52 protein-coding genes and 3 riboswitches (2 of these 55 cut by a window edge) are annotated in these 57,671 nt (G+C 48.7%); of the genes, 14 read left to right on the top strand and 38 right to left on the bottom strand.

Features of this window, described 5'->3' with window-relative positions:
- The 5 genes from GJB59_RS04345 to GJB59_RS04325 form a co-directional block, all read right to left on the bottom strand.
- A protein-coding gene (locus GJB59_RS04345; RefSeq protein WP_142829238.1) for a class I SAM-dependent methyltransferase crosses the window boundary here: on the bottom strand, positions 1-314 show its start. 439 nt of this gene lie to the left of the window's left edge; 314 of the gene's 753 nt are visible here — the first part of the coding sequence; it begins with the start codon at positions 312-314; its stop codon lies beyond the left edge, outside the window.
- An 18-nt stretch (positions 315-332) separates the two neighbouring features.
- Positions 333-617: a DUF5316 domain-containing protein gene (locus tag GJB59_RS04340; RefSeq protein WP_142829235.1), complete on the bottom strand. Its 285-nt coding sequence runs from the start codon at positions 615-617 to the stop codon at positions 333-335.
- 646 nt (positions 618-1,263) lie between these two features.
- Complete coding sequence (locus tag GJB59_RS04335) at positions 1,264-2,286, bottom strand: ABC transporter permease (protein WP_142829233.1); 1,023 nt, start codon at positions 2,284-2,286, stop codon at positions 1,264-1,266.
- Positions 2,283-3,008: an ABC transporter ATP-binding protein gene (locus GJB59_RS04330; RefSeq protein ID WP_142829231.1), complete on the bottom strand. Its 726-nt coding sequence runs from the start codon at positions 3,006-3,008 to the stop codon at positions 2,283-2,285. The genes GJB59_RS04335 and GJB59_RS04330 overlap by 4 nt, the downstream gene beginning before the upstream one ends.
- A gap of 156 nt (positions 3,009-3,164) precedes the next feature.
- Positions 3,165-3,704, bottom strand: coding sequence for a GNAT family N-acetyltransferase (locus GJB59_RS04325; RefSeq protein WP_142829229.1), 540 nt, complete (start codon positions 3,702-3,704; stop codon positions 3,165-3,167).
- A gap of 168 nt (positions 3,705-3,872) precedes the next feature.
- Between GJB59_RS04325 and GJB59_RS04320 the strand changes: the two genes are divergently transcribed.
- The 4 genes from GJB59_RS04320 to GJB59_RS04305 all read left to right on the top strand — a co-directional run bounded on the left by GJB59_RS04320 (position 3,873) and on the right by GJB59_RS04305 (position 6,416).
- Positions 3,873-4,118 carry an SHOCT domain-containing protein gene (locus tag GJB59_RS04320; protein WP_142829227.1) on the top strand — a complete coding sequence of 82 codons (246 nt, stop codon included), beginning with the start codon at positions 3,873-3,875 and terminating at the stop codon, positions 4,116-4,118.
- A 31-nt stretch (positions 4,119-4,149) separates the two neighbouring features.
- The gene (locus GJB59_RS04315) at positions 4,150-4,404 is read left to right on the top strand and encodes an SHOCT domain-containing protein (RefSeq protein ID WP_142829225.1); all 255 of its coding nucleotides are present in this window, start codon (positions 4,150-4,152) and stop codon (positions 4,402-4,404) included.
- Between the two features lie 100 nt (positions 4,405-4,504).
- On the top strand, positions 4,505-4,831 hold the full coding sequence (locus tag GJB59_RS04310; RefSeq protein WP_142829201.1) for a four-helix bundle copper-binding protein: 327 nt from the start codon (positions 4,505-4,507) through the stop codon (positions 4,829-4,831).
- Between the two features lie 106 nt (positions 4,832-4,937).
- Positions 4,938-6,416 (top strand): phytoene desaturase family protein, encoded by a 1,479-nt coding sequence (locus GJB59_RS04305; RefSeq protein ID WP_142829199.1) that lies wholly within the window; start codon positions 4,938-4,940, stop codon positions 6,414-6,416.
- A gap of 240 nt (positions 6,417-6,656) precedes the next feature.
- On the opposite strand, the gene GJB59_RS04300 is transcribed toward GJB59_RS04305, so the two are convergent.
- From GJB59_RS04300 to GJB59_RS04290, 3 genes are read right to left on the bottom strand one after another with little or no spacing between them, the layout of a single operon-like run.
- Complete coding sequence (locus tag GJB59_RS04300; protein ID WP_185960100.1) at positions 6,657-7,325, bottom strand: response regulator transcription factor; 669 nt, start codon at positions 7,323-7,325, stop codon at positions 6,657-6,659.
- On the bottom strand, positions 7,318-8,706 hold the full coding sequence (locus tag GJB59_RS04295) for a sensor histidine kinase (protein ID WP_142829197.1): 1,389 nt from the start codon (positions 8,704-8,706) through the stop codon (positions 7,318-7,320). Before GJB59_RS04295 ends, GJB59_RS04300 begins: the two co-directional genes overlap by 8 nt.
- A 14-nt stretch (positions 8,707-8,720) precedes the next feature.
- Positions 8,721-9,689 carry a F510_1955 family glycosylhydrolase gene (locus tag GJB59_RS04290; protein WP_142829195.1) on the bottom strand — a complete coding sequence of 323 codons (969 nt, stop codon included), beginning with the start codon at positions 9,687-9,689 and terminating at the stop codon, positions 8,721-8,723.
- 134 nt (positions 9,690-9,823) lie between these two features.
- Between GJB59_RS04290 and GJB59_RS04285 the strand changes: the two genes are divergently transcribed.
- The 4 genes from GJB59_RS04285 (at position 9,824) to GJB59_RS04270 (ending at position 14,491) form a co-directional block, all read left to right on the top strand.
- Positions 9,824-10,429 carry a YdhK family protein gene (locus GJB59_RS04285; protein WP_142829193.1) on the top strand — a complete coding sequence of 202 codons (606 nt, stop codon included), beginning with the start codon at positions 9,824-9,826 and terminating at the stop codon, positions 10,427-10,429.
- Positions 10,430-10,636: 207 nt separating this feature from the next.
- A complete protein-coding gene (locus GJB59_RS04280) occupies positions 10,637-12,286 on the top strand; it encodes an ATP-binding protein (RefSeq protein ID WP_142829191.1) in 1,650 nt (549 codons plus the stop codon).
- A complete protein-coding gene (locus GJB59_RS04275; protein ID WP_142829189.1) occupies positions 12,283-12,990 on the top strand; it encodes a response regulator in 708 nt (235 codons plus the stop codon). Before GJB59_RS04280 ends, GJB59_RS04275 begins: the two co-directional genes overlap by 4 nt.
- A gap of 178 nt (positions 12,991-13,168) precedes the next feature.
- Complete coding sequence (locus GJB59_RS04270; RefSeq protein ID WP_142829187.1) at positions 13,169-14,491, top strand: CitMHS family transporter; 1,323 nt, start codon at positions 13,169-13,171, stop codon at positions 14,489-14,491.
- A gap of 267 nt (positions 14,492-14,758) precedes the next feature.
- On the opposite strand, the gene GJB59_RS04265 is transcribed toward GJB59_RS04270, so the two are convergent.
- The 11 genes from GJB59_RS04265 to GJB59_RS04215 form a co-directional block, all read right to left on the bottom strand.
- A complete protein-coding gene (locus GJB59_RS04265) occupies positions 14,759-15,493 on the bottom strand; it encodes an SIS domain-containing protein (protein WP_142829185.1) in 735 nt (244 codons plus the stop codon).
- A gap of 25 nt (positions 15,494-15,518) precedes the next feature.
- A complete protein-coding gene (locus tag GJB59_RS04260) occupies positions 15,519-15,788 on the bottom strand; it encodes a phosphocarrier protein HPr (RefSeq protein WP_142829183.1) in 270 nt (89 codons plus the stop codon).
- 19 nt (positions 15,789-15,807) lie between these two features.
- The gene (locus tag GJB59_RS04255; protein WP_142829181.1) at positions 15,808-16,530 is read right to left on the bottom strand and encodes a GntR family transcriptional regulator; all 723 of its coding nucleotides are present in this window, start codon (positions 16,528-16,530) and stop codon (positions 15,808-15,810) included.
- Between the two features lie 5 nt (positions 16,531-16,535).
- Positions 16,536-17,276: a glucosamine-6-phosphate deaminase gene (gene nagB, locus GJB59_RS04250; protein ID WP_142829179.1), complete on the bottom strand. Its 741-nt coding sequence runs from the start codon at positions 17,274-17,276 to the stop codon at positions 16,536-16,538.
- Positions 17,277-17,281: 5 nt separating this feature from the next.
- A complete protein-coding gene (gene nagA / locus GJB59_RS04245) occupies positions 17,282-18,442 on the bottom strand; it encodes an N-acetylglucosamine-6-phosphate deacetylase (RefSeq protein WP_142829177.1) in 1,161 nt (386 codons plus the stop codon).
- A 63-nt stretch (positions 18,443-18,505) separates the two neighbouring features.
- Positions 18,506-20,422: an N-acetylglucosamine-specific PTS transporter subunit IIBC gene (nagE, locus tag GJB59_RS04240; protein WP_142829175.1), complete on the bottom strand. Its 1,917-nt coding sequence runs from the start codon at positions 20,420-20,422 to the stop codon at positions 18,506-18,508.
- Positions 20,423-20,675: 253 nt separating this feature from the next.
- The gene (locus tag GJB59_RS04235; RefSeq protein WP_142829173.1) at positions 20,676-21,728 is read right to left on the bottom strand and encodes a DUF871 domain-containing protein; all 1,053 of its coding nucleotides are present in this window, start codon (positions 21,726-21,728) and stop codon (positions 20,676-20,678) included.
- Positions 21,729-21,801: 73 nt separating this feature from the next.
- Positions 21,802-23,181, bottom strand: a complete 1,380-nt coding sequence (locus GJB59_RS04230) for a PTS transporter subunit EIIC (RefSeq protein ID WP_142829171.1) — start codon at positions 23,179-23,181, stop codon at positions 21,802-21,804.
- A 24-nt stretch (positions 23,182-23,205) separates the two neighbouring features.
- The gene (murQ, locus tag GJB59_RS04225; protein ID WP_142829168.1) at positions 23,206-24,090 is read right to left on the bottom strand and encodes an N-acetylmuramic acid 6-phosphate etherase; all 885 of its coding nucleotides are present in this window, start codon (positions 24,088-24,090) and stop codon (positions 23,206-23,208) included.
- 130 nt (positions 24,091-24,220) lie between these two features.
- A complete protein-coding gene (locus GJB59_RS04220; RefSeq protein ID WP_142829166.1) occupies positions 24,221-25,069 on the bottom strand; it encodes a MurR/RpiR family transcriptional regulator in 849 nt (282 codons plus the stop codon).
- A gap of 159 nt (positions 25,070-25,228) precedes the next feature.
- Positions 25,229-26,362: a M20 family metallopeptidase gene (locus GJB59_RS04215; protein ID WP_142829164.1), complete on the bottom strand. Its 1,134-nt coding sequence runs from the start codon at positions 26,360-26,362 to the stop codon at positions 25,229-25,231.
- 369 nt (positions 26,363-26,731) lie between these two features.
- On the opposite strand from GJB59_RS04215, the gene GJB59_RS04210 reads away from it, so the two are divergent.
- The gene (locus GJB59_RS04210) at positions 26,732-28,060 is read left to right on the top strand and encodes a TrkH family potassium uptake protein (protein ID WP_142829162.1); all 1,329 of its coding nucleotides are present in this window, start codon (positions 26,732-26,734) and stop codon (positions 28,058-28,060) included.
- A gap of 136 nt (positions 28,061-28,196) precedes the next feature.
- Here the strand turns inward: GJB59_RS04210 and GJB59_RS04205 are convergent, their stop codons facing one another.
- Positions 28,197-29,321, bottom strand: coding sequence for an NADH-dependent flavin oxidoreductase (locus GJB59_RS04205; protein WP_142829159.1), 1,125 nt, complete (start codon positions 29,319-29,321; stop codon positions 28,197-28,199).
- A 183-nt stretch (positions 29,322-29,504) separates the two neighbouring features.
- Here GJB59_RS04205 and GJB59_RS04200 point away from each other — a divergent pair, with 183 nt between their 5' ends.
- Entirely contained in the window at positions 29,505-30,533 is a 1,029-nt protein-coding gene (locus tag GJB59_RS04200; protein ID WP_142829157.1) for an NADP-dependent oxidoreductase, read from the top strand.
- Between the two features lie 218 nt (positions 30,534-30,751).
- On the opposite strand, the gene GJB59_RS04195 is transcribed toward GJB59_RS04200, so the two are convergent.
- Positions 30,752-30,895, bottom strand: coding sequence for a hypothetical protein (locus GJB59_RS04195; protein WP_185960096.1), 144 nt, complete (start codon positions 30,893-30,895; stop codon positions 30,752-30,754).
- A gap of 58 nt (positions 30,896-30,953) precedes the next feature.
- Positions 30,954-31,961 carry an LLM class flavin-dependent oxidoreductase gene (locus tag GJB59_RS04190; RefSeq protein WP_142829155.1) on the bottom strand — a complete coding sequence of 336 codons (1,008 nt, stop codon included), beginning with the start codon at positions 31,959-31,961 and terminating at the stop codon, positions 30,954-30,956.
- A 329-nt stretch (positions 31,962-32,290) separates the two neighbouring features.
- Here GJB59_RS04190 and msrB point away from each other — a divergent pair, with 329 nt between their 5' ends.
- Positions 32,291-33,427 carry a peptide-methionine (R)-S-oxide reductase MsrB gene (msrB, locus tag GJB59_RS04185; protein ID WP_142829153.1) on the top strand — a complete coding sequence of 379 codons (1,137 nt, stop codon included), beginning with the start codon at positions 32,291-32,293 and terminating at the stop codon, positions 33,425-33,427.
- Between the two features lie 428 nt (positions 33,428-33,855).
- Here msrB and metH read toward each other — a convergent pair whose 3' ends face one another.
- From metH to GJB59_RS04170, 3 genes are all read right to left on the bottom strand, one after another.
- A complete protein-coding gene (metH, locus tag GJB59_RS04180) occupies positions 33,856-37,293 on the bottom strand; it encodes a methionine synthase (protein WP_142829151.1) in 3,438 nt (1,145 codons plus the stop codon).
- Positions 37,274-39,133, bottom strand: a complete 1,860-nt coding sequence (locus tag GJB59_RS04175; protein WP_142829149.1) for a bifunctional homocysteine S-methyltransferase/methylenetetrahydrofolate reductase — start codon at positions 39,131-39,133, stop codon at positions 37,274-37,276. The genes metH and GJB59_RS04175 overlap by 20 nt, the downstream gene beginning before the upstream one ends.
- 72 nt (positions 39,134-39,205) lie before the next feature.
- A riboswitch (SAM riboswitch) is annotated at positions 39,206-39,310 on the bottom strand.
- A 138-nt stretch (positions 39,311-39,448) separates the two neighbouring features.
- Positions 39,449-40,204, bottom strand: a complete 756-nt coding sequence (locus GJB59_RS04170; protein ID WP_142829147.1) for a DUF6920 family protein — start codon at positions 40,202-40,204, stop codon at positions 39,449-39,451.
- Positions 40,205-40,341: 137 nt separating this feature from the next.
- Here GJB59_RS04170 and GJB59_RS04165 point away from each other — a divergent pair, with 137 nt between their 5' ends.
- Together GJB59_RS04165 and GJB59_RS04160 are read left to right on the top strand one after the other, a co-directional pair.
- Positions 40,342-40,887, top strand: coding sequence for a PadR family transcriptional regulator (locus tag GJB59_RS04165; RefSeq protein WP_142829146.1), 546 nt, complete (start codon positions 40,342-40,344; stop codon positions 40,885-40,887).
- Positions 40,888-40,899: 12 nt separating this feature from the next.
- On the top strand, positions 40,900-41,376 hold the full coding sequence (locus tag GJB59_RS04160) for a DUF4188 domain-containing protein (RefSeq protein ID WP_142829144.1): 477 nt from the start codon (positions 40,900-40,902) through the stop codon (positions 41,374-41,376).
- Positions 41,377-41,462: 86 nt separating this feature from the next.
- On the opposite strand, the gene GJB59_RS04155 is transcribed toward GJB59_RS04160, so the two are convergent.
- The 13 genes from GJB59_RS04155 to sat form a co-directional block, all read right to left on the bottom strand.
- Positions 41,463-42,044, bottom strand: coding sequence for a hypothetical protein (locus GJB59_RS04155; RefSeq protein ID WP_236015414.1), 582 nt, complete (start codon positions 42,042-42,044; stop codon positions 41,463-41,465).
- A 91-nt stretch (positions 42,045-42,135) separates the two neighbouring features.
- Positions 42,136-43,332, bottom strand: coding sequence for an MFS transporter (locus GJB59_RS04150; RefSeq protein ID WP_236015412.1), 1,197 nt, complete (start codon positions 43,330-43,332; stop codon positions 42,136-42,138).
- A 184-nt stretch (positions 43,333-43,516) separates the two neighbouring features.
- Positions 43,517-44,746: a threonine synthase gene (locus GJB59_RS04145; RefSeq protein ID WP_142829140.1), complete on the bottom strand. Its 1,230-nt coding sequence runs from the start codon at positions 44,744-44,746 to the stop codon at positions 43,517-43,519.
- A gap of 82 nt (positions 44,747-44,828) precedes the next feature.
- Positions 44,829-46,544, bottom strand: coding sequence for an assimilatory sulfite reductase (NADPH) hemoprotein subunit (gene cysI, locus GJB59_RS04140; protein ID WP_142829137.1), 1,716 nt, complete (start codon positions 46,542-46,544; stop codon positions 44,829-44,831).
- Positions 46,545-46,749: 205 nt separating this feature from the next.
- Entirely contained in the window at positions 46,750-48,588 is a 1,839-nt protein-coding gene (locus GJB59_RS04135; RefSeq protein ID WP_142829134.1) for an assimilatory sulfite reductase (NADPH) flavoprotein subunit, read from the bottom strand.
- A 27-nt stretch (positions 48,589-48,615) separates the two neighbouring features.
- Positions 48,616-49,425 carry a uroporphyrinogen-III synthase gene (locus tag GJB59_RS04130; RefSeq protein ID WP_142829132.1) on the bottom strand — a complete coding sequence of 270 codons (810 nt, stop codon included), beginning with the start codon at positions 49,423-49,425 and terminating at the stop codon, positions 48,616-48,618.
- A gap of 22 nt (positions 49,426-49,447) precedes the next feature.
- On the bottom strand, positions 49,448-50,200 hold the full coding sequence (locus GJB59_RS04125; RefSeq protein WP_142829130.1) for a sirohydrochlorin chelatase: 753 nt from the start codon (positions 50,198-50,200) through the stop codon (positions 49,448-49,450).
- 12 nt (positions 50,201-50,212) lie between these two features.
- Positions 50,213-50,989 (bottom strand): uroporphyrinogen-III C-methyltransferase, encoded by a 777-nt coding sequence (gene cobA / locus GJB59_RS04120; RefSeq protein WP_142829128.1) that lies wholly within the window; start codon positions 50,987-50,989, stop codon positions 50,213-50,215.
- A gap of 84 nt (positions 50,990-51,073) precedes the next feature.
- Positions 51,074-51,787 (bottom strand): phosphoadenylyl-sulfate reductase, encoded by a 714-nt coding sequence (locus GJB59_RS04115; RefSeq protein WP_142829126.1) that lies wholly within the window; start codon positions 51,785-51,787, stop codon positions 51,074-51,076.
- A 170-nt stretch (positions 51,788-51,957) separates the two neighbouring features.
- Positions 51,958-52,074, bottom strand: a riboswitch (SAM riboswitch).
- A 137-nt stretch (positions 52,075-52,211) separates the two neighbouring features.
- Positions 52,212-53,024, bottom strand: coding sequence for a 3'(2'),5'-bisphosphate nucleotidase CysQ (gene cysQ, locus GJB59_RS04110; RefSeq protein ID WP_142829124.1), 813 nt, complete (start codon positions 53,022-53,024; stop codon positions 52,212-52,214).
- Entirely contained in the window at positions 53,024-53,626 is a 603-nt protein-coding gene (gene cysC, locus GJB59_RS04105) for an adenylyl-sulfate kinase (protein WP_142829122.1), read from the bottom strand. The genes cysQ and cysC overlap by 1 nt, the downstream gene beginning before the upstream one ends.
- Positions 53,627-53,637: 11 nt before the next feature.
- Positions 53,638-55,416, bottom strand: a complete 1,779-nt coding sequence (locus tag GJB59_RS04100) for an SLC13 family permease (protein ID WP_142829120.1) — start codon at positions 55,414-55,416, stop codon at positions 53,638-53,640.
- Positions 55,417-55,433: 17 nt separating this feature from the next.
- Positions 55,434-56,597, bottom strand: a complete 1,164-nt coding sequence (gene sat / locus GJB59_RS04095; RefSeq protein WP_142829118.1) for a sulfate adenylyltransferase — start codon at positions 56,595-56,597, stop codon at positions 55,434-55,436.
- Between the two features lie 136 nt (positions 56,598-56,733).
- A riboswitch (SAM riboswitch) is annotated at positions 56,734-56,840 on the bottom strand.
- Positions 56,841-57,068: 228 nt separating this feature from the next.
- Here sat and GJB59_RS04090 point away from each other — a divergent pair.
- Positions 57,069-57,671 carry the 5' portion of an NAD(P)-binding protein gene (locus tag GJB59_RS04090; protein ID WP_185960095.1) on the top strand. It continues 42 nt past the right edge of the window, so only the first 603 of its 645 coding nucleotides appear in the window; its start codon is at positions 57,069-57,071; its stop codon lies off the right edge, out of view.

Below are 57,671 nucleotides of genomic sequence, written 5' to 3'. Positions count from 1 at the left end.
ACGATCGCTGCGTATCTTGCTTCGATCGAGAACGACTCCATTTTTGCGTTAAACAACTTTGGTGCCAGTCCCCGCTCCTTGCAATTGGCCCGGCACACTTCGAGCATCTCATCAGACACATCAAAACCGTCAACTTGAAATCCCTGTTCCAACAGCGGCACGAGCATGCGCCCCGTCCCCGCTGCCGGCTCCAGGATGCGCCCTTTGCACGAAGCCAGCCGCTCCATGTAATATTCGATGTCCCCGAATGAACTGCCGATCGGTTTATCGAGATCGTAAACTTCCGATGACAATCTGCTGTAGTACCCTAACAACTCCTCACCCCATCCGCTTTATGAAATCATCGTCAAGTTAACGATGACCGCGATGATATTCGGTACAGCTACTAATACTGCATTCTTCATTTTTGCAACGCGCTGCTGCTTTTCCCGGCGTTTTTCTGAACTTGTCGTTCTCGTCGACTTGTTCTTGCCTGTCCCCAGTGCCAACACGCCCCAAATCAATGCGATGCCGGCAGCCAGGCCGCTAATAACGAAAACCAATGACCAATCGTCCGTCACATAAGCAACCAACACACCTGCCAAGGCGATAAGAATTCCAATTAAAAAGTATTTCATGCTATTATTCTCTCCTTTAGGTACTGCGAATGGCTAAAATTTCTCTGCACGTTAATTTTATCAAATGTAGCCCGATAGAGGTAGCTGTTAGCGAGGATTTTTGAATTCTATATGGATGGTTTGGGTTTCTAGGTGATGGTTTGGTTTTTCAAAGTGACGAATTTAGTTGGCTACATGAAGGATCGGCGTTCTTACATGAATTTTGTGTTGCTACATGAAAGTTCCGGATCGCTACGTGACTTTTCGAGGCGGCTACATGAACCTTTTGCATCCTTACACGAATTTCACATTGCTACATGAAAGTTCCGGATCGCTACGTGACTTTTCGAAGCGGCTACCTGAACCTTTTGCATCCTTACATGGATTCGCACAGTTTTCCCATTCAAGAGATGATCAATATGGCGATTTATAAACTGAGCGAGGGGCTGCATGAGCATTTGAAGTTTCTGCTTAAACCGTTTTCCTGCTACTCCCACCCATACTCAATTCAAGCCCGCAAAAAGAAGCAGTTCGCCTGCGCGAACTGCCTTTCACTACCTGGAATTGCTGACCTCATTAAGTTTCCCGCTTTAACCTAAAGAGTCATCAAAAGCTAAACTTCATTGTGCAAAAGAGCTGTCCACCGCAGCGACAGCCTCTATTTTTTTCATAATTTCCGGCTGCGCTTCAAGGCAATGATGTTCAGGAAGATGAAAACCGCGGCAAACGCAGCAAGCGCCAGCAAATTGCCGGACACATCCGCCAACCCTTCCCCTCTGTACATGATGGCTTTCAAGGCATCGGCCGCGTAATACAGCGGCATGATGCGGCTGACGTTTTGCAGCCAGTCAGCCATGCCCTCCAGCGGGATGATGCCGGCAAAAAAGATTTGCGGAACGACGACGATCGGAATAAACTGCACCATCTGGAATTCAGAAGATGCAAAAGTCGACAGCAAAATGCCGAGCGACAGCGCTACTAAAGCCAGCATCAGGTTGACAACGATGACGTGCCAAACCTGTCCAACCATGACCATGTCCAATACTTGAATCGAGTAGAATACGACGATGATGGTCTGGATGATGGCGAAAATGCCAAAGCCGGTCAGATAGGCCAGCACAATTTCCCAGCGCCGGATTGGCGTCGCGAGCAACCGCTCCAGCGTTCCAGACACCCGCTCTTTCAATAATCCGATTCCAGAAATCAAAAACACGAAAAAGAACACAAAAAAGCCGACCAGGATTGGACCAAGAACATCAAAAAATTCAGTTTCCGCATCCCCATAAATGTATTCCGCATCGATGCTCGCAGGTGCGCCGGCTCCGGCTTGCATCGATGCGGCTTGCGTAACCTGCATCAACAACGCCCGGGATGTGCTTGGGTCGTTATTTTCCAGCGTAATTTGGAAATCGCCTTCACTTATTTCCAACAAACCGTCCAACTCATCAGCGATAATGGTTTGATCGTCAGCTTCATCATAAGAAACCACATCAATCGATGCATTTTCCAACGCAGCGACGAGCTGTTCATTGCCTCCGACCACCCCAAGCTGCGGGTTGTCATTGTCGCCGTTAAAAAAGAAATACATCAAGGTCAAAACAATGAGCGGTGCAAAAAACAGCAGCGCCATCGTCCGTTTGTCGCGCAGCAGCTGCAGCATGATGCGTTTGATCAAAACCAGGACTCTCATCGCGCATTCCTCCCTGCCTGCAAAAAGACGCCTTCCAAATCTGCCGCACCGTAAGCCAGCTTTAATTCTTCCGGTGTACCGGCTGCCAGAATCCCGCCTTCACGGACCATGGCAATGCGGTCGCATTTTTCCGCTTCGTCCATGACATGCGTCGTGACGATGATGGTCTTGCCCTGCTCCCTTTTCAAAAGCATCAACTCTCTCCAGATGGATAACCGAAGTTCCGGGTCAATGCCGACGGTCGGTTCGTCGAGAATCAGGATTTGCGGATCATGAACCAGCGCAATGGCCAGCGACAATCGCCGCTTCATGCCGCCTGAATAAGCCGAGACTTTCTTGCCCAGTTCATTAGTCAGCTGGACCAAATCGGCCGCATAGGCAATTCTTTCTTTCAGAACCGTCTTTTTCATTTTGTACAATGAAGCGAAAAAGCTTAAATTTTCCCGTCCGGTCAATTCCGGATACAGCGCGTCCGATTGCGCCATATAGCCAATGTCCTGGAGCAGCGAAAGATTCGGCACCCGTTTGCCGAGCACATCTACCGTGCCGCCGCTCGGCGAATCGATGCCGACGATCATCTTCACCAAAGTCGTTTTTCCCGAACCCGATGGTCCAATCAACCCAAAAACCTCGCCGCCTGCAACTTGCAGATCCACTTCACGAAGCACAGATGTCTTGCCGTAAACTTTGCTGAGCTTGTTGATGGAGATGCTGCTGTCCATTTGCATTCCCTCCAATCGAATAAAAGCCTCCTGTTACTTTGTATTCTACGCTCATTTCAAAAAAAGCAAAGCAGCGTGTGGGCTGCTTTGCTGGGTTTTTTTGTGAGCGCTTCCGCTTTTCTTATTGTCGGAGCTAAACGGCTGCTTTCACTTTTCTTATTTCCATTCAGAAGCCAGCATGCCATAAACCACATGGTCGACGTAATGGTCGTGCAGCCATTCAGCTTGGCGGATGGTGCCTTCTTCGGTGTAGCCGAGGCGTTCCGGAATGCTGCGGCTTTTGTGGTTCTCGGCCGCTGCGCGGATTTCAACTTTATTGAGCTGAAGATCAGTCAGCGCGTAATCGGTCAAAGCTTTGGCTACACGGGTCATGATGCCTTTGCCCTGGTATTCCTGGCCAAGCCAGTAGCCAATGTACGCCGTTTTGTTGGCATGGTTGATATTATTGAAACCGCCAATCCCAACAATTTCTCCTTTGTAGAGAATAACTGCACCGAGGCTTTTGCCTTCAACAAAATTGCTGCTTCCGGATTTGATAAAATCTTTTGTGTCCTGCAATTCATTTGTAAACGCCAGCCATGGCAGCCATTCTTTCAAATATTCCCGGGATGAGTCGGTCAGTTCGAAAATTCGTTCAGCGTCACGCATTTCCTGAATTTTGAGGGATAAATCTTCATCAATCTTATATACGAACATGAAAATGCCTCCTTTTGCTTGTATACATATCGTAGCATAAATATCAGAATTTTCCATTCGTATTTTTTGATTTATTGATTCGTTAATTGTTCTCATCTTTACGAGTGGAAACGTGTAAAATGAACATATAACCAGACGTGACTTTATTTAAAGGAGGAGCGTGAAAGCATGGAAGCTGTGGATGTTAATTCCTTCAATCCAGGAATTCCGCTATACCTGTGGATGCTGTTGTTTCTGGTATTTCTGGTCATTGCGTTTGTCGGATTGGTGATTTACGCCAGCCGAAAAGGAATGCCCCGTCCCCCTTTGCCTCCGCAGAATAAACAGTCAAAGCTGCTGAAAGAACAGTATGCCAAAGGCGAAATCAGCGAAGAAGAGTTTCATAAGCGCATGAAGAGTTTGGAAAAACGATAAAAGTTCTAGTAAAGAAAGGGAGTCGAAACTAATGGGAGAATTTTTTACACCCGGCAACCAGGCGCTTGGCATAACCATCGCTGTTGGCTTTATCGTTCTGTTGGCCGGCATCGGAACCGTTCTTTGGTTTACGCTGATCAAAGCACGCAACAAAGCAGCCAGCACTGAACCAAGTACGCCGAATAAAGCAGCAGAAGCACTGCGTCAGAGCTACGTTAACGGAGAAATCAGCAAAGAAGAATACGATGAGCAGCTGCGCAATTTGAAAGGCCCGCCAGAAAACTGATTGTGCAGTTTTTGTGGAGTTCTTCTTTTTCTGTTTAACTGGCAATCTAAAGGGAAACGAAAGAGAGAAGCAACAAAATCTGAAACTGGAGGTTTTATTGATGGCACATGAACAACATGCAGAACTGATTAAAACTCTGCACGATTGCGCAGCAGCGTGCAACCACTGTTTTGACGCATGCTTGCAGGAAGAAGACGTGAAAATGATGGCACAATGCATTCGCCTCGACCGTGAATGCGCAGACATTTGTGCGTATCTGGAGCACGCGATTACCCGCAACTCGCCATTTGTTGCTGAACTGGCACAAGCTTGCGCGGCTATTTGCGAGGCATGTGCTGCAGAATGTTCGAAACACGACCACGACCATTGCCAGAAATGTGCAGAAGCCTGTGCAAAATGCGCAGAAGCTTGCCGAAGCGTGGCCTAATTTTTTAACCAAGTGCCCGGCTGTTGGGAATTCCCCTGCAGCCGGGCTTTTGTATTGGCAGGCTTTGCGATTTATCGCCATAATGGAGTCAAAGGAGTGGATTCGGATGGCACGAACAGTATTGGTAATAGGCGCCGGCATCGGCGGGTTGACAGCGGGTTCACTGCTGGCGAAAGCAGGATGGCCGGTGACGCTGCTGGAAGCATCATCAGAACTCGGCGGCTGCGCTGGAAAATTCAAGCGCAACAAGTATATATTCCCCGCTGGCGCAACACTCGGCATGGGCCTGGAACCTGGGGGCATCCATGAACGTGTCTTCCGTTTTCTTGGTACGCCGCTGGCCATCGAACCGCTCGAACAGGTGATGGAAATGGTCCATCCCGAAGCGACGTTCGTTTTCCACCGGGACCGCACGCGCCATGTTGACGGCGTAGCGGCGCATTTTCCCGAACACAGCGATCGGATTCACGCGTTCTACAAAGAGATTCACCACACCGCAGCCATCGTCCGGACATTGATGGATCCGCTCCCCTCCCTGCCTCCCGCAACGGCAAACGAATGGGCATTCCTGACAAAATCCATGCGCCCCAAACATATCAAACTCCTGCCTTTCTTCAATCAAACCTTGGGGCAGCGGCTGAAAAAGCATGGCCTCCATGATTTGAAAGAGTTTCGCCATATGCTTGATGGCCTGCTGATCGACAGCATGCAAACTGGCAGCGAAGACGTGGCGTATTTATTGTCCGCAGTGGCGCTTGATATTTATCACGAAGGGGCTTATTACGTGCCAGGCGGTTTGTACCGTTTTTCTGAACTGATGGGCGATAGCCTGAAGGACAGCGGCGGTGTGCTGAAAAAGCGGCGCACCCTCGAAAAGCTGGAACGGCAAGGCGATTTATGGGTCGCCACCGATCATCGCGGCAATGTCTATGAAGCGACAAATGTTATCCTGAATGTACCCATCCAGCAATTGCCCAAAATTTTGGCGCCAGAGCTGGTAGCCAAGCTGAAAGTTTCTTTGCGCGACGGCATCGCTGGAGAAACCTGGACGACGCTGACGCTTTATTTGGCTGTCGATTCGAGCAAACTGAGCGAACCGCTGCCGCCGTTCCGCCAGATTTCTACAGGCGCTGGCCTTGCGGAAGGCGGTCATTTTTTTATGTCTTCGTCTGTTCCCGGCGACGAGCTTCGTGCGCCTGAAGGCTTCCAGACAGTGACCATTTCCACGCATTCGCGCGTCCAGGAATGGGACAGCCAGGAAAAATATGAAAATGCCCGGGAGCTTTTAACAGAGCGCATGCTGCAGGCCATTCAAAGGGTTGTCCCTGAATTCCGGGAAGCCGTCGTCCATATGGAAAGCGGTGCCCCTAGAGCCTGGGAGCGTTTTGCCGGACGGACAAACGGTTTGGTCGGCGGCTTTCCGCAAACATTGGATGCTGCTTTGTTCAACTCCATATCGCATCATTCCGGCTTGCCGAACCTTTACGTCTGCGGGGATCACGTCTTCCCTGGCGGCGGAACAATCGGGGCTGCAGCCAGTGGCATTCACGCTGCGCGGTCGGTTTCGGGCGAGCGATTGGTTTAGGTTTTGGATTTTCATGTGGCACTGTCGATTTGCAGTCGCTCAGCTGGAGTTGCAGTCGCTCGGCGAGATTTACGGTCGTTCAGAAAAATTTGTGGGCGCTCCGAAAGATTTATGGGCGTTCAGCCGAATTTGCGGTCGTTCGCGAATTCCCGCCACCATTCAACACAGAATGCCCAAACAAGCACGGCAGAAAATATTGCCGCGCGAAAAACCGCTGCAGAGCCGATCTGCAGCGGTTTTCTAATTGACCCATTTATAGCCGATGCCCCATACCGTCTGAAAATGTTCATCGATGGGAAAGCCGGCCTGACGGATTTTTTCACGAATGTTGCGGACATGCGAATCGACGGTGCGGCCCTCTGTTTCCGAATCAAAGCCCCACACCAGTTCCAGCAGCCGATCGCGTTCAAATACTTTATTCGGATTTTTCATCAGGAGGCCGAGCATCGAAAACTCTTTTGGGGTCAGGCGGACGGGTTTGTGGTTGTAGCTCAACTCGAAACGCTCCTCTTCCCATACCAATCCCTGCAATTCAATGCGTTTTGCCGGGAGGCTGCGGCGCAGCAGAGCTTCCATCCGCGCAAGCAACTCTTCTTCACCAAATGGCTTGGTCATGTAATCATCGGCACCGAGACGCAGGCCTTTGACAATATCTTCCTGCTGTTCGCGGGCTGTCAGCATGATGATCGGCACATTGGAAGATTTGCGGATTTCACGGCATACTTCCCAGCCATCCATGTCCGGCATCATAATATCGAGCAGCACCAGATCGAAAGCCTCTTTGTTCAGTAAATCCAATGCCTGTTTACCGCTGTCGGCTTTTGTGCAGGCATAGTCATGCGGCCGCAAATACAGCGCAACCAGGTCGAGCATCCGTTTTTCGTCGTCCACCAGCAGCACTTTATGAATGGTCTCCACCCCTTTTCAATCGAACTGTGACTGCTGTCCCTTTGCCGAACTTGCTGTCGATGCGAATCCGGCCGCCATGCGACTCAACGATTTCCTTGGCAATTGCCAAACCGAGTCCTGAACCGCCCCGTTCGCGCGATCTCGATTTTTCGACACGGTATAGCCGGTCAAAGACAAAAGGCAGTTCCTCTTCAGGAATTCCCTGCCCTTCATCACTGATGCGGATGGCGATGCCGTCCATTTCCTCGCTGCATTCCACCACCACACGATCGCCGGCCATCGAATGTTTGCGGGCATTATCGAGAATGTTCAGCAGTACCTGTTGAATGCGCTCCGGATCGATGGAAGCCTGCATATCATCGCTGCAGTCCATCGACAGCTCAATTTGTTCCTCATCAAATGCTGGTTTTACCAAAACTGCAACCGACCCCAATAGTTCTGCAATGGAACCGTCCCGTTGTTCAATCGTAAATTGGTTGCGGTCGAGCTTGGCCAAGTCGAACAAATTTCCGACCAGCATCGTTAAATGAGCAGCTTCTTCCCTGATGATGTTCATGTATTCCTCACGTTCCTGCTCTGTCGTGTCCGGCCGCGCCAGGATATCGGCATAGCCTTTAATATAAGTCAGCGGCGTCCGCAACTCGTGCGAAATGCTCGACAGGAACTCATTGCGGGCATTTTTCAGCCGGTCCAGATCTGCCGACAGTTTGGTGATGGCATTCGCCAACTCCCCTAGCTCATCGTTTCGTTCATTCGTCAAATCGACATGGTTGTTGCCCTGGCTCAATTGCTCGGCCGCTTCTTTCATGCGGATCAGCGGCAAGGTGATGAGCCGCGACAGCAGCAGAATTGTGACAATAGTCAAAAGAACGGTGATGATGCCGACCAGGAGAAACTGGCTTTTCAAATGATCAATGATGCGTTCAACATTATCGGTCGGCGCAAACATAAAGACGTGGCCCTCATGCACCCCATCAATCGTAATTGGGCTGTCGGTCGCTATATAGCGCTGATCCTGCCAATTTTCTTCTATTATTTCTCCATCTATAGGCACGGCTGCAAAATCAGTATGGCCCAGCACCTCAAGCATTTCAGGTTCCAACGCATCGGAATTGACCAGAATCTCACCTGTCTCGTCAGTAATTACGACAATAAAATCAGATGCCGACTCCATCATGCCGACATGCTCCAGGGTCATCTCCTCAAAGCTGTCTTCCAGCACATCGCTGTGCGTTTCACCCCGCGCCAATAAATTCTCCATCACTTCATCGACGCGTTCATTGACCAACGTGAAATAAAGTGTTGAAAACAGGAACGCTTCAATAATTAAAATAAAGATAAAAAACAACAAACCGATTTTCAGGGATAATTTATTGAACATAGGGACCTCCGTTGTTATTCTACTTGGCCGGCATTCAGGATTTGACTCCACGTGTCCCCGCCGTCTTCGGAAAGAAAAGCGTGGCCCGCCGCTGTATAAATAGCCAGTTCTGCTGCGTTGGACGGGTTTTGTGCCATGTACATAATGCCGTCTTCCGGAAGGTCAGGCAATTCGAGCGCCTGCTGTTCACCATTTTCCCAAGTATACTCGATGAGCTCTGCCTCTGTGCTATAAGTTGCGTAGTACAGCGCCTCTTCACCAAAGAACACGGCAGTTCCATAAATCCCATCGTCTGTCAGCAGCACAAAACTGTCACCGCCGTCTTCCGACAAGAAGATTCCTTCCGTCGTCGCAGCAGCAATCAATTGCGAATCGCTCGGATGCATGGCAAAAGCCGAAATTTCGCCTTCCAGTCCGCTGCCCTCTACTTGCTGCCACTGCTCTCCGTCATCTTCGCTGCGGAAATACCCTGGTCCCATCTGCGAATTTTCCTGTGGATTCATGACAAACAAGTGGTGGCTGCGATAGCCGGCTGCCATGCCATGAAAATCGGTTTCGCCTTCAAAGCCCATATGGTCGAGCGAACGTCCACCGTCCATGCTGCGCTGTATCCCGATTGGATTTTGCATCATGGAACCGGATCCCGGATGTCCAGATGTGTAAAAACCATCGTCGACTGCATTAAATCCCATGTAATCATGAAAGTTGTCGCTCGTTTCCAGCCATTCCCCATCGCGGTAAATCTTCAAGCCATGATGCGATGCAAAATACAGGCCTTCTTCACTTTCGATAAATCCCATCCCATGGACATGGTCCAGGCGGCCATCGAACGCCACTTCAAATTCTTCTTTGGTTTCTTTGGTTTCGTTGGCTTCGGTGCTTGTTGAATTTTCTGCGTCTGGCGCTTCGGTTTCCTCAGTTTCTGTGCACCCAGCAATCAGCAAACCCATCATCAACGGAGCCAACATCCATTTTCTGTTCATGCCATTCATCCTCCTGTCGTCCTGTTATCTTTTATTGTACAAGAAAAGTTTTGATTTTTTGTGCAGATTCTGCACAGCATTTGCACAATATTTGGGTACAGTGTAGAAACTAAAGCAATGAAAGAGGGATTCCTATGACAAAAAACAAATTTCTGCTGATGGCAATGTCAGCGCTGACCGCTGTTACGCTGGCAGCTTGCGGTGATACGGAAGAAGACTCGATGAACCCGGCTGATCCTGACAACCAAAGCGAAATGAATGAAGACATGGATGATAATATGGACGAAGAAATGGACCACGGCGGGATGGATCACTCCAGCTCTGGCGAAGTGCCGGAAGGATTGGCGGAAGCTGAAAGCCCAACATTTGAAGTCGGCAGCCAAGCCATCATGAACGCTGACCATATGCCGGGCATGGACGGTGCGACCGCGACCATCGTCGGCGCATACGATACAACGGTCTACGCATTGAGCTTTACGCCAACTACTGGCGGTGAACCGGTAGAAAACCATAAATGGGTCATTCACGAAGAATTGGAAGATCCGGGCGATACACCGCTTTCTGCTGGCGACGAAGCCGCGATCGCTACTGATCATATGGAAGGCATGGAAGGTGCCACGGCGACCATCGATTCGGCTGAACAAACCACTGTCTACATGGTCGACTTTACAACGACTGATACCGATGAAGAAGTCACCAACCACAAATGGGTAACCGAAAGCGAGTTATCCGCCGAATAAATAGAGCCTCCCTTGTGCCTTTGGCATTGGGGAGGCTTTTCATATTGAGATGGACGGCAGACGAACGTTGCCGCGCGCTGCGAAATTCCTTTCTTTTTATTTGTTCTTCAATATTTTCCAACAAGCAGAACTTCTCACCCAAAGAGCCTCAATCACCACATATGGTATTATTACAAAAAGCAGATTGATAGTAAGGAGCTTCTCCACATGATCCAATTCCACAAAGCCGATATTCAGAAGCGACCGGCTCCACCAAAAAATCGGATGAATTTAAAGATGAAGATGATTGCATTGATTGGTTTATTGATCCTGGCAATTGTGCTGGTCATCGGCATTTTCCTCGATTATTTCGTCACCAATACACTTGAGGCTCAGTTGGGTGAACAAGCGCTAAGTGTGGCAGAAAGCGTGGCGCTCAATCCGGACATTGCGCAGGCCTTTGAGACCGCCGATCCGGCAGCTATTATTCAGCCGCTCGTTTCTCCAATACAGCAGTCGACCAACGCCGAGTTTATCGTTGTCGGCAATGCGGAAGAGATCCGCTATTCGCATCCAAATCCCGAACAGATCGGCAAAAAGATGGTCGGCGAAGACAATGAACGGGCGCTTCTTTCTGGCGTTTCCTATGTCTCTGAAGCTACCGGATCGCTCGGCAATTCGCTGCGCGCCAAAGTGCCGATTTACTCGGGAACTGACATTATCGGCGTAGTGTCGGTCGGTTTTCTTGCCACTGATATCCAGACACTCATTGGTGATTACAATCACGAGCTGTGGCTGATGCTGGTGATCATCACGGTTGTCGCAATCCTGGTCGCTATTGCCATTGCTACTTATATTAAACGAAAACTGCACGGCCTCGAACCCGAGGAAATTTCACGCCTGCTGTTTCAAAAAGAGACGATTTTGCAGTCGACCCATGAAGGCATCATCGCAGTCGATGACGCCGGGAAGATCACCCTGCTCAACCAGATGGCCCAGCAATTGCTGTTTGGCGGTGTACAGGACACCGGTCAACTTATCGGCCAGCCTATCCGCCACGTTCTTCCTACCTCCGATTTACCGGACATTCTGGAAAGCCGCAGGAGCCGCTTTGATCAAGAAGAGGTCTATGGCAGCTATGCGGTTTACGTCAACTCGGGGCCCATTTACTATGAAGATACGCTGGTCGGTGCGGTTTCGACTTTCCGCAATAAAACTGAAATCGACACGCTGACTAAAGAGCTGTCTCATGTAAAGCAATACGCCAACGCGCTGCGCGCACAGACACATGAGTTCTCGAACAAGCTGTATACCATTTCAGGGCTGGTCTATTTGAATAAAAAACAGGAAGTGCTTGATTTTATTCGGATGGAGCATGATATTCAGCAGGAATGGATCCAACAAGTCATCGACAAAGTGGCCGACCCGTTAATCAGCGGGATCTTGATTGGCAAGCTCAACCAAGCAAGCGAGCAACAGGTCCAACTGTTGATTGATCCGGACAGCCGGTTGAAAACGCCTTTACCGGACACGCAAAGCCGTGCTTTGACGGCAGCGATCGGCAACTTGATCGATAATGCACTGGATGCTGTCAGAGACTTTCCCGCAGAACAGCGGCAAATCACACTCTACTTCACCGATGTCGGCGATGATATATTATTTGAGATCGATGATTCGGGACCGGGAATTCTACCTGGCCATGAACATCTTTTATTCGAAAGAGGCTTTACGTCGAAAACAGGGGCAGACCGCGGCTACGGTTTGAGCACGACAAGACAGCTCATCGTCCAAGCCGGCGGCGAACTGCATGCAGAGGAAAGTGAACTCGGTGGAGCCTGCTTTGTCGTTTCATTACCGAAAAAGGAGAATTACTTATGAAACAAGAGCTTCATGTACTGATTATAGAAGATGATTTCCGGGTGGCCGAGATCAACCGTCAACTGGTGGAACAAGTGGACGGCTATGTGGTGGACAGTATCGCGAAGACGGGTGATGAAGCGATTGCTTTTCTCGCCGACAGCCGACAGTTGCCAGATTTGATTTTGCTGGATGTATTTATTCCTGACCGCAAAGGGCTGGAATTGCTGCGTGAAATCCGCGGCAGTTTTCCACACATCGACATCATTATGCTGTCGGCGGCCAAAGAAGCCGCGACTATTGAAGAAACGCTGCGCTGCGGCATTTTTGACTACTTAGTCAAACCGGTGGATTTTTTCCGTTTCGAACAGGCACTGCTGCGGTTCCGTGAGCAAAAGCGCTTCTTTTCTTCCCGCCAGGAGTTGGAACAAGCGGACATCGACAGGCTAATTGGCATCCGGTCCATCCCCGCTGCTGCCGAAATATTGGACGGTGGGCTGCCTAAAGGCATCGACCAGCTGACGTTGGTCGGCGTCATGGAAATCCTGCAAGGCTCGGTCTACGAAGGCATCAATGCCATGGAAACCGGGAAAGCGGTCGGCGTCAGCCGCTCTACTGCCAGGCGCTACTTGGAGCATCTCGTTTCTATCGGCGAAGCGAAAGCGCAATTGAATTATGGTGAAATCGGCCGTCCTGAGAGACGCTATATCCCGTGGACAAAATGAACAAAACCACCTAAAGGCTCTTTAGTTCACTTAATTGAATAATCTTATTTTTCAAATCCCTCTGTGCTAAGTTTAGAGCTATAACTTAGAAGCAGAGGGATTTTATAATGGATGCACTTTTTGTATGCGTTTACAATTCTTCCTTCAAATCAATCTTTTACTCTGGGGAGGAACTCTTATGTTAAGTATTATTGGATTATTGACCATTGTGGTCATTGTGGCATTGCTCATCAGCAATAAAATCACACCGATTGTCGCGCTTGTTTTGGTACCGATTGTGGCAGCTTTCGTCGCAGGATTCAGCTTTGTTGAAATCGGTGAATTTTTCAACAGCGGCATCGAATCCGTGATGAGCGTCGTCATCATGTTCATCTTTGCCATCCTGTTTTTCGGCATCATGCAAGATGTCGGCTTGTTCGACCCATTGATCAACAAGATGATAGCGGTATCGCGCGGAAATGTCATTGCCGTAGCAGTCGGAACTGTACTCATCGCGGCGGTTGCACAGCTTGACGGCTCAGGCGCATCCACTTTCCTTATCACGATCCCAGCTCTATTGCCGTTATACAAACGATTGAAAATGAATCCCTACTTATTGCTGCTGCTGGTTGGGACATCTGCCAGCATTATGAACATGCTGCCCTGGGGCGGACCGCTTGGCCGTACAGCCGCTGTTCTTGGCGTTGATGTTACGGAATTATGGCGCCCGCTGATCAAAGTCCAAGTGATTGGCTTAGTGCTGCTAGTAGGATTGGCAATTTTATTGGCTATCCGTGAAAAACGCCTGATCGCCAAGCGCGGCGATTTTAATGAAGAGCTTTACGAAGAAGCACAGCCGCTTGTCGAGGGTGCACAGGACGAAGCGTCTGTGAAAGCGGCATCACTGCGCCGGCCTAAGTTGTTATGGGCCAACACCTTACTCGCCGTAGCCGTCATCGGCGTTCTCGTATGGGGTGTCATCCCTGCCGGCTTTGCCTTTATGATTGGTGTCAGCTTGGCACTGCCGTTAAATTACCCGAACATGAAAGATCAGATGGACCGAATCAAAGACCATGCACCCAATGCTTTATTGATGGCAGCCATCATCTTGGCAGCCGGTTCGTTCCTTGGTATTCTAAACGGAACGTTAATGCTCGATTCAATCGCCAATGACTTGGTGACAATCCTGCCTGCTTTCGTCATTCCATACCTTCACATCATCATTGGATTTTTCGGGGTACCGTTCGATTTGCTGCTCAGTACCGACGCCTATTATTTTGCATTGTTCCCGATTGTTGAGCAAGTGGTTACGGAGTTCGGCGTTTCGTCGGTTTCTGCTGCCTATGCTATGATCATCGGCAACATCATCGGTACGTTCGTCAGCCCATTCTCGCCGGCACTATGGCTGGCACTCGGCTTGGCCGGTCTTGAAATGGGCCGTCACATCCGCTATTCTTTATTGATCATGTGGGGATTCAGCATCGTATTGCTGGCAATTTCAATTTTAATCGGTGTTGTATAAGAAATTGCTATCGAGCCAGTCACGGTTTACGCCGCGGCTGGCTTTTTTGTGGAGATTTGTTGAATTTTCAAACGTCCTGGGGAAGTATTTTATACAATATGCACGCTTTTCCTAATTTATGCACGCTTATTGAAAAATATGCACGTTCAAAAAAGTTTATGCACGCTCACCAAAAAATACGCACGCTCAAACTAACTTATGCACGCCCAGCCCAAATTGCACAAAAAAAAGCACGACAGAAGAAACTCTGCCGTGCGCTTAAAACATTTAAGACAACAACGGAATCCGTCCGCGGTACTTGTCGATCAGCCGTGTATTATGTGCGTCTGACCCGTCGATATTGCCGCTTAGGAAAATGGGCGGTGCGAAGCCCGCATCAGCCATTCTCTTGATGGCTTCCGCAAAAATCGCATTCAGGATCGTTGCCCCGACAACAGTAGATGTCGGACCGAATGGAACATCGACGCTTTCATACGACAAAATTGCGTCGCCAGCAACTGAATGATTGTCGATGACTAAGTCTACCGAGTTGAACAGGTGCTTGCCGGTTTTATGGCGTGAAGACTGGCTGCCCGAATACTCCAGCGACGTGATGCCGATGACAAATGCGCCTTTTTCACGGGCCGCCAGCGCAACGTCCACCGGCACCGGATTGCGGCCGGAAGTGGAGATGACAAAAATCACGTCGTCGGCACGGAAATCCTGTTCCTGCAAGAAACCTGCTGCATAATCGTTTTTCCGCTCCAGCTGTGATGATTGGACCGCACCTTCATGAAGCATTAACGGCTCCACGAAAATCGGTTTGATTGGCACCAATCCGCCGGCGCGGTAAAACACTTCTTCCGTTAAAATATGCGAATGGCCGCACCCGAATAATTGAATAATGCCTCCCGCTTGAATCGCGTCTGCTACTTTTCCAGCCGCCGCAAGCATCACTTGCTTTTCTTTTTTCTCCACAAGCTCCAGGCGTTCCTGTGCTTGTTTGAAATAACTGCTTAACATCCTACTTCAACTCCAGAACAAGTACTTACGCTTCCCCAAGCCCTTCAGCCACAATCATTTCGTCGACTTTGGCCATTAGGGATTCTTCGTCGCTGCCGTTGGCTGTAATTTTAATGGTATTTCCTTTTGAGACGCCAAGTGACATGACGCCCATGATGGATTTCAAGTTGACTTCCCTTTCTTTATACAACATTTTTACATCGGCAGAAAACGGCGACACCGCTCCTACCAGTTTTGATGCCGGACGAGCGTGAAGCCCTTCGTCGCTGGTAATTGTGTAGTTTTTTTCAATCATGTCCATTTCTCCTCTTTTGTTATCTCTGGATATCGGTCGTAAATTTGTAGCGGTCGGCCCGGTACGTGCTGCGCACCACTTCGAAAGGCAGCTCGCCATCCAGGTAGCTGATGCGTTCAATCATCAGGATCGCTGCCGGCGGTTTGATCTGCAGCAAGTCGGCGTCTTCTTTTTTCACCAGTCCCGCTTCCATCCGTTGGGTGGCCCGGCTGATTTTCAGCTGCTGATTGTTTTCTATTATCGCATACAACGATCCTTGAAACGAATCTTCAGTCAAATCAGGAAAACGTTCGACAGGCAAATAGGTGCGTTCGATCGCCATCGGCTGGTCGTCAGCAAAGCGGATGCGTTCTACAAAATAGACTTTATCGCCTGCTGCCAACTGCAAATCCTCTGCGATATCAGATTCCGGCTCCAATATTTCAAAGCCGATCAGTTTGCTGCTCGGCACCATGCCGCGCGACATCATGTCTTCCGTAAAGCTCGTCAGGCCATTGAGCGGCTGTTCGACTTTCGGAGAAGCCACAAATGTGCCGCGCCCTTTCTCACGGTACAGAAGGCCGTCATTAACCAAATTGGTGATCGACTGGCGCACCGTCATCCGGCTGACGCCGAAGCGCTCGGTCAGTTCGCGTTCAGAGGGAATCGCTGCGCCGATTGGAAAGTCGCCTTGCTGAATCTGCTGCTTCAGCTGTTCTTCTATTTGAATATAAATTGGAATCGGCGATTGTTTGTCCAGCACAGCGTTCACTCCTCTTCTGCCGCAGCCAGGCTATAGGCATCCTGATCTACAATCAGTGTAACATGATTGTGTTTCCATAAAAATGAAGCGGGAAAATCTTTGGTGACACGGCCGTCCAAAAATCGCTTTACAGCCTGTGCTTTCTTTTTGCCGGAAGCCAGTACGAGGATTTGCTCACTTTTCAAAATCGACTGGATCCCCATCGTGATGGCATGTGTCGGCACTTCGTCCCTGTCGCTGAAAAACCGGGCATTGCTGTTTCGGGTCGATGTTTCAAGCTGTACACAATGGGTCAGACTCGTTTCCGGCGTGCCGGGCTCGTTAAAGCCGATATGGCCATTTGTCCCCATGCCGAGAATCTGCAGATGCGGCGGCCCGATTCTATCTACCAACGCCTCGTAACGCCGGCATTCTGCTTCCACCGGCAAGGCTTTGCCATCTGGAATATGGGTATTTTCCAATGGAATGTCGATGTGCCGGAACAGTTTTTCATTCATGAAATGGCGGTAGCTGTTTGGGTGATCCTCCGCCAGTCCGCAATATTCATCCAAGTTAAGGGTTTGGACATGCTGCCAGGAAATGCCCCGTTCGCTGACGCCCCGAATCAGCTGTTCGTAAAGCCCGAGCGGTGTCGACCCAGTTGCAAGTCCCAGCACCGAATGGCTGTTGTTAAGGATCTGCTGTTCCACCAATTGTGCCGCGCTGCTGCTCATCTCTTCGTAGTTTTCGACTCGTATCAGTTTCATTACAGTCACTCCTTCGTATAGGCGATTGTTCCTCTGCATATCGTCAGTTGAACATTAAAGTTGTCATCAAGAATTGCCACATCCGCATCGGCACCAGCATGCAGATGTCCCTTGTTCGCAAAGCCAAGCTCTTTTGCCGCATTGGCGGAAGTCATCGCCACCAGTTCGTTCAGGCTGCATCCGGTGATCGACTGGACATTCCGGACAGCTGTATCCATCGTCAGAATGCTGCCAGCCAAAGTTCCATCAGCAAGCCGTGCGTCTTTTTTGGTAACCTGCACATCCTGTCCGCCCAAGTCATAAACCCCGGGAGGCAAGCCTTTAGCGCGCATGGCATCGGTGATGAGCATCAGCCGGTCCGCACCTTTTTGCCGAAAAGCCATTTGGACTGAAGCCGGATGGCTGTGAATAAAGTCGGCAATGATTTCCACCATCAAGCCCTCTTCCGTCAAAGCTGCACCCACCACTCCGGGATTGCGATGATGGAATGGGCTCATTTGGTTATAAAGATGGGTCACATGGCTTGCTCCTGAACGGATGGCTGCCTGCACTTCCTCTAACGTTGCATCCGAGTGGCCGATCGATGCGATTACACCATTGTCAGTCAGCCTTTTGATAAACACCATCGCGTTTTTGGTTTCGGGTGCGAGAGTGATCAGGCGGATTTTGTTGCCGCTGAGCTTTTGCCATTTGCGGAATAATGGATAGGAAGCTTCTGCAATGTGTTCAATCGGCTGGGCACCAGCACGTTGGTCGGAAATAAATGGGCCTTCCAGGTGGACGCCAAGCAGTTCAGCCTGCCCTTCCTGCGCGCTGAACTTTTGGATATTCTGCAAAGCTGCTGAAATAGCGCTGTCTGTTTGAGTCATTGTGGTCGCCAGAAAACTCGTCGTGCCTTCTTTTGGCAATGTACCGGCTATACCGCTCAACGCTTCCGATGTTGCATCCATGGCATCATGTCCTGCAGCGCCATGAATATGGACGTCAATAAACCCAGGAAATGCTGTCCAATTTTCAGCGGCTGCATCTATATGGATATCTGCCTTACAATCAATATTTGCAGCGGCTCGGCTTATTTTTCCGCCCTCTATCAGGATGTCCCCGGTAAAGCTTTCTTCAACAGCATCTGCAATCGTGATGCCGGAAATCAAAATGCTTTTTTTCATTTTTATCACTCCTTGCGAAAAACCAGGAAAATCGCGGTGGATGTCCCTGGCTTTCAGCTTTAATTATTCGACTTTCAGGATAGAAGCGGTTCCTTGTTCCTGGAAACCGTCTTTCATGACCGTAACTTTTTGTTCGGTTAAGTTGGTGAAAATAACCGGTGTTGCGATAGAAGGTGCATTGGCGTTCAAGAACTCCAAATCGAGCTTCAGCAAGGCGTCTCCGCGCTGTACCAGCTGACCTTGTTCAACCAATGTCTCGAATCCTTCACCTTTCAGTTTGACTGTATCCAAGCCGACATGGATCAGGATTTCAATTCCGGTATCGGTTTCGATGCCGATGGCGTGCTTTGTCGGGAATACACTGACGACACGGCCGTCAACCGGTGAATGAAGGGTATTTCCAGATGGGAGGATGGCAAAACCAGGTCCCATCATGCCTTTTGCAAACACTTCATCCGGCACTTCAGATAAAGGAATGATTTTCCCTTGAATCGGCATTTCAAAGTCTGCAGCAATGATTTCTTTCATTGCCGGCTCGTCGCTGACCGTTTCTTCAACAGCTGCGGTTTCCGTTCCACCTGCAGGAGCTGGGTTGCCGTTTGCCAAACGCGGCTTCATGGCATCTCCCAGGAATTCGACAGCTGTTCCGATAACCACTTGCACATTTGTTTTATTGATTTTCATGACACCCATAGCACCGTGGCGCTTGAGGGCTTTTTCGTCCACACGGTCTGAATCTTTGACCGTCATGCGCAAACGCGTCGTGCAATATTCGACAGCGACAATATTCGCAGTGCCGCCGAGTGCTTCAATGGTGTTATACGCTCTGACATCAACAGCGTTATTGCCAGAATCTGCATTTTCTGCACCTTCTTCATCTTCGTCTTCACGGCCAGGCGTCTTCAAGTCCAGCTTGACGATCAGGAAGTAGAAGATTACAAAGTAAATGGCTCCGACAACCAGTCCCATTACCAACAGGATCAGTGGATTGGTGGCCAGCCCATAATTCAGCACAAAGTCAATGGCTCCGGCAGAAAAGCCGAATCCGTGATGGACATCCAAAGCATAAGCGACCATCATCGAAGCACCCGTCAATAATGCGTGGACAACATACAACATAGGTGACAGGAACATGAAAGTAAATTCGATCGGTTCTGTGATCCCTGTCAAAAATGACGTAAAAGCGATACTGAAGAGCATCCCGCCGACAAGGGCTTTGCGCTCTTTTTTAGCTGCAGCATACATGGCAAGACACGCAGCCGGCAAACCGAACATCATGATTGGGAAGAAACCGGACAGGAATGGCCCTGCCGTTGGGTCGCCCCTCAGGAAACGGTTAATTTCCCCACGGACCACTTCTCCAGTTGCATCGGTGAAAGTACCAAAATCAAACCACACAACAGTGTTAATAACATGGTGTAGACCGGTCGGCAGCAAGAGACGGTTCAGGAAACCGTAAGCGCCGACGCCGAACATGCCGGCATTTAAGATCCAGTCACCGGCACTGTCAATGCCTCCCTGGATTGGCGGCCATGCATACCCGAGCACACCAGCCAAAACTGTCATGGCTGCCGCGGTAATAATCGGTACAAACCGCCTTCCGCCGAAAAAGGCCAGCCATTGCGGAAACTTCACATTATAGAATTTATTGTATAAAAGACCTGCGACAATACCGGATATAATACCGGCAAATACGCCCATATTGATTGACTCATTGATCGTGACGATCGCCGAAGTCAGGACGAGATAAGCGATGGCACCAGCCAAAGCCGCTCCTCCGCTGCCGTCATGGGCGAGGCCCATCGCAATCCCGATGGCAAAGATAATTGCCAGGTTGTCGATGATCCCTGCGCCCGCAGCCGACATGAACGGAATGCCAAGCAAATCATCCTGTCCAAAACGCAGCAGCAAAGCAGCAGCTGGCAATGTAGCAATCGGGAACATCAACGATTTTCCTATTTTCTGCAAAAAACCAAACATAAAATTTCCACCCCTTTATGTATTCTTAATTTTCACTATATAGATAATCGGTATAGTTGTCTATACCAATTTGATAAATAGTGAAAATAAAGGAAGCGGTTACTTTGTTCTTATTAAAGGAAAGTGGCCAGAGAAATCGCTCTAAACTGACCCCGTCCTTTTTTAACTGTCCCGCAAAGGTTTCTAGGAAATCTTAGAAAGTAAAAAACTGAAAACGCTAAGGCTTCCAGTTCTCACACCGTACTCTTCTTATTCAAATCCACTCGATTTTAAATTTCACGCCTCCTTTAATATATGTCAGCAACGCCAGATCTTCCTCAATAATCTTTCCGATGACGTTCACTTTGTCATCTGCGGGCAAATCCCGTTTGGTGATCTGCAGCTCGCCCCGGTAACGTCCATAGCGTTCATTGTCTACAGTGATGCTGCCTTTATTCCGGACGATGGTATTGTTCGGTTCCAGCAAGTGGGTGCCGATCAGGCCATATTGGCGCGACTCCACGGAACGGATGCAGTCCCGCGCAGCATCAAAGCGGTTGGTTTGAACCGCCATCGTCTCTATCTCCACCAAAGGCTCTGCACGAAGCGGAATTGTTCCCTGATGGAACGCGGAAAATTGGTTCAGGCTCTCGTCGCTGAGTGTGATGTCGCCGACCAGAATCTTATCCACTGCCCCATCTGCCTTCAAGTGCAAATACGCATTAAACGGGCTGATCTTCCGGTGTTCTTCGAGCGTAGGCAGACCGTTATGCAGCGGACCGCGAAGAAGGCCGTCTCCTGGAATAAAAGCCATCACCCTCAGCCCTTCGCTTTTCAGCCACAGATTCGTTTTCACAAACTCCATGGGATCCAATCCGGTTTCCGGCCGCGGATAGAAATTATGCCACATCTCGACAGCGTCCCGCTGCAAGCCTGCTCGAATCAAAGCAGCCAGCCCCTCTTTCGTCAATGTACTGGCATTCAAAGCGATTTTCATCTTATGGGACAGCCCGGCAATTACGTTATCGTCGACACCATAATCGATCCGCAACCCCGTCACACCCCATTCCAGCAAACCTTCTGCATTGTCCCAGCCAAATCCGAGATGAGCCAAGGATTGCGGCGCAATGTCCGCCATCAGCTCCATATCAAACTGTATGGCCCAACGCCCCAATTGCTGCAGCCTTTCCTTATAAAGCAGCGGATCATCTTCCGGAATATGCAGCGAAGTGAAAATGGAAGTAAACCCGAGCTTGCTGACCTTTTCAATATAAGGGGCCAAGCCCTGAAACGAATTGTCTCCTAAATAAACTGATATTCCACGCATCCTGCCAGCTCCTTTTCCAGTGAACTCATCACTTTGATTCAAAAGAAAAAAGGGAGATTTCTCTCCCTTTCCCTCAAATTCCTTCTGCCATCTCTTCTTTGAACCCAAATAGATAAGTGAAGATGAATCCGAAAATATATGATACGACCAGGCCGACAAAGTACCAGACGTATTTACTTTCCGCAATCAGTGGAATCAATGAGATTCCTGATACTCCGATTCCAAGCGCTGCCGTATGCATAACGGCCTGGAACGCTCCGCCGAAGGCAGCTCCCATGCAAGCCGTGATGAATGGGCGTCCAAGCGGCAAAGTCACACCGTAAAGCAGCGGTTCACCGATGCCAAGAAAACCGACAGGCAACGCTCCTTTGATGATGTTCTTCAGACGTTGATTTCTTGTTTTCACATATACTGCAATCGTAGCACCTACCTGGCCCGCTCCAGCCATCGCCAAAATCGGCAGCAAGGCTGTCGCGCCAACCGTGTTCATCAGCTCCAAGTGAATCGGCGTTAGGCCGTGGTGCAATCCGAGCATTACCAGTGGAAGGAAGAAACCAGCCAGGACGCCGCCTGCTAGGACACCGCCGACATCAAGAACGGAAGTCAATACCGTCATAATGCCATCTGATAAGAGGCCTGCGACTGGCATAATGGCGTAAAGCGAGAAGAAGCCAACAACCAATAGCGTAATGAGAGGTGTAAAGAGAATATCGACCGAACTGTGCATCACTTTACGGACATTCTTTTCAACAAAAGTCATCATCCAGGCAGCGAATATCACCCCAAATAATCCGCCTCTGCCGACTACGAGCGGCTCTCCATAAATGACGATATCAGCCAGCATCGGATTGAACAGGATTCCTCCTGCAATCGCACCAAGTACCGGTGTTCCGCCAAACTCCTTCGCTGTGTTCCAGCCGACCAGAATAGCCAAATACGCAAATACTGTGCTTCCCAGCAGCAATAGGATCTGCATCCACGTTTCGGTAGCATCCACTCCGGCATTCTTCGCAAAGTTGGCTGCTCCATTAATGATACCTGAAGCGACCAGACCCGGAATCAGCGGGATGAAAATATTACCGACACGGCGCAGGAAAAGCTTGAATGGCGTCTTGTTCTTTTCTTTCAGCTTGGCTTTTTTCAAAGCGGCTTTTTCCGTGAAGTCCATATCGTCTTCATCGACGTCCGCCATTTCACCGATAGCCAATCCGGTTTCATTGCTCATTTCAGCAGCAACCTTATTGACCGTTCCCGGACCTACGACAATCTGAAGTGTATCGTCCTCGATTACGCCCATCACGCCATCCACACGCTTCAGTTCGTTTAAATCCACTTTGCTGTCATCTTTGATCGACAAACGCAATCGCGTCATACAATGCGCTACTTGATTGACATTCCCTTTCCCCCCGATTTTTTCGAGAATGTCATGCGCCATTTGCTGTTCTTTTTTCATACTACCCCTCCGCTCCCCCAAGTGTTATAAAGCTTTTCGAACAAAGCCACCGGCTGTTTCCAATTTGGCGATGGCTTGTTCTTTCGTACAATCCAGCAGACTCATGACAATTGCCGTTTTCACGTGGCCGTCCGCTCTTTCGTAGTAGCGCTGTGCTGTTCCGTAATCGACTTGAGCGGCATCCATGATGATCCGTTTGGAACGCTCCACCAGTTTTTCATTGGTAGCCTGTACATCCACCATCAAATTGCCGTATACTTTGCCGATGCCGATCATCGCAGCTGTCGAAATCATATTCAGTACGAGCTTTTGGGCAGTACCCGCTTTCAGACGGGTCGAACCGGTCAATACTTCAGCCCCTGTCTCAATCTCAATCGCTGTATCGGCATAATCGCTGATTTCGGATCCTTTATTGCACGAAATCGCAACGGTTTCTGCCCCGATCTGTTTTGCATATTGAAGCGCACCAATGACGTATGGTGTTCGCCCGCTGGCTGCAATGCCGACGACGGTATCATCCGCTGTTAAAGAAACCGCTTTCAAATCATCCATACCAAATTGCGCTTTGTCTTCGACGCCTTCAATCGCGGTCTTAATCGCTTCTGCTCCCCCAGCAATAATCCCAACTACCTGTTCTGACGAGACACCGAAAGTTGGAACACATTCAACTGCATCGAGAATTCCTAAGCGGCCGCTGGTTCCGGCGCCAATATATATCAGTCTGCCACCAGCCTCAAAGGAAGCAATGGTTTTTTGCACCGCTTTCTCGATGTTTCCCAGTTCGGTTTCAATCGCTTTTGGAACGATGCGATCTTCTTGGTTCATGGTTTCTAAGATTTCCAGCACTGACATTTCGTCCATCTTCATGGTGTTGGTATTGCGCTTTTCTGTGGATAAATTTTCTAGCATCGGATCACCTCTTTACATTTATTTCTTGTCTTCATTTTATCCTTAAGAAATTTAAAGTCAATATTAATTAATATAATAATGAATTTAAATTTCATAAAATCAAGTAAAAAAGAGCCGAATCATCAGCTCTTTATCTTCTTAAGCTTTCCATTTCACTGCGGGCATCATAGTATTGCTGCAAAACCTTTTCGCCAACATGATGAAATATGCTCATATATAAGGTATCGATTACGGTCAGTTGCGTCATCCGTGAAGGAATGCTGCCAATGCGGAAATCCTGCTCCACATTCGGTGTGCACAAACGAATGTCCGCTTCTTTGTACAATGGTGATTTGCTGAGGGTCGTAATGGCGATGGCAGTCGCCCCTTTTTTCTGTGCAAACCGCGTAAGTTCCAAAACATCCTTTGTTTTTCCGGACGTGCTGATTGCCACAAACACATCGTTTTCCGTCAAATGTGGAATCACTGACAGCATGTAATGGAAATCAAGAGAAGTGATCGAATGATAGCCGAGTTTCGTAAATTTATACTGAGCATCGACAGCCGCAGTGGATGAACCGCCAACACCAAAGAAAACGATTTTTCCGGCATGCTGAATGGCTTCAACCGCCTTCGCCAGTTCTTTGCGGTCCATAGAGTCCGCACACGATTCAATCGCGGATTTATTGACATGGATCACTTTATGAAAAAGATCGTATGGAGAGTCTTTTTTGTTCAATACCGAAAAATCGGTGAGATTGGTATCCGTTAAGGTTAAGTCTTTCATAAGTGCAAGTTTGAAAGATTTAAAGCTGCCAATGCCGATCGATTTGCAAAAGCGGATAATGGTTGCTTCGCTGACTCCTGATTTCTTCGACAGTTCTTTCGTGGTCATGTGTGGAATGGCTTCCGGATTTTCAAAAACGTACTCGCCAATCCGCCTCTCTGCCTCTGATAACTGCGGCAGCACTTCTTTTATTTTTTGCATCAAAGAAGTCATCTTTGAACCCCCTGTGATTCTGTTTCTAGTATTGACTGATTACATGTCTCGAAACTGAAAGTAGTGCGTAAAAATTACTGTTTCATTCAACTTCTCTAGCATACACGAAAGTTCAGTATAAATTGAGTCATTGCAATTGAATTCCAGCCTCATCATTTTCTACTTCGCACTCAGACGCTTAATGACATTCGCCAGCAGCAAAGTCCGCTCGGTCAGCGAGGAAACCACCAGGTACTCCGTTTCCTGATGGGCGTTGCCGCCGACCGGGCCCAACCCGTCAATCGACGGAATGCCGATATGGGCAGTCAAGTTGGCATCTGATCCGCCGCCGCTCTTTTCATGTGACAGCGTGATACCGAGTTTCGCACCTTCTTCGGCAATCACGTCGATTAATGTCCGTGCAGCATCCGTCAATACCCACGCCGGACGGGTAATATGGCCTGTCAATTCCACAGCCGTTCCTGGTGTTTCCGTGTAGCTGCAGATTTCCTTGATGCCGCGGTCCAAACGCTCGCCGTCTTCTGACGTTTCAATCCGCAGGTCGATTCCGGCTTCCGCAAATGGAGCGATCGTATTGACTGACGTGCCCCCTTTGATCAGACCGACGTTGACGGTAATGCCTCTATCAGGCTCACTCAAGGCATGCAGCTTGAGGATTTTCCGTGCCATTTCTTCAATGGCGCTGGCTCCATTTTCCGGTTCAATGCCCGCATGCGCCGATTTTCCATAAACTTTCAGGAAATATTTGCCTCCGCCTTTGCGCTCACTGACAAGTTGGCCGTTTTGTGCCGGCTCCAGCACAAGTGCGTACTTTTTATCAGCCACGACTTTTTCAATGAGGCTTCGCGAAGCGATGGACCCGATTTCTTCATCTGTATTCAAAATCAGCACGACGTTTTTATAAGCACTGCTGCCACTGTCCATTAAAGCTTTAATAGCAAATAAAGCTGTAGCGTGGCTTGCCTTCATGTCAATGACACCTGGTCCATGGGCCAAGTCATCTGCCACATGGAATGGCCGCTTTTCCGCCGTTCCTTCCGGGAATACGGTATCAAGATGGGCAATCAGCACAATCTCGGGGGCCTCTGCTTCAGGATGATAAATGACCAAGTTGTTTCCCAAGCTTTCCTGTTCGTGTACTTCGGTTTCAAATCCGATCATCTTATATTCCTCTGCAAGAACTTCTCCAGCTCTATCGATACCGCTTTTCAAATAGGAGCCGCTGTCGATATTGACAAGGTTTTCAATCAATTCCAGCATCGGCTGCTGGTTTGCTTCAATAAATTCCTTCATATTCGTTGACCCCCTTGCCTTTTTTGTCGTGCTGATTAAAGCTTTTCTTTATTCTAACAAAAAAAGCCGAACAGCAAAGGTGCTGCTGTCTATGAGGCAAGGGAATTCAGCATCATAATAATAGAAATGCTGTTCACCACAATTTCCAGTAGCGGCGCCAGTCCTAATTTAGGGGCACTGACTGCAGTATCTATTGGAGGAACGGCCAAACAATCGACAAAAAGATTATGGGATAACCAGCTTGTCATATGCAACTGAAGCAACTGAAAGAATAGTTCTCATAACGGTGAATAATTTTGTTGACAGCCTCGCGAAACAGGCATAGAGTAAGCTCATATTTCATATCTATAAGATGAGGAAGTGTCTTGCATGCGTTCCTGGAAGAAAAAGCGGATAAGCATTTCTCCGCCGTTGCTGATTTCCGGAAGTTTTTTGTTTTTGATCTTGGTAGGTACGGTTTTATTAAAGCTTCCAATAGCGACAACGCAGCCGATTTCCTGGACTGACGCTTTATTCACCGCAACATCTGCCACTACGGTGACAGGATTGAGCGTCTTTGATCCGGGCACTGTCCTCACAGGCTTTGGTGAATTGGTTCTCCTTGTGCTGATTCAATGCGGCGGCATCGGCTTGATGACTTTTGCTGTAGCTATCCTCATTTTGTTCCGCAAGAAAGTCGGCCTTCAAAGCCGAATTTACTTGCAGGAATCGCTGACACAAAATACAGTCGGCGGCATCGTCAGGCTCGTCAAATTGATTTTGACATTCGCTTTGACTGTGGAGGCAGTTGCCGCTGTACTGTTGACCATTTACTGGATCCCGGAATTCGGCTTTAAGGATGCGCTTAACTACAGCGTCTTTCATGTGATTTCCGCCTTTAACAATGCCGGTTTTTCTCTGTTCCCCGATAACATGATGAGCTTTGTCGGAGATCCGTTGGTCAACGTGCTGATCTCCTTGCTGTTCATCATTGGGGGCATCGGGTTTACGGTGGTCATGGACGTCTCACAGAAAAAATCGTTTCATCGATGGGCATTGCACACAAAGCTGATGGTTGGCGGCACCTTAATTTTAAACGCGGTGGCCATGATCGTGATTTTCGCTTTGGAATACGGCAATCCGGGAACAATCGGCAATATGTCCCTGCACGATAAATTGCTGGCTTCCTACTTCAGTGCAGTGACGCCGCGTACCGCTGGATTCAATACACTGAACTACGGAGAACTCGAAGATCCGACTTTGCTTTTCACGATGCTGTTGATGTTCATCGGCGGCGGCAGTGCTTCGACTGCTTCCGGCATCAAGCTGACAACTTTTGTCGTTGTGATCCTGGCGACGGTTTCCTTTTTGCGGTCCCGGCGCGAACCTGAAATTTTCGGCCGTTCCATTCGGCTCGAAACGGTCATCCGCTCGCTAGCCATCACGACCATCAGCGTACTGCTGGTCGTCTTCTTTTTGTTCCTATTGACCATAACTGAAAAAATTCCGTTCCTGCCGCTGGCATTTGAAGTGGTGTCAGCTTTCGGGACCGTCGGCTTGTCGATGGGCATTACCGCCGACCTCAGCGATCTTGGTGAAATCTTGTTGAGCTTGGTAATGTTCACAGGCCGTATCGGACCGCTGACATTGTTCTTTATTTTAATGAAACCACGCAAGGAAAATTACCGTTATCCATATGATCCGGTTTTCACCGGCTGAAAACAAAAAGCGCAGCTTCTGGAAAATCCAGAGCTGCGCTTTTTTCATTCATGGCCGCGGCAAGCGGAGTGTTTCGCATCATGCAAAAAAAACTAGCCAACCGCCAATAGCTTGAGGGTGACTAGGGTCTAACAACTTACTGGTCCGAAACTTTGACCATGCCGTATGAAGTAATGAGATGCCACATATTTTGAGGGATGTCTAATTTTCCAACCATTTTTGGAGTGATGACCGGATGGATTTCCTGTTCTTTCCCTTGTTTCACTTTTTCCGTCCACTCAGGATCGATCAGCGCCTGGCGTCCGATAACCACGATATCCGCTCCTTCAGCCAACGCCGTCAATGCATCTTCCGGAGTTTTCACGCTGCCGACTGCAACGAAAGCCACACGGCCATTAATTTGGTCAGCTAGGATGCGGACAATGCTGTCGCCTTGCTCCGCGCCTTTTGGTGCTTTCATGATTTCCATCAGCGATACGTGGATATAATGAATGCCGTGTTGGATCAATTCTTCCACCAATACTTTGGTTTCTTCTATTGTATAGCCGGCTGATGTTTCATTGTTTTCTTCCGGTGACAGGCGGTAGCCGACGATAAACTGATCATCCGCATATTTGGCGACAGTTTCCTGTACTTTTTTCTGAACGGCCAGTGGGAACTTCAAGCGATTTTCCAAGCTGCCTCCCCATTGGTCCTGACGTTGGTTCGTCGCCGTTGAAACAAACTGCTGGAGGAGATACGTGTTGGCACCGTGAATTTCCACGCCGTCAAAGCCGGCTTGGATTGCTCTTCTGGTTGTTTCGCCAAAGTCTTCGATAATTGCTTCGATTTCGGTCTGTGTCAACTCGCGAGGCGTCGGCTTGCCCGCTTCACCTGGCACTGCACTTGGAGCCACAGTTTCATTTGCTTTGATCAACGCAGGCTGGCCTTGGCGTCCGCCGTGCTGGATCTGCAGAATCGCTTTGCTGCCTTTTGATTTCATTTCTTTAGCCATTTGAGTCAGGCGTGGAATCGCGCTGTCGTCAAAGCCGATAAATTGGTTCGGGAAGGCAATGCCGTTTTCTGAAACTGCGATGCATGCCGAAATGTACAGGCTTCCGAGACCAGCGCGCCGGTTGTAATACGTCAATTCTTCATCCGAGACGGTGCCGTCTTCATTTCCTGAATAGGTCGTCATTGGTGCAACGCCCAGGCGATCGTTCAACACGATGCCGTTTGGCAAAGTGATTTCTTCAAACAGCTCTTTATATAATGGATTCAATGGACTTCCTCTTTTCTGCAATCTAATATCTTCCGAAAGGCTTCGGTATTTCAAAATAGCATACGGATATTAAGGAATCAAGAATACGCGCTCGCCCTCTTTTCCCGATACATTATTTTTGACCGTCCTCGATTCCAGTGGTACGCTTTTCATCGAATTCGCATACAATAGGAGGAATTTTCCATGACAACTCAAACACATAAAGAAATTCATTTGGCTAATCGTCCCGAAGGAATGCCAACCAAAGATGATTTTAAATTTGTCGAAAAAGAAATTCCTGTACCCGGCCAAAACGAAGTGCTCTTGAAGACGCTTTACCTTTCTGTAGATCCCTACATGCGCGGACGGATGAGAGATGTAAAATCGTACATCCCGCCATTCGAATTAAATAAAGTGCTGGTCGGCGGCGTCCTTGCCGAAGTGGTCGAATCACATTCGGATTTATTCAAACAAGGCGATATCGTCAACGGCAATCTCAGCTGGGCTGAGTACACGGTCGCAGATCCCGAAAAACTGCAAAAAGTCGATCCATCTGCAGCACCGATTACGGCACGCCTCAGCGTCCTCGGTTTGACAGGCTTAACCGCTTATTTCGGTTTGCTGGACATCGGCAAACCGCAGCCAGGCGAAACGGTTGTCGTGTCAGGTGCTGCGGGCGCAGTCGGTTCGATTGTCGGCCAAATCGCCAAACTCAAAGGTGCACGCGCTGTCGGCATCGCCGGTTCTGATGACAAAGTCGATTACCTGATCAATGAACTTGGCTTTGACGCTGCCATCAACTACAAAAAAGACAGCTTCAAGGAAGATTTAATCAAAGCTCTTCCAGACGGTGTTGATGTTTATTTTGACAATGTGGGTGGAGACATTTCAGATGCCGTCATCAACGAACTAAACAACAACGCCCGCATTTCCTTATGCGGTTCGATTTCGTCATACAATTCGCCAGGCGAAGACGTCGGTCCCCGCATGCAATGGAAATTCATCAAGACCAGCTCGATGATGAAGGGCTTTACATTGGGCGACTATGCACAAGACTTCCCAACTGGCGCTGCGGCACTTACGAAATGGCTACAGGAAGGCAAACTGAAATACGACGAAACGATTGTCGAAGGTTTTGAAAACACGCCGGAAGCTTTCCTTGGCCTATTTAAAGGCACCAATCTCGGCAAGCAATTGGTGAAAGTCGCGGATCCTGAGTTCGCAAAGCTATAAAATGTTGAAAAGCCGCCTATCTTGGCGGCTTTTTTCCATTTATTTGGCGATACTGTCCTAATTTGATGAAATACTGTCCGAATCAAGGCAAATACTGTCCATTCCGAATGAAATACTGTCCAAACTAAAAAAGCGACTGCGATGTGCATGCAGCTGCTTCCAGTTTTTTGGATATACTTTCTGTTTTGGCCAAATACTTTCCAAACCCGAAAATCCTCCTACCAATTCATCAAAAATCGCAAGACCAGACGTGGAAGATAAAACAAAATCTCAAAAATGCTGATAAAGAATTCAAACACATCTGCAATCCACCAGCGATCTTTCTTTTTCTTCTTTTCTTTCTTTTTCGTCTCGATTTCCATCCGCCATCTCCGCCTCTTCTGCTTTTTTACTTTATACGCAGCATCGGCCCATATGGTTTCATTTTCCAGAGAGATTAAATACTTCTGCCAATAAACGCAGCTCAGTCATGCGGTTGTCCGCTCCCGAAATGTTCGGGATGATGGTAATTTCGTTTGTAGCGTATTGCTCCGCGATAGCTTCAATCTGAACTTTTACCTGCTCGGCGGTACCAATCAGCATACGCTTCCGGTTACGCTCGACTTTTTCTTTCTCACCTGCACTGAACCCGCGTTTTTTCGCTGTCTCAGTAGAAGGATAATATGGAGGCGGCGAATCGGATTCGACAAACAGCAGCCACAGGTCAAATGCCGTTGCCAGTTCTTCTGCTTTTTCTGCTGTTTCGGCAACGACCGCAAAGACCGCGATGATCACTTCCGGCTCTTCTAAAAAAAGTGACGGCTGAAATTCCTCCCGGTACGCTTCCACCGCTTCCACTCCTTGCTGTGACGGCTTGGCAAAATGGGCGTAGGCATAGCCCGTCCCCCTTTCAGCGGCAAGCTTCGCGCTGCCTTGTCCAGTTCCCAGCAGCCACAACTCTGGTGCCGTGTTGATAATCGGCATTGCCCGCAGCGATCGGAACCGATGCTCGCTCTCCGTGTCATCAGCAAAATACTTTTGGAGATCCATCAATTGTTGCTCATAAGGCAGCCGTTTTGTTTTGCTTTCATTCAACGCCTCGTTGACGATCCGGTAGCTGCGGGAACGGCCAATGCCAAGATCGATGCGGCCGGGATGCAGCGCTTCAAGCATCCGAAAGTTTTCGGCCACTTTATAGGCGCTGTAATGCGGCAGCATGACACCTCCCGAACCGATGCGGATGTTCTCAGTGGACGTAGCCAAATGCATCATCAGCATTTCCGGCGTGCTTCCGGCAACCGAAGCCACCTGATGGTGCTCGGCTACCCAAAATCGTTTAAAGCCGAGCCGTTCTGCCATTTGGGCAAGCCGAGTCGTCTGTTCCAACGCCTCCGCTGCCGTTTCGCCTTCGTCAACCGGTGAATAATCCAGGATATTCAATGAAATCATCTGTCAGCCCCCTATACTCGTTCTTGCATCTTAGCACGGCACTCTGAAACTCCTCCACTCCAATGTCTTCGGGACATCTCCAAATCTTCTTTTACAAATCAAATCATCTTCAGCGAATCATAAATCTATTTTGTGACAAACCGGACAAATTAACAGTTTTTTCCGAACCGCTTCAGTTCCTCTTTTACAGGCATTCGATTAAACTGAAGATATAAACGGCAGGATACCGCTTACAATCTCCTTTTATTTTCGCCGCATCAGACTCATCACTGGAAATGTGCGATGAACGGTTTCACGAGCACTCCATCAGGAAAGGCAGGAGATTCGATATGAAAAAGATTCTATTCGCAGGCTTTCTACTATTATTGCTGGCGGTGCTTGCGGGCTGTTCAGCTGAGAGCGCAGATAATTCCAGCACAACTTCAGGACAGACAGCATCTACAAGTACTTCCAAATATCCCGATAATCCGAATGTGGATCTTGATTTCGACACAGACAATCTTCAGGACATCTGGCTTGCCGGCGGCTGCTTCTGGGGAGTCGAAGCTTATATGGCAAGGGTTTACGGCGTTTATGACGTCACTTCCGGCTACGCCAACGGCAACACCGAGAACCCAACTTACGAGGAAGTCATCCGTGAAAATACCGGACACGCTGAAACCGTCCATGTCCGCTACGACCCGGAACGCGTGGATCTCGAAAAGCTTCTTGGCCACTACTTTATGATCATCGATCCGACCCTATTGAATCAGCAAGGCAATGACCGCGGCGAACAATACCGGACCGGCGTTTATTATGAAAATGAAGCCGACCGTGCTGTCATCGATCAAGTTGTCGCCTCAGAGAAAGAACGCTACGATGACCCGATTGTCACTGAAGTCGAAGTGCTGGAACATTATTACCTGGCAGAAGAATATCACCAGGATTATCTTGAAAAAAATCCAGATGGCTACTGCCACGTAGAGTTTGATAGCCTGGAAGGTCAGGAAGTCGGAGAGGATGCCCAACCATTGATCGATCCGGCGCTTTACCCAAAACCAAGTGATGAAGAACTGAAAGAGCAATTGACCGACATTCAATATGAAGTAACACAGGAAGACGCAACCGAACCCGCTTTTTCCAATGAATACGATGGCTTTTACGAGCCGGGCATTTATGTGGATATCACCACCGGAGAACCTCTTTTCTCTTCTGCGGATAAATACGACTCCGAGACCGGATGGCCGAGTTTTACCAAGCCAATCGATCCGGATGTTGTCACGGAGCACGAGGATGGGCTGCTGTTCATGAAACGGACTGAAATCCGAAGCCGTGCGGGCGACAGCCACTTGGGGCACGTTTTCACTGACGGCCCCGAAGATAAAGGCGGACTGCGCTATTGCATGAACAGTGCCGCCCTGCTATTTATTCCCGAAGCGGAAATGGAAGCAGAAGGCTATGGCTTCTTGTTGGATAAAGTGAATTGATGTTACCGAAAAAGGCGGTCAGCTGAATGCTGACCGCCTTTTTTCTTTATATTAAAAGCAGAAGCAGGAAATCAATGATTTCCTGCTTCTGCTTCTTTTAAAAATTTTCTTTATTGTCCAGACTCCGGCAGGCCAGCCCCTCGAGTCGCTTCAGCCTTTCCAGAAATGGCTGAAGAACGCCATTACCGGCAAGGCTTCCAGCGCTTGTCGGGGCTAAACGGCTGCCTTCGCTTTTCTTATTGTCCAGACTCCGGCAGGCCAGCCCCTCGAGTCGCTTCAGCCTTTCCAGCAATGGCTGAAGAACGCCATTACCGGCAAGGCTTCAGCGCTTGTCGGAGGCCCGCAGGATGCGGGTCAGCTAACCGTTGCGACACGATGTCGCGCTCTTAGGTTAGCTTCTGCTGTTGGGCTGCTTCCGCTTTTCTTCATTAATCCACAATAAAATACCTAGCATCCGGATGAGCGAAAACGATGGCCGAAACCGATGCTTCCGGATCCATCATGTATTCTTCCGTTAAATGGACGCCGATGTCTTCCGGCTTGATGAGATTGAACAGTTTTGCCTGATCTTCCAGGTTCGGACAGGCGGGGTAGCCGAAAGAGAAACGCTGTCCCTGGTATTTTGCGGCAAAGCGTTCGCGCATCGAGAAGTCCGTCGCGTCCGGGAAGCCCCATTGATCGCGGATTTCCTGATGGATTCGCTCGGCAAAGCCTTCCGCCAGTTCAAGCGCTGTGGCTTGAAGCGCATGGCTTTCCAAAAACTTGCCCTGCTCTTTCAAGCGCGTCGCTTCGTCGCGCACACCAAATCCTGCCGTCACTTGCATAAAGGCTACGTAATCCATTTCGCCGCTGTCCACGGATTTCAAGTAATCGGACAGGCATAGGAATGGCGGAGCGGACTGGCGTGGGAATGTAAAACGTTCGATTTCAGTTTTAGCGTCTTTCGGATCGTAGATAACAACATCGTCGCCGTCGCTTTGAGCCGGGAAAAACTGATAAAGCCCTGATGGCTTCAACAAGCCGGAGCCCAGGAAATCGGTAGCCATTTCGTGCAGCTGAACAGCACGCGGGTCCCCTTGTGCAAGAGTTTTTTCGCTATAGCCTTTCAGTCCGAGGTGATGGCCGATCAAGGTGCGCATATTGACGTACGGATACAGATGCGCAACTGAATACTCTTTTAGCACATGGCGCCGCAGATCGTTCGGTACATAGACTGGCACATCTTCGCGAACCGTCTTAACCGGCTTCTCGGCAACTGCAACAGCCGGTTTGGCTGCGCGCACGGCTTCAGATGCCTGGCGTTTTTCCTGCTGGGCATCCAATTCCAATAAGAGCTCGGCTTTTCCTGCACCACTTTGCAGACGGTTGGCCAGATCCAGCCCTTGCATGGCGTCTTTGGCGTAAATGACCGGTCCGTCGTATTCCGCTGAGATCTTGGTTTCCGTAAAGCGTCTCGACAATGCTGCGCCGCCCACTAAGATCGGCACATCGATGCCGGCTTCCTTGAAATCCTGTGCGGTGATGACCATCTGCTTCGCTGATTTGACCAGCAAGCCTGATAAGCCTATCATGTCCGGTTTTTCTTTCCGAATCACTTCGATCAATGTAGCCGGCGTCACTTTGATGCCAACATCAATTACTTTAAAGCCGTTGTTGCTCAAAATGATTTCGACCAGGTTTTTGCCGATGTCGTGGACATCGCCTTTGACCGTAGCCAGTACAATCTTCCCTTTTCCGGAGTCGTCTTCTTTTTTCTCCATGAACTGTTCCAGGAAGGAAACCGCCGCTTTCATGACCCCTGCGCTTTGCAGCACTTCGGCAACAATCAATTGATTGTCATTGAAAAGCCGGCCAACTTCGGCCATCCCTTTCATCAACGGTCCATTGATGACATCAAGCGGTTCGTCGTACATTTCCAGTGCTTTTTCCAAATCCGGAATCAAGCCTTCTTTCGTTCCTTCTATAATATAGTAGGCTAACCGATCGGGCACCGTTTTCGGGATATCGTCCTCGGTTTTTTCTTTCTTCTTATCGCGGTAGAAAGCCGTAAAATCAGCCAGCGTTTCATCAGTTGTTGTAAACAGCAATTCATTGGCCATGTCGATTTCCTGTTTTGGAATCGACGCATAGCGTTCCAGTTTTTCGGTATTGACGATGGCGTAGTCCAAACCGGCTTGTGTGCAATGATATAAATAGACCGCATTCAATACTTCACGGCCCACCGGCGGCAAACCGAACGATACGTTGCTGACACCTAGAATGGTCAAGGCGCGCGGCAGCTTTTCCTTGATCAGGCGGATGCCTTCAATGGTTTCCACTGCAGAACCGATGTATTGCTGATCCCCGGTGCCGACAGGGAATACCAGTGGATCAAAAATGATATCTTCCGGCGCAAGGCCCCATTTGTTGACCAGCAAATCGTAAGAGCGTTCTGCAATTTCCAGCTTGCGCTCACGCGTAACAGCCATTCCAGGTTCATCGATTGTTCCGACCACGACTGCGGCGCCGTATTTTTTCACCAGCGGCATCACTGCGTCAAAACGCTCTTCCCCATCTTCCAGGTTGATCGAGTTGATGATGGCTTTCCCCTGCGAAAATTTCAGCGCCACTTCGATGACTTCTTCGTCAGTGGAATCGATGACCAGTGGAACTTTAACTTTTTTGACGACTTCCTTCATGAAGTTGATCATGTCTTCCACTTCGTCCCGATCCGGGTTAGCAAGGCAGATATCGATGACATGAGCCCCATTCTTCACCTGAGCACGAGCGATTTCAGAAGCTTCTTCAAACTGCCCATCGATAATCAGACGCTTGAATTTGCGGGACCCGATGACGTTGGTCCGCTCTCCGATGAATAAAGGACGCATCGTTTCATCGTATTGCAAAGGTTCAATGCCGGACACGACATGTCCGTGGTCAACAGGATCCGGTTTTCTTGGCGCCAGGCCTTCCATTGCTTCACGCACAGCCTTGATATGAGCTGGCGTTGTGCCGCAGCAGCCGCCGACTACGTTCAGCCAGCCTTTATCCGCAAAACCCTTCAGTTTTTTTGCCAACGATTCCGGCGTTTCGTGGTAATGCCCGTCTTCATCCGGCAAGCCGGCGTTCGGGTAGCAGCTGACGTATCCATCCGACAGTTCGGACAGCGACCGGATATGGTCTGTCATGAATTCCGGTCCGGTCGCACAGTTCAAGCCGACCGATAGCGGTTTAACGTGCTCGATCGAAATATAAAATGCTTCGATGCTTTGGCCTGCGAGCGTAGTGCCCATCGGTTCAATCGTTCCTGACACCATGATCGGCAATTCGATCCCTGTTTCTTCAAATGCCTGCTTGATGCCGATCGTTGCCGCTTTGACATTCAGCATGTCCTGGCTTGTCTCTAGGAGAATCAAATCTGCGCCGCCTTCAATCAATGCCTTGGCCTGCACATAGAAGTTTTCCAGCATTTCGTCGAATGTTGCACCACCTGTAACAGACAACGTTTTTGTCGTCGGCCCGATGGCACCCGCTACAAAACGCGGCCATTCCGGCGTTGAAAAAGCAGCTGCTGCTTTTTTGGCAATTTCCACTCCTCGGCGGTTGATTTCCGCTGCCTGGTGACCGATTCCATACTCGTCCAAAACGATTGGTGTACCGCCAAAAGTATTGGTGCAGAGAATATCTGCTCCCGCTTCGAGATAAGCAGTATGGACATCTTCGATAACATCCGGACGGACAATATTCAAATACTCATTGCAGCCGTCGAACTCTTCGCCTCCAAAATCTTCTGGAGAAAGATCGACGTTCTGGATCATCGTTCCCATGGCTCCGTCGATGATCAATATTCTTTTTTCAAGTTGTTGTTCAATAAGATGTTTGGACATGGCTGGGATCGCTCTCTTTCTGTTGATCTAGTTGTCGAATATAATGAATCAATTCCACGGTCATATCGTAACGAACAAACGGGGTGATGAGGTAAATGCCATGGAACAGCTCCGCTGCCGTATCAATCAATTCTTTCGCAATTTGGATGCCTTCTGCTGTTGCGCGGTCTTTGTCGTCACCGCATGCGCGCATGCGTTCCAGTGCATCTTCCGACAGCTTGATGCCCGGCACTTCATTGTGCAGAAATTCCGCACTGCGGATGCTGGTCAGCGGCATGACACCGATAAAGATTGGCGTTTCCAGATGTTTGGTCGCTTCGTGGATTTCAATGATTTTTTCTTTTGTGTAAACCGGCTGCGAAATAAAATAATCCGCCCCGCTTTCAATTTTCTTTTCAAGTCTTGCGACTGCCCGGTCAAGCACACGGACATTTGGATTGAATGCTGCAGCGACAGAGAAATTGGCTTTTTTCCGCAACGGCTTGCCGGAAAATGAAATGCCTTCATTCAGCTTTTTGATCAGCTGAATTAATTCCATGCTCGACACGTCGTAAACGCTGGTTGCACCCGGGAAGTCGCCGACTTTGGTCGGATCGCCCGTTACTGCGAGTATATCATGCATACCGAGTGCATCGAGCCCCATCAAATGCGATTGCAGACCGATCAGGTTGCGGTCGCGGCATGTGATATGAGCAAGTGCCCGTATATTTTCCTTATGTTTGAGGATCGAGCCCATCGCCATATTGCTGATGCGCGGCGATGCCAGCGAATTGTCCGCCATCGTCACGGCATCTACACCAGCTTCATTCAAAGCTACAGACCCTTCCAAAAACTTGGTCGTATCCAAATGGCGCGGCGTATCCAATTCCACAATGATTGTCCGTTCCGTTTTGGCTTTTTCGTGAAGCGGCTTTACTTCTAAAGCTTCCGCTTCACGGATGACGATCGGTTTTCTGGCCGTTACTTCTTTATGGAAGATTGGCGGCAAATTGCCGAGATGCTTTTTCACTGCTTCAATATGCTTTGGCGTTGTGCCGCAGCAGCCGCCGATCAAACGGACGCCTTCTTCTCTCAATAATAAAGCGGCGCGGCCAAAATAATCCGCTTCCGATTCATAGACGATCCGGCCATCCTCAACATCAAGCAGGCTGGCATTCGGATAGGCAGATAAAAACGCTTTGTCAGGCAACGTGACTTGATCAAACGCCTGGATGGTATGGTGGGGACCGAGGCGGCAGTTGACACCGACGATATCGGCTCCAAGCGTCTCCAATTGATGCAGGGCATCATTCAACGACATGCCGTTTTGCAGGATGCCCGGGTCATGCATGGACACTTGGGAAATAAGCGGCGTATCGGTGATGCCTTTTAAGTGCTTAACCGTTGCTGCGAGCTCTTCAAAATCGTAATAGGTTTCCAAAAGCAGTCCGTCCGGGTCTCCTGACAGCAAATGGTTGGCCTGCTGGTCGACCATCGCAATGATTTCCTGCAGCGTGGCATCGCTTTTACGGATGCCCCGTACTCCCCCAATGGTGCCGAAAACAAATTGTCCGCCCGGCGCTGCCGCACGTTTCGCGATTCCGATGGCGGCTCTGTTGATGTCAGCGACTTGCTCTTCCAGCCCGTAGCGTGCGAGTTTTGCTGCATTTGCGCCGTATGTGTTGGTTTGGATGATATCCGCTCCAGCTTTGATGTAGTCCTGATGGATCTTCTCGATGACTTCCGGACGCTGCAAATTCAGTTCCTCGTTGCAATATTCAATTCCGTACGAATAAAGCAATGTTCCCATGGCGCCATCCGCTGTCAATATCCTGGTTTTTAATTCGTCTAATAAACCCATCCTTCTCAACCTCCCATATATACAAAAAAAGCCTTCATGAAAAAGAAGGCTTTACGATATCAAACTCGTTCCTTTTCATCTGCCAGACAATTGCTTGCCTGCTGGATTTAGCACCTGACCTTTCGGCTGGTTGCTGAAGCTTCATAGGGCCAGTCCCTCGACTTCTCTTGATAAGAATTCACTATTCTGTTTTAAGTATTCTAGATATGGTACCTGTATCTATGAGACAGGTCAACCCAAACTGTCAAAAAACAATGAAATTTCTGTGATATCCTACAAAAAACTTGTGCATTTGGATGATTTACAAATAACAGGCTATTTTTTTGGATTGAAACGGACATCTGACACGTCAAACTTATACCAAGTAAATGTATCGCCATCTACTAACCAGCTGACCTCCATCTTTACGGGTATCTTCAATCCTTCCACCTTCTGTTGCTCTCTAACGGTGCCGATGCACAGCTGCCGACGCGCTTCTTTGCCACTGTCTTTGTAACGCCACGCTTCTATTCTCAGCAATTCACTTTGCTCATTGAAAAAATAGGTAGCGGATCCCGTCAAGCCCTCGTATGTTATCACCGCTTTCGCTGCGTGCGCATCCACGAGCTCCCAAGCGATAAACGGACTGAACACTGCCGCCGGGTACCAAACCAACTCCATTAAGTAGCGCTGCAGCGCCGACTCATTGATCTTTTCATTGTCAGCGGTTGTTGTCAGCGGAAAGAAGCCCATAAGTTTGATCCGCATACTGGCTTTGCCTGCTACAAAGCTGTCTTTCCCCGTGACGAATAACCCTTTGCCCATTTTCATCTTTGCGGACCAGTGGAATGCAGGCGGGTCGGCAAAGCTCGTTTGTTCGGCTTTCGATGCAGTCCACTCTTTTTGCTCCGGCTTTTGTTTCATCCATCCATGTTGCTTGAGGCTGACACTCGCAATTTGTTCGTGCCCGACAGCACCCATCGCATGAAGCCAATTTTTTACTGGCAGTGGGAGCGACTCAACCATTTCGGGTGTTAGTTTGTTCGAAGCCCTAAGGTCAGAATTCATATCGTGCATTTCTTTTTTCTCCATCGCAGACACCCCTTTACTCCCCATACCTTTTTACACATAATATCATTTTCATTTAATAAATACTGGACAAATTATAGAAAAAAGAGTATTTTTATATCAAATAGATATGTATCAAAAAGATATAAGGATGTGGAAGAATGGCAAAAGAAAATCACACACACTATGCAATCCTTGGTCTTCTGACTACAGAATGCCGCACCGGCTATTCCATCAAACAAATGATTGATACAAGCTTGAACCATTTCTGGAAAATCAGCTATGGACAAATTTATCCGACGTTGAAGTTGCTGGTGGAACAAGGTTATGCCACAGTGGAATCTCAAGTCCAGGAAGGAAAACCGGATAAAAAAGAATATACGATTACCGATGAAGGAAAACATGTTCTCAAAGAATGGATTCAGCAGCCTATTCAACAGCTCCCGGGTGAAAAAAACGAGTTGCTGCTGAAACTGTTTTTTAGCCGAAATCAGGATGTTCAAGACACGCTTGATCATTTAGCGGCTTATCGCGAAAAATTGACTGACCGCCTCAACACGTACAAGGGCATTCAAGAGATGATTAATACTCAGTTAATGGATCAAGCTGATGCCCCGTTCTGGCTTCTGACTTTGGATTACGGCATACGGACCACGCTGGCTGCTATTGACTGGTGCGAAGAAACAAAAAAGACCTTAAGTCCATGAGGAGGAAAAACAATGAGCGCAAAAGTCTTTCCCGGAAGATATACTGCTGAAAGCCATGGGGGAATCGTCGTATTTGTCATCGGCATGCGGATCAACAAATGGAGAGCTGTGCACAAATGGCTTCCGGTCCTGATGGCCATGCCTCCGATGATTAAGGAGCTTGCGATCCACAAAGAGCTTGGATGCCTGTCTTCTGAGAGTTTTTTCAAGCTTCCGCTTACTTTCATGGTTCAGTACTGGCAATCCGAAGAAGAACTGCACGCCTATTCAAAAGGACAAAATCATATGTCTGCCTGGAAAACCTTCAACCAAAAAGCAAAAAATAATGACGCTGTCGGCATCTATCACGAAACCTACATGATCTCCCCTGGCCATTCAGAATCGATTTACGTCAATATGCCTGAATTTGGTTTAGCCAGAGCGCTTGGTAAAAAAACAATCACTCCAGCCACTTCATCAGCCCGTCAACGACTCCAAAAGCAACAATAGCCTCCATTAAAATAAGATAAAAACCCTGTCCGGAATAAAAATTCCGGACAGGGTTTCAAATTAACTCCACAGCAGCCTTGTTTCATTTAGAAAAGGCTCTGCAATTCTTTTATTGGCCGAACATCCGGCTGGCCTTCGTAGCTGGTGAATTCGATTTCCCCGATGCGCATCCCGGCATTGTATTCACCAATAACGGTATCCAGCAAAATAAAAGTAGCCGAGATAAATTCATCTTCATTGTCATCGGTAAAACCTTTGATGTAGAGAGTCAAATTCAATTCATCACTGCCCTTTTCAAACGTACAGAAAATATCGTCCCACCCCAGTTCGATATCGCCGTATGCGACAGAAAATTCCTCGTCATGCGGTTGGCGGAAACCAATAATGGTAAAGTTGCTAAGGGCCGGCGCATTGTCGACCAATTCGATGACATCGTCAAATGCCTCTACAACCCCGTCTGCGCTAATGGTAAATTCACGCTTCCCCGCAACCAGGCTTTCGCCAAACTCAAAAGCCAAATGCCTGTTCACCTTATGCAATTTCTTTTCCAACTGGCTGAAAAGCCTGTCTCGGCCAGACTCATCCAATTCAAAATACGCTGCTTTGTTTTCTGCAAACCATTCCCAGAAAGCCGCCACCTTATTTTTCCTCTTTGGCAACCAATTCATCCTGCTATCCCCTTTGCACCATCATCCGTTTATTTCTATCATAATCATATTCCTTAAAAAATGATAGTTCTTTTTATCTACACCTAAAAGACTACTTATCTTCTGATTTCATTTCATAAGTACGGAATTTCGCCATGGAAATGACACCGAGTACCGGACCGATGCTCAATAAAGCAAACACCCATTTCCAGCCGATGATTTCTTGCATCACGGGAATCAGATTGATGGAAAAGATGGTGATCAAAAAGCCGATGCACATCTGGAATGTCAAAGCAGTCCCCAAATAAGGAGCTTCTGCAAACTCTGTGACCGCTGCTGAAAACTGGGCCGAATCGGAAATCACAAACATTCCCCAAACAATCGCTACCGTCAGCGTCAGCCAGACGGCCTGTCCAAATGTAAAGCCGATGATGACCGAACAGCCCGCACTTATTACCAAAGATAGAATGGCCAGCCGCGACCTGCCCAGCTTGTCTGCCACTAAGCCGCCCAAAACGCAGCCAATTGCTCCGGCAACTCCAATCGAGACAAAAGAAGCAAAAGCAATAATTGCCGGACTGATGTCGGAAGAGGAGCTGGCAAAACTTGCAGCTAGAAAAACAGGAAGCCATGTCCACATCGCATACAATTCCCACATATGGCCGAAATAGCCGTAGTTTGCGAGCATGACAGGTTTATTTTGCAGCACTTGTTTAATCAATTTAAAGGAAAAAACCATTTTTTGTTGAGCAACCGATGCGTCCTTGACGACCCAGTTCATAATTGCACCCGAAACCAATGCCAGCAATGAGCTGACGATGATGACCAATTTCCAATCTACAGCGGAAAAAAAGATGCTGATGAAATGGGGCAAAGATGAGCCTAGAGTCAGCGCAGCGATCAAAATTCCAAGCGCCAATCCCCTTTTCGACGGGAACCATTGCGAAAGCAGTTTGACCGCTGTCGGGTAGACGCCGGCAAGCGCAACTCCGGTCAATATCCGCAAAGCAATTCCAATGGCAGCACTGTCAGCGACCGTCAGCAAACCATTGATGAACGCACCCGCCAATGCGGAAAGCGCAAAAACTTTGCGCGCATTAAAGCGATCTGCAATGCCAAAAGAAACACTCAGCAAGGTGCCGATGATAAAACCGACCGGAACAGATGCCGACAGCCAGGCTTCCGTCCGTTCAGTAAGAAGCCACAGCTCCCTCAATTCCGGCCCCGTCACGCTCGCACTAAACCATAAGCTCAGCGCAAACAGCTCCGCCATGGCGATCCAAAATAACGCCGTCCATTTTCCCGCCATCACCTTAATTCCCCTTCCACAAACAAACTACGCCTGATCTTTCTCTTGTCCTTATCATAGAACAGCAAAAGCAAATAAGAAAGAGCCCCTCACCAGTTAACTGTCCTGGTGAAGAGCTCTGGAATTATAGTTTCCACTTTTTTATGCATCACGGATTAAATCATATCCACGGACACAGACATCCTTAGTTTTTAGCTGCCGGCTCTTTCCTGATTGAATCGCCGATTTCCAATGTCGGAACATCAATACTTACCGTGTCTGGATACTTTATGCCGGCTCCTGTGTTTAGCGCAACGACGGTTTCTCCATTTTTGATCCAGCCTTCTTTTTGGAGTTGGCGGATTGCTGCAAATACGGCTGCCCCTTCCGGACAAACAAAAGATCCTTCCAGGCGCGCGACTTTTTCCTGCTCGTCAAGCATGGTCTGGTCATCAATCGCGATGGCGCAACCCTGTGTCTTATAGATTGCCTCCAGTACAAGAAAGTCGCCCAGCGCTTTCGGGACATTGATGCCAAAAGCCTGCGTGGTGGAATTTGCCCAGAACTCGGACTCGTTCTTCCCTTCCTGCCATGCTTTGACAATCGGGGCACAGCCGGTCGCCTGAACCGCAACGAGGCGCGGAAGGTCACCTTCCACCCAGCCGAGCTTTTTCAGTTCATTCAAGGCTTTATAGATGCCGATTAGTCCAACACCGCCGCCTGTCGGGTAGAGGATGACATCCGGCATCTTCCAGTCCATCTGCTCAGCAATTTCCAGCCCCATCGTTTTTTTGCCTTCGATGCGGTACGGCTCTTTCAAGGTCGACACATCGTACAGGCCAAAGTCCTTTACAGCCTGTCCGACAATTTTTCCGGCATCGCTGATCAACCCGTTGACCAAATACAGATTGGCACCGGACAATGCCACTTCGTTGCGGGTGATTTTAGGTGCATCCTTCGGCATCACGATTGTCGACCGGATGCCGGCTTTTGCACCATACAGCGCCCATGCAGCGCCGGCATTGCCATTGGTCGGCATCGCGAACTCTTTTACGCCGACTTCCTTGGCTTTTGAAATTCCGACTGCCGCTCCTCTTGCTTTAAATGTGCCAGTCGGAACAAGGCCTTCATCTTTCATATACAGATTGACGACATCCATATCCTGCCCCAATGTCGGCATTTTAATGAGCGGAGTCATGCCTTCCCCTTGAGAAACCACGTTCGTTTCATTTTCCACTGGAAGCAGTTCATGGTACCTCCATAAGTTGGGTTCCCGCTTCAGCAGATCTTCCGGTTTCCAAGCAGCTTTCAATTTATCCCAATCGTAGTCCACAAGCAGCGGCGAACCGCATGTACACAATTGGTGCTGCTGTTTGGTATCGTAGACAGCCTCGCATTTTGGGCAATAAAGGTGGGAAACATAACTGTATGTCAAATTCAACACTCCTCTTTTATTGATGGGCCTGACGCCAAGAGCCCGGAATCGCTCCCGGGCTGCTGAGTGAAACTTATTGGATCTAGCTATGGAAATTCAGTCCGGATGTGACCGGGGCCACATACCCGGCGCGGATGACGAAATCGCCGAAATGCTCGTTTTCCTGACGCTCTTTGGCATATTGGAAAAAGATCGGTTTAAGCGTTGCTAAAATCTCTTCTTCTCCAATATTCTCGCGATACATTTTATTCAAACGGTCGCCCGCAAAGCCCGCGCCCAAATACATATTGTATTTGCCGGGTGCTTTGCCGATAAAGCCGATTTCTCCCAGTGCAGGGCGTGAGCAGCTGTTCGGGCAGCCCGACATGCGGATGATGATTTCTTCATCGCGCAGTCCTGCTTCGTCCAGCGTTTCTTCGATTTTGCCAACAAGCACCGGCAAATAACGCTCGGCTTCAGCCATTGCCAAGCCGCAAGTCGGCAGTGCCACACAAGCCATCGAGTTCTGGCGCAAAGCGGAATTTTCTTTGCCGTCGGTCAGCCCATATTGCTCGACTAAAGCATCAATCTTCGCTTTGTTGTTTTCTGTTACGTTGCTGATGATCAAGTTCTGGTTGGCCGTCAGGCGGAATTCTCCTGTATGCACATGGGCAATTTCACGCAGCCCAGTCATCAATGGATAGCCGTCAAAATCTTTAACGCGGCCATTTTCAACAAATAAGGTTAGATGCCATTTGCCGTCACTTTGGATCCAGCCATAGCGGTCGCCGTTGCGGTCGAATTGGAATGGGCGCTCTTGTTCCACTTCCCAGCCAAGGCGCGTATTCAGCTCGGTTCTGATCCAATCAAGCCCCAATCTGTCGACGGTATATTTGAAACGGGCGTTTTTTCGGTCTGAACGGTTGCCGTAATCGCGTTGGATAGTGAGGATTTTCTCGCCGACTTCGTTGACCTTGTCAGGCGGGCAAAATCCGATGACACTCGCCAATTGCGGATAGGTGGCCGTATCGCCATGCGTCATGCCCATCCCGCCGCCGACCGTGACGTTAAAACCTTGCAGCTTACCGTCTTCCAGGATGGCAATAAACCCAAGATCCTGTGAATAGATATCGACATCATTTGCAGGTGGAATCGCAAAGCCGATTTTAAATTTTCGCGGCAAATAAAGATGGCCGTACATCGGTTCGACAACTTCGCCTTCGTTGCTGTCGACGACTTTTTCTTCGTCCAGCCAAATTTCGTGATAGGCTCTTGTTTTCGGAAGCAAGTGTTCACTTAACGCACGGGAAATTTCGTATACCTCCCCGTGTACATCCGATTGGTACGGATTGGACGTCGACATGACATTGCGGTTAACGTCGCCGCAGGCCGCAATGGTATCCATTAACGCATGGTTCATTTCCTGGATGGTGCTCTTCATATTCCATTTTAAAATACCGTGCATCTGAAAGGTTTGGCGCGTCGTCAGCTTCAATGTGCCATTGCCATGGGTATTGGCTAAATTGTCCATCGTCAGCCATTGATGCGGCGTTGCGACTCCTGCCGGCAGGCGGACACGGATCATGAATTGGTACGCGGGTTCAAGTTTCTGCTGCGTCCGTTCGTTGCGGATATCCCGATCATCCTGCATATAGCTGCCGTGGAATTTCAACAGCTTGCCATCATCGTCCGGGATAGAAGCCGTCAAACGCTCTGCGAAGCTTTCCACGAGATTGCCCCGCAAATAATTGGTTCTGTCTTTGATGACCTCCATTTCACTTGGTGGTCCATCGATATCAGTCAAATCTTTGATTTTCATGGTAAGCTCCTTTCGTTGTTAAAGAACTCGCTTCGGGAGGACGCTTTCCGCGGGCACGACTTCCGCCGCTTCCCTCGCTGCACTCAATCCAGTGGCTCCAGTTCGTGCTGCCCCCGCAGGAGTCGCCTCCCTACACTCCTTCTTTCATAAATCGTGCAGTTAAGAACATCGAAAAACTAATTGCTGATTACTCATGTATACCTTCTTAATAAACATCCCGCAAATAACGCTTGTCGCTGCGCATTGATGTTAAATACTCTTCCGCTTGTTCCGGGCTCATATTGCCTTCTTGTTCCAGAATAATGGCAAGTGTGGCATGGACATCTTTGGCCATGTATTTTTCATCGCCGCAAACGTAGACATTGGCTCCGGCTTCCAGCCATTTATACAATTCCTGGCTCTTCACAAGCAGACGATGCTGGACATAAACTTTTTCTTTAGTATCGCGGGAAAAAGCGACGTCCATTTTTGTCAAAACGCCATCCTTGAGCCAGCGCTGCCACTCGGTCTGGTAAAGGAAATCGGTGACGAAATGCTGTTCACCGAAAAACAGCCATGAGTCTCCCTGAGCATCCGTTTCTTCCCGCTCTTCCATGAACGACCGGTAAGGCGCAACGCCTGTTCCGGCACCGATCATGATAATCGGCGTTTCCGGATTGTCAGGCAAACGGAAATTATTGTTGCTTTGGATGAACACCGGCAACGTCGCACCGATGTCAGAGCGTTCTGCACATTGAGTCGAGCAGACACCAGTCCGCTTGCGCCCGTTTGCTTCATAGCGCAAAGCACCCACCGTCAGATGGACTTCATCCGGATTCGCTTTGGAGCTGCTGGCAATCGAATACAGGCGAACCGGTATTTTGCGCAATATTTTAATGAATTCAGCAGCAGACGCTTGCCAAGGTCCGAAATCTTCCGTCAAGTCAATCAAGTCTCTTCCATAGATATAAGCCTGCAGCTGTTCTTTGTTTTCTGGCTCCAATAAATTGGCCAGCGCATCACCGTTCGCAAAAGCTGCCGCTTTTTCAAGCAACGGTTTCGATAAGGTGGTGATTTCAAACGTCGAAATCAATGCGTCGCGCAGTGAACTGGTGTCGCCTTGCTTATTGATGGAGACCGATTCATCCGGATTCCATCCTGCCGCAGCAATCAATTGATCAACTAGCTGATCTTCATTTTCCGGAACGATTCCCAGGCTGTCTCCCGGTTCATATTGGAGGCCGGAGCCTTCGAGATCAAGTTCGAGGTGGCGGGTTTCTTTATTCGATCCGCGTCCATTCAAATTGATATTTCCCAGAACTTCCGCGTTGAACGGATTGCTGCGGGAGTATGCCGGTGGGCTGTCGGGTGGTGCTTGCTGACTACCAGGAGCTGCTGCAGCAACCGGACGATCCGTTTCTCTTTCTTTATTCAATACACTAAAGACACCATCAAACCATTCTCCTGCCGGTTCTTCAAAATCCAAATCAGCATCCACCCGTGGATGGATTCGTTTGGCACCCAGTTCCTCCAGACGCTTATCGAAATCTTTGCCGGTCTGGCAGAAAAATTCATAAGAGCTATCGCCCAGAGACAAAACAGAAAACCGGACATCGTCAAGTTGCGGCGCCCGTTTGCTGTGCAGGAAATCATAGAGGGCAAGGGCATTATCCGGCGGATGGCCGTCCCCGTGCGTACTCGTGATGACCAGCAAATCTTCGACTTTTTTCAAGTCCTTCGGTTTAAACTCGTCCATCGGAGTGAGCTTAACTTTATAATCCTTATCCTGCAGTTTTTTTGAAACCCCTTTGGCGACCGACTCGCAGTTGCCTGTATGGGAACCGACCAAAATGGTGATTTCACGGGTAGCGACAGGGACGTTATCTTGCTGTGCATACCACTCCAATCCTGGTTGTTCCTGCACAGCGACTGTGGCTGCTGACTGCGTGCCGGCCAAATAGCCGTTCAGCCAAATTTTCTGATTGTCGGTCAGCATCGGCAATAAGCGGTTGATAAGCTCAACTTGTTCCTGATCAAACGGGCTGTTCATTGTCTGTAGTTGCATATGGTTCACCTCGAAATTAGTTTATTTTTATGCTTCCTGCTGGCGATAATGGCGATCCATCGCTACAATCATCGCCCCCATCTTCTGATGTTCAGGCTGAAGCACCTGGACGATGCCATTACTTTCCAGCTCTTTGGCCGTGACTTTGCCAACCGCTACTGCCAACACCCGGTCGTTGAAAGCTGCGACCAGCTGTTTTCCTTGATTCGGTTCCGCAAAAATGTTCTTGACCTGCGTTTTACTGGTAAACACAATGGCGTCCAAAGACTGTTCGATGATGGACTGTTTCAGCTGCTCCACTACGAGGGCATCCGGTTTTTCATAGGAATACGGCCGGGACAGGTAAACCGAATGTCCATATTCCTCCAGTATTCCCTTCAACTTATGGTCATCCAAATCGTAAGCCTGCAAAAAGATTCGCTGCGGGCTTTTGCCTTTATACTCTTCATCTAAAGCGGTTAATAGATTGTCCATTGTTCCGTCTTCTGAAACGTGAACCGGGTTTAAGCCATGTTCTTTAATCCATTTCATCGTTTTGCTGCCGCGGACGGCTAACTGGGTTTCTTTCAACTTATCGATGTAACGCGATTGAAGGCCGATGCCTTCCGCGGAATCTGTTAATGTTCTCGCTCCGATGCCGGTCGTGAAGATGGCCCAGTCGAAATCTTCGGCTAAAAAGTCCGTGATGTTCTGTGCACTGATGTCTTCGTTTAACCGCTGCCTTCCCTGAATTGGAAGAATGACAGGCGTGCCTGACTGCTTTTCAATCAGCACACTGATTTCTTTTGCGGCACGGACTGCTGCCACACCTATTTTCTTTCCGGCCAATCCATTCATATCCAATCTCTCCTTCTATCTTTCACCATGCCGGCTGCTGTTTGTTTTGCAGCGCTTCATGGACACGCTCAGCGAGGGCATCCACCATGGATGGATGATCGCCTAAATATCCGCATAATATAATTTGCTGTTCTTCGGTAGAGAAACTGTTGACTTTCTTCTGCATTGATTTGACCAAGAGTCCTGTGAACCACAGATAAGGGACAACGAAAATCTGCTTGCTGCCGCTGTTGATTGAAGCTTGCAATCCTTCATCAAATGACGGAGCACTGGCAGCCAAATAACAAACATCGATTTTTGGCACTTTGACTTTCGCTGCCAGTATTGCAGCAATCTCTTCGACCGAGCGGGTGATTTCCGAACTTTTTCCACCACGTCCGACCAGCAGAATTTCCGCTTCAGGCAATCGTTCCACTCCAGTTTCCTCCAGGCGCTCGGCTAAAATCTCTACGAGGCGATCCTGGACACCAAGTGGCTTTCCGTAAGTAAAGAGGATGTCCGGATAACGCAACACCGATTTTTTAACTTCATCCGGGATGTCCTCGTAATAATGGCCAGCGCTTAGCAAGAGAACCGGAACAACCGCAATTGCGGTAGCGCCCTGCTCGGCAAGGCTGTCGATCCCTTCGCCAATATCCGGACTGGCCAACTCCAAAAAACAGGTTTCATGAAGAGCCGCATCCACTTTTTGGTGCACCTGCTCCATAAATGCCATCGCTTCCTGGCGTGTTTCTTTGACGCGGCTCCCGTGGCTTACATATAATACAGCCTGCATATCACCATCTCCTCATCCTACATGGGCGGCAAGCTGAAATTGCTTTTCGTCCTGCAGCTGCTCGTACCATTGCAATTTGTCTCTCAGACGGACTACTTCTCCCACCACAATCATCGAAGGATTTTCGAAACCTTTTGCGTTTTGAATAATGTCCTCAAGCGTTCCCGTCACTGTCCGCTGCCGTTCGGTCGTTCCCCATTCAATCAAGGCAATCGGCGTCGACGGCTTCAAGCCATGGCGCAGCAATCGGCTACAGATTTCCGGAAGTTTACTGACACCCATATAGATGCACAGCGTATCCATGCTTTTGACGACATGCTCCCAATATTCATCCTGATCGACGCCCACTTTGCTGACCCCGGAAATAAATGCCACAGATGCACTGTAATCGCGGTGGGTCACCGGGATGCCGGCATAGGCAGGTGCTGCAATGCCAGCCGTGATGCCCGGCACAATTTCAAATGGAATGTTGTGATCGACCAATGCTTCCGCTTCTTCTCCGCCTCTTCCAAAAACAAAAGGGTCGCCGCCTTTCAGACGTGTCACGGTCTTGCCCTGCAGCGCAAATCGGCACAGCAGTTCATTGATCTCTTGCTGTTTCAACGAATGGTTGTCAGGTCTTTTGCCGCAATAAATCAGTTGGGCACTTTCTTTCGCTTCGTCCAGCAAGTCCTGGTTTATTAAGCGATCATAAAGGATGACATCGGCCTTTTGAATGGCTTTCAGCCCTTTCACTGTAATCAAATCAAGGTCGCCTGGACCTGCACCAACTAAATAAACTTTTTTCATAAGCTTCCTAGACTCCTTTTTTCAACCAGAGAACTGATGATTGCCTCATTTTCTGATCGTTAATACGCATCTTTGCCGGCCTATTTATGTATGCAGGCCACATTCCGTTTTCGCAAAACCTTTCCATCTTCCGTCGCGGCTGTCTCCATCAGTCGTCACTGCGAACGAACAATGCTTGCAGCCGATGCTCGGATAGCCTTCGTCGTGCAAAATATTGTATTCAAGTCCGTTCAATTGGATATACTGCCAAACATCGTCCCACGTCCAGTGGATCAGCGGGCAAATCTTCACCGATTTGAACCGGTTGTCCTTATTGATGAAATCCGTTTTGCTGCGGCTGGCCGACTGTTCTCTTCTCAAACCGGAAATCCAGGCCTGCGCACCAGAAAGGGTTTGTTCGAGCGGTTTGACTTTGCGGATGTTGCAGCATTTGTCCGGCTGGCTATTCCATAGTTCATCGCCGAATTGGCTGGCTTGCTCCTGCAAAGTCAATTCCGGTTTTTTCATCCGGATATTCATGTTCGGATAGCGTTTTTTGACGCGTTCGATCAGTTCATAGGTTTGGTCGAAGTGGACGTCCGTATCCAAGAACACCACTTCCGCATCGCCCTTCACTTTGGATATCAGATCGATCAACACCATGCCTTCCGCTCCGAAGCTGCAGGCATACACAACATCTTCCCCGTAGGAATCGTAGGCCCATTGCAGAATATCAGCGGCACCTTTCAAGAGATCGGTTGGTGCCAGATCCTTGAATGGATCTCCAGTAAATTGCTCGTACGAAACTGCTTGGCCCATCCTATCTTCCTCCTTTAAAAATATGAATGTTTTCTTCTTCTCTCCTACCAAAGAAGAGTCGAGATTGAAGCCAACCTGCGGAATCTCCGCAACTAAATCTAAATAAAAATCCCTCTCTTCCATATAAAACAAGAAGAGAGGGATCTAATGCGCGTTTGCGGCTGCCTGTCTTCTTATCTTCCAGATCCGATTGGGACCTGCTGGAATTGGCACATGATCCCCGGTCAATGACCAAAGCTGTTGCCGAGGCTTCAAAGGGCCAGTCCCTCCACCTCTCACGATAAGAAATACCTTATAAGATTACTAGGTTTTAATATTTGTATAAATACTATAGCAATAGAAGATACCTGTCAATAAAATTCTGAAAATATCATTTACTTACAATACTCGTTTCCAGTAATTTACTCCTTCTTTATTCACTAACCTATTCATCCCATCCGGCTGCCAAAAACCATTCATTCGTTAGGCTTTCCTGGTTATAGGAAAATCGGCTTTGATCTTTGGCGGATCGCACTGTACCGCCTGCCGCTTCGACAATTGCCTGCCCAGCTGCCGTGTCCCACTCCATTGTCGACGCAAAGCGGGGATAATAATCAGCCTTTCCTTCCGCTACCAGACAGAACTTCAGCGAACTGCCGGCTGATACACGTTCGACCGCCTGGTCGCCTTCCAAAGCTTCAATAAAGTCTTCGGTTTCTGCTGACATATGGGAGCGGCTTGTAACGACTGTGATTTTTCCTGAAGCATTTCTGGCCGACAGCGGTGTGCTTTTTTCACCCAATGCCTCAGTATTTTTGAACTTCGCTTTTGAAGCTTCTGCTATTTTGTAAGCACCGCCGTTTTCTTCCCCATAATAAAAAACATCGGTGGCCGGTACGTAAATGGCACCAAGTACCGGATAGTTGTCTTCTATTAAAGCAATATTGACGGTAAACTCGCCGTTCTGTTTAATAAACTCCTTCGTGCCATCAAGCGGATCCACCAGCCAAAACCGCTTCCACGTTTTTCGTTCTTTATAAGGGATTTCACTGCCTTCTTCACTCAGGACCGGGATATCCGGAAAGGCCCTCTGTAGCCCCAATTCAATCGCTTGATGCGACCGTTGATCGGCAATTGTCAGCGGCGACTCGTCCGCTTTTGTCTCGATTGCCAATTCTTTTCCGTAAACTGCCATAATTTCTTTGCCTGCAGACAGGCTGATTTCAAGCAAGATTAGGGGATCAATACGTTTTTCCATTAGCCCAGGTAGCCAGTTTTCTTTAAATACTCAATAATCACTTGTACCGACTCTTCCAAACTCTGCTTGTCGGTTTCAATAATAATTTCGGGATTTACGGGTTCTTCGTACGGTGCGTCAATTCCTGTAAAGCCTTTGATTTCACCGGCTCTGGCTTTTTTATAAAGCCCTTTCGGATCTCGGGTCTCACAGGTATCTACACTGCACTTCACATAGACTTCGATAAATTCGCCTTCTTCAAGCAAGGCGCGAACTTGATCGCGGTCTTCCAGATATGGAGAGATGAACGCGGACAAGGTTAACACACCTGCATCACTCATCAGTTTGCCGACTTCACCGATTCGGCGGATATTTTCCGTACGGTCTTCCGGGCTGAATCCCAGGTTTTTATTCAAACCGTGGCGAACATTGTCGCCATCCAATAGATACGTACGGATTCCAAGTGAGTGGATTTCTTTTTCCAAGGCTACGGAAACCGTCGATTTCCCTGATCCTGATAATCCGGTGAACCACAAGACTCCACTTTTGTGATTATTCAATTTCTGTCTATCCTGTTTCGTGACACTCGATTCATGCCAGACGATGTTGGTTGATTTGCTCATTTTTTCTCCTCCTAAAACCAGTAATAGTAAACGATTCCGATGGTCACCGACATAACCAGAATACTGAGCGGTGTGCCTACTTTGACATAATCCATGAATTTGTAGCCGCCAGGTCCGTAGACGATCAAGTTGGTCTGATAGCCGATGGGTGTAATAAAGCTGGCTGATGCTGCAATGGTGATAATGACGGCAAAGCCCATTGGGTCGAGCTGCAGGTTGCTGGCCATTTCAATGCCGATCGGGATCATAAGGACTGCCGCAGCACTATTGGTGATCAATTCTGTAAAAATGCTGGTCAATAAATAAATTAAAATGAGGATCGCCAGCAGTCCAAACGGCTGTCCAATTGCCAACAGCCCGTCCGCCGCCCATTGCGCCAGACCGGTTTTAGTCATTGCAGCACCTACACCAAACGCGCTGGCAATCAGCAGCAGGACATTAAACTGCACATCATTTTTTGCATCATCCATAGAAACCGACTTGGTCACCAGCAAAATCAGCACCGCTAATGCCATGGCTTTGAACATCGTCAGCCAGCCGACAATGACGAGAGCGATGGCGCCCAATAACACCAGCAAGGAAAACCAGCCGACAAAGCGGCTTTCCTCTAAGGATTTGGGAGTTTTCATAGAAGATACTACATAAAAGTCATTGGATTGCTGGTACTTTTCCACAAATCCGGTTCCGGCGAGCAGCAGCAGGGTGTCGCCCGGACGCAGGATGATATCGCCGACTTTGCTTTTGATGCGTTCGTTATTGCGATGAACTGCCATGACGCCTGCATCATAGCGCGAACGGAATTGAGATTGCTTAATTGTTTTAGACAGCAGCGAAGATTCATGGGAAACAACCGCTTCCGCCAACTGCGTGTTGCCGTTTTTTAAATCCTCCAGCTGCAAATCAGTTCCGGTCTTCAAGGTCAGCCCTTTTCTTTTTTGCAGATCTGCAATGGTCGCAATAAGTCCTGTAAAAATCAACCGGTCTCCCGACTGTATGATGGTTTTGGAGCTGACCGATGAAATCCGCGTCTGACCGCGAATGATTTCAATCAAGTACAATCCTTTTAAATCCCGCAGCTTTGCTTGTTCGACCGTTTGGTTGGTGTGCGGAAACGTTTCTTCCACCACCATTTCAGCAATGTATTTCCGGGAATCTTCAGTAACCTGCTTGCTGAAGCCCTTGTTTTCCGGCAACAGCATGTTGCCTACCGTAAACAAGTAAATCAAGCCGACAATGGTGATGGGAATGCCGACAATCGCCAATTGAAACAGGGAAAACCCAGGAAGCCCATAATCGATCAGCATGCCGTGCACCACCAGGTTGGTGGAAGTGCCCATCAATGTGATGGTGCCTCCTAAAATCGTGACATACGATAAAGGAATCAACACCTTGGACGGCGCGATATTCCGTTCTTCACACCATTTTTTCAACAATGGCGTCAACGTCACCACAATGGGTGTGTTATTCAGGAAAGCCGAAATCAACGGCAGCGGAAGAAAAATACGAAATAATGAGCCTTTCAGGCTTTTGCCTTTATTCAGCCATCCAATCATCATCTGGTCGATCAGGCCATGCTTTTGTACGGTTCCGACAACGATGAACAATAAGGCAATCGTCAGCATTCCGGGATTGGAAAATCCACGCAATGCTTCTTCGGTCGTTAAAATCCCGGACAGCAGCAACACGACCAATGCCGAAAATACGATCATATCCGGACGGGCAATTTCAAAAAGCAAAGCACTGACCATAGCGACAATGACAATGAGCACAAAAATCATTTGGACTGACATGGGCAACCATCCTCTAATTAGTTACTGATCACGGTCTCCCGCAAGCCTTTGATGAGCACATCGGCCACTTCCGGACGGGAAAACTGCTTCGGCGGCTTTTCCCCGTTGCGAAGCAATTCACGGACTTTCGTGCCGCTTAAATGAACATGATTTTCTGCGGTATGCGGACACGTCTTAGCTGTCGCCATGTTTTCGCATGCATTGCAGTAGAATGAATGCTCGAATTTGAAAATTTGAATGCCCAATTCATCTTCAAACTGGCTGATGAATTCCTGCGCTTCGTATGTGCCGTAATAATCGCCGACACCGGCATGATCGCGGCCGACAATGAAATGTGTACAGCCGTAATTTTTGCGGACAATGGCATGAAGAACCGCTTCTTTCGGACCCGCATAGCGCATTGCGGCAGGGTAGATGGCCAGACGCGCCCGGTCTGCAGGATAATAATGTTTTAAAATGACCTGGTAGCTTTCCATCCGCACTGCCGCTGAAATGTCATCGGATTTCGTTTCACCCACGAGCGGGTTCAGCAAGAGGCCGTCGACCACTTCCAAGGCTGCTTTCTGAATATATTCATGTGCGCGATGCACCGGGTTGCGCGTTTGGAAGCCGACAATCGTTTTCCAGCCCAGTTCCTGGAACAGCTGGCGCGTTTCAACCGGATCCAGATGGAATTCCTCGAACTCGCTGTGATCAGGACGATTCAATAAAGTGATTGGCCCTGCGAGATACACATCGCCTCGTTCATATAGTTTTTTCACGCCAGCGTGCGCTTCCTCAGTCGTCCCGTAAATTTTTTCCGCTTCCAACTGTTTATCGTACGTGTATTTTTCCGTCAGCTGGAGGGTTCCGTAAATGGCGCCGTCCTCGCCTTTCAAAGCTATTTCATCGCCGACTTCGTAGCTGTCCGCTTCTTCCGCAGTTACAGACAGCGTGATCGGCACGCTCCAAACGGTGCCATTGCTGAGTCGTGATGTATGCACCACACTTTCATAATCCTTTTGTCCAAGGAAACCAGTCAACGGGCTGAATCCGCCAATGCCGATCAGTTCCAAATCCGAGATCGCCCAATCTGAAATGAATAGAGAGGAAAGTGTTTCGGCATTCTTTAATGCTTTTTCTCTTTCCGTGCCTGTCACCTGTCTGTTTACCAAATCTCCACCGTGTGCTTTGCTTGTCATGTTATTACCTCCAAGGTTAGTTTTGTGTTTTGCTGTTTTCTTCGCAGCCGTTCTGAAACCAAACTTCCAATGCGTTCGAACAAAAAGAAAAGGACCCTCTTCAATTAAGAAGAAGGTCCCAAAAAACAAAACAATCTTCTTATCTTCTAGGCTGGTAAAAGCCTATTGGAGTTAGCACCGTTTCCTTAAAGGAGGGTTGCTGAGACATCAAAGGGCCAATCCCTCCGTCTCTCTTGATAAGAACGCATATTCAATTTTGATGTTAGTTGTTTGAAATATTTGATTTTACAAAGTATATAATAGACTATTCCGAGTGTCAAACTATGTTTTAAAGTTTTTTCATTTTTTCAAATGGAAAAGCCGGCATGCCAGGATCGGAAGAATAAAATTATTTGGTATGCGAAAATCGGTGAGTTGAACGCAGAAACAGATTTATTTGATAGTATTAGGAGAGTTGAGGAGGCGAAGAAGATGACTGTCATTCCCATCATGATCGATTTGGAAGATAAAAAAGTGGTTGTTGTTGGCGGCGGAAAAATCGCCAAGCGAAAGCTGGATGTTTTGCTGGATAGTGGAGCTGAACTAATCGTCGTCAGCCCCACTGTAACAAAGGAAATAAATTTATGGGCTGAAGAAGAGAAAATTATTTGGAAGCAAAAAGAATTCGAGCCTCAAGATGCAGAAGAAGCTTTTATGCTGGTTATCGCGACAGACAGCCCAACCGTCAATGCAGCTGCACGAAAAGCCGCACCGTCCAATTGCCTGGTGAATGCTTCGGGTGAAGCTGAGTCCGGCAATGTCCATTTTCCCGCTCATTTTAAGAGAGGCAAATTGAGCATTGCTGTTGCCACAGCCGGCGCAAGCCCCATGCTCGCCAAAAAGATCAAACAGGAGCTGCAAATGCAATTTGACGAAAGCTATGAACAATACTTGGAGTTTCTTTATAGTGCCAGACAGCTGCTCAAGCAAACGGGTCTGCCAAGGAGCGCCAAAGAAGAATACTTGCGCAACTTCCTGGACCAATCTTTTTTACACCCTGAGATTCAGCAGCAAGCACTCGGCGAATTGCAGCTG

The sequence above is a fragment of the Planococcus soli genome, assembly GCF_016881065.1.
GTDB lineage: Bacteria > Bacillota > Bacilli > Bacillales_A > Planococcaceae > Planococcus > Planococcus soli.
Note: the sequence above shows the minus strand (reverse complement) of the source record. Positions and strands in the feature narration are given on the sequence as shown.

Excerpts from the sequence above, each read along its gene's own strand:
- GJB59_RS04340 (WP_142829235.1), bottom strand. The coding sequence starts at position 617 with ATGAAATACTTTTTAATTGGAATTCTTATCGCCTTGGCAGGTGTGTTG.
- GJB59_RS04335 (WP_142829233.1), bottom strand. The coding sequence starts at position 2,286 with ATGAGAGTCCTGGTTTTGATCAAACGCATCATGCTGCAGCTGCTGCGC.
- GJB59_RS04330 (WP_142829231.1), bottom strand. The coding sequence starts at position 3,008 with ATGGACAGCAGCATCTCCATCAACAAGCTCAGCAAAGTTTACGGCAAG.
- GJB59_RS04325 (WP_142829229.1), bottom strand. The coding sequence starts at position 3,704 with ATGTTCGTATATAAGATTGATGAAGATTTATCCCTCAAAATTCAGGAA.
- GJB59_RS04320 (WP_142829227.1), top strand. The coding sequence starts at position 3,873 with ATGGAAGCTGTGGATGTTAATTCCTTCAATCCAGGAATTCCGCTATAC.
- GJB59_RS04315 (WP_142829225.1), top strand. The coding sequence starts at position 4,150 with ATGGGAGAATTTTTTACACCCGGCAACCAGGCGCTTGGCATAACCATC.
- GJB59_RS04310 (WP_142829201.1), top strand. The coding sequence starts at position 4,505 with ATGGCACATGAACAACATGCAGAACTGATTAAAACTCTGCACGATTGC.
- GJB59_RS04305 (WP_142829199.1), top strand. The coding sequence starts at position 4,938 with ATGGCACGAACAGTATTGGTAATAGGCGCCGGCATCGGCGGGTTGACA.
- GJB59_RS04295 (WP_142829197.1), bottom strand. The coding sequence starts at position 8,706 with ATGTTCAATAAATTATCCCTGAAAATCGGTTTGTTGTTTTTTATCTTT.
- GJB59_RS04290 (WP_142829195.1), bottom strand. The coding sequence starts at position 9,689 with ATGAACAGAAAATGGATGTTGGCTCCGTTGATGATGGGTTTGCTGATT.
- GJB59_RS04285 (WP_142829193.1), top strand. The coding sequence starts at position 9,824 with ATGACAAAAAACAAATTTCTGCTGATGGCAATGTCAGCGCTGACCGCT.
- GJB59_RS04280 (WP_142829191.1), top strand. The coding sequence starts at position 10,637 with ATGATCCAATTCCACAAAGCCGATATTCAGAAGCGACCGGCTCCACCA.
- GJB59_RS04275 (WP_142829189.1), top strand. The coding sequence starts at position 12,283 with ATGAAACAAGAGCTTCATGTACTGATTATAGAAGATGATTTCCGGGTG.
- GJB59_RS04270 (WP_142829187.1), top strand. The coding sequence starts at position 13,169 with ATGTTAAGTATTATTGGATTATTGACCATTGTGGTCATTGTGGCATTG.
- GJB59_RS04265 (WP_142829185.1), bottom strand. The coding sequence starts at position 15,493 with ATGTTAAGCAGTTATTTCAAACAAGCACAGGAACGCCTGGAGCTTGTG.
- GJB59_RS04260 (WP_142829183.1), bottom strand. The coding sequence starts at position 15,788 with ATGATTGAAAAAAACTACACAATTACCAGCGACGAAGGGCTTCACGCT.
- nagB (WP_142829179.1), bottom strand. The coding sequence starts at position 17,276 with ATGAAACTGATACGAGTCGAAAACTACGAAGAGATGAGCAGCAGCGCG.
- nagA (WP_142829177.1), bottom strand. The coding sequence starts at position 18,442 with ATGAAAAAAAGCATTTTGATTTCCGGCATCACGATTGCAGATGCTGTT.
- nagE (WP_142829175.1), bottom strand. The coding sequence starts at position 20,422 with ATGTTTGGTTTTTTGCAGAAAATAGGAAAATCGTTGATGTTCCCGATT.
- GJB59_RS04235 (WP_142829173.1), bottom strand. The coding sequence starts at position 21,728 with ATGCGTGGAATATCAGTTTATTTAGGAGACAATTCGTTTCAGGGCTTG.
- GJB59_RS04230 (WP_142829171.1), bottom strand. The coding sequence starts at position 23,181 with ATGAAAAAAGAACAGCAAATGGCGCATGACATTCTCGAAAAAATCGGG.
- murQ (WP_142829168.1), bottom strand. The coding sequence starts at position 24,090 with ATGCTAGAAAATTTATCCACAGAAAAGCGCAATACCAACACCATGAAG.
- GJB59_RS04220 (WP_142829166.1), bottom strand. The coding sequence starts at position 25,069 with ATGACTTCTTTGATGCAAAAAATAAAAGAAGTGCTGCCGCAGTTATCA.
- GJB59_RS04215 (WP_142829164.1), bottom strand. The coding sequence starts at position 26,362 with ATGAAGGAATTTATTGAAGCAAACCAGCAGCCGATGCTGGAATTGATT.
- GJB59_RS04210 (WP_142829162.1), top strand. The coding sequence starts at position 26,732 with ATGCGTTCCTGGAAGAAAAAGCGGATAAGCATTTCTCCGCCGTTGCTG.
- GJB59_RS04200 (WP_142829157.1), top strand. The coding sequence starts at position 29,505 with ATGACAACTCAAACACATAAAGAAATTCATTTGGCTAATCGTCCCGAA.
- GJB59_RS04195 (WP_185960096.1), bottom strand. The coding sequence starts at position 30,895 with ATGGAAATCGAGACGAAAAAGAAAGAAAAGAAGAAAAAGAAAGATCGC.
- GJB59_RS04190 (WP_142829155.1), bottom strand. The coding sequence starts at position 31,961 with ATGATTTCATTGAATATCCTGGATTATTCACCGGTTGACGAAGGCGAA.
- msrB (WP_142829153.1), top strand. The coding sequence starts at position 32,291 with ATGAAAAAGATTCTATTCGCAGGCTTTCTACTATTATTGCTGGCGGTG.
- metH (WP_142829151.1), bottom strand. The coding sequence starts at position 37,293 with ATGTCCAAACATCTTATTGAACAACAACTTGAAAAAAGAATATTGATC.
- GJB59_RS04175 (WP_142829149.1), bottom strand. The coding sequence starts at position 39,133 with ATGGGTTTATTAGACGAATTAAAAACCAGGATATTGACAGCGGATGGC.
- GJB59_RS04170 (WP_142829147.1), bottom strand. The coding sequence starts at position 40,204 with ATGGAGAAAAAAGAAATGCACGATATGAATTCTGACCTTAGGGCTTCG.
- GJB59_RS04165 (WP_142829146.1), top strand. The coding sequence starts at position 40,342 with ATGGCAAAAGAAAATCACACACACTATGCAATCCTTGGTCTTCTGACT.
- GJB59_RS04160 (WP_142829144.1), top strand. The coding sequence starts at position 40,900 with ATGAGCGCAAAAGTCTTTCCCGGAAGATATACTGCTGAAAGCCATGGG.
- GJB59_RS04155 (WP_236015414.1), bottom strand. The coding sequence starts at position 42,044 with ATGAATTGGTTGCCAAAGAGGAAAAATAAGGTGGCGGCTTTCTGGGAA.
- GJB59_RS04150 (WP_236015412.1), bottom strand. The coding sequence starts at position 43,332 with ATGGCGGGAAAATGGACGGCGTTATTTTGGATCGCCATGGCGGAGCTG.
- cysI (WP_142829137.1), bottom strand. The coding sequence starts at position 46,544 with ATGAAAATCAAAGATTTGACTGATATCGATGGACCACCAAGTGAAATG.
- GJB59_RS04135 (WP_142829134.1), bottom strand. The coding sequence starts at position 48,588 with ATGCAACTACAGACAATGAACAGCCCGTTTGATCAGGAACAAGTTGAG.
- GJB59_RS04130 (WP_142829132.1), bottom strand. The coding sequence starts at position 49,425 with ATGAATGGATTGGCCGGAAAGAAAATAGGTGTGGCAGCAGTCCGTGCC.
- GJB59_RS04125 (WP_142829130.1), bottom strand. The coding sequence starts at position 50,200 with ATGCAGGCTGTATTATATGTAAGCCACGGGAGCCGCGTCAAAGAAACA.
- cobA (WP_142829128.1), bottom strand. The coding sequence starts at position 50,989 with ATGAAAAAAGTTTATTTAGTTGGTGCAGGTCCAGGCGACCTTGATTTG.
- GJB59_RS04115 (WP_142829126.1), bottom strand. The coding sequence starts at position 51,787 with ATGGGCCAAGCAGTTTCGTACGAGCAATTTACTGGAGATCCATTCAAG.
- cysQ (WP_142829124.1), bottom strand. The coding sequence starts at position 53,024 with ATGGAAAAACGTATTGATCCCCTAATCTTGCTTGAAATCAGCCTGTCT.
- cysC (WP_142829122.1), bottom strand. The coding sequence starts at position 53,626 with ATGAGCAAATCAACCAACATCGTCTGGCATGAATCGAGTGTCACGAAA.
- GJB59_RS04100 (WP_142829120.1), bottom strand. The coding sequence starts at position 55,416 with ATGTCAGTCCAAATGATTTTTGTGCTCATTGTCATTGTCGCTATGGTC.
- sat (WP_142829118.1), bottom strand. The coding sequence starts at position 56,597 with ATGACAAGCAAAGCACACGGTGGAGATTTGGTAAACAGACAGGTGACA.